Raw genomic sequence first — 57,671 nt, 5'->3', positions numbered from 1 at the left:
AAGTTTTCACCCAGATTAAATCATGTTTTCGCTGGTAAGCAATTTCTTCGGCACGTTTAATAAGCGCTTTTAAATCTTCTTCATCAAAATAAATAATCTCACTTAGATTAATTGCTTTTAACGCTCCCAGATTTTCGTTTAATATTCTTGACGAATCCAATTTTAAATACGATTGTGGTGTTTCACCAAGATATGCCATCAGAATTTCGATCGAAAAATCATTCTGAATTCGAAACAATTCTTTTTGAGAAAGATGCTGTTCTGCATATTTTTCTCCCAAATCTTTTTCCTTAAATAAATTGGTATAAAACTGGACAGCTTTGTCTTCCATCCAAAAGACATTGTCGTTAATGATGACAACAAATTTTGCAATTTTACTCATTTCTTTTCCTTTTTAATAAAAGAGCAAAGTTGTACCGATTATAGGTCCGAAAAAAGAGCGATACGGCTTCAAAATTGTGCAAAATGTCGGAAACCCTATTTTAATCGTTTTGTTTTTTCCGATATTCTAAAGGCGAAATTCCTTCGTAGTTTTTAAAGAATCTTCCAAAAGCAGATTGATCAGTAAAATGGAGCAAATCGCTTATCTGATTGATGGACATTTTTTTATGCTGCAATAAAACTTTGGCTTCTAGAATCACCATTTCGCTAATCCAGTCACTCGCAGTCTTACCGCTGTGTTTTTTAATGACTTCAGATAAATATTTTCGGCTTACATTTAGTTTATCAGCATAATGCTGTACCGTTCTAAAATTCAAAAAGTCCTTAAATAGCAGTTCTTTAAACTGTTCAAATAAAGGATTGTGCGTTTCTGTAATGCTCTTTTCTTCCTGAATAGCATCAATTTCATAAATTAAAATATACAGATAACTTCTCAAAATAGAAGCTTGATTCTTAGATCTGTTTTCTGATGCTTCTTTAATCAAATTAAAAATACGTTCAAATTTATTTTCATCTGTTTTGGCAAGTTGTGACAAATGACTATGATGGTTTTCAAAGAAATTATATTGGGCAAGAAAAAACACATTTGTCTGATTTTCGAGAAAAAAATGTGGCTTAAAAAATATAATATCAATTAAAATTTCATCATCATTTTTAGAAAAACTCCTAATCACAGATGGTCCCAAAGTAATAAGAGCTGGAGCATGAACGACTTTTTTTTCGAGTCCCGTCTGCATGATTATGCTTCCTTTTCTCAGAAATTCAATTGCATAACTTTCTGCACGATAAGGTTCGCTAATATATGGATGATCGCTTGTCCGAATATAGAAATACTCTTTCTGATCTGCATTAGAAAACAAACTCTTATGATGCGTTAAGGAATAAGTAAGGATTTTATTCTTCAAGACTGCTTTTTTTGGTAATCATTATCATTTCAAATATACCGCTTTTTTTAGTGTTCAGCCTCAGTTACAGTCTTTGCGGTAAGAACAGTTAGCTTTGTCAAAGTTTGAAACTTTGACAAAGCTTCTAGACTCTAAAGCGGACTGAGACTGCGACCGAAAACTGATCACTAAACAAACACTGAACACTAAAAAATTTTTAAGGTATATTTAAGGTCATAAAGCTGTTTCTAACAAATTTGTATTCGTAAATTAGCAAATACAAAAAACATATCTTAAATGACAATACTTACCTTTACGCTTATAATGATTCTAGGAGCTTTTTTAGCTGGTTTTATCGGTTCATTATCAGGCTTGGGCGGAGGAATTATCATCATTCCGCTTCTCACCATTATTCTCGGTGTCGATATTCATTATGCCATTGGAGCTGCTTTAGTCTCTGTTATCGCCACTTCTTCGGGTTCTGCTGCAGCTTATGTAAAAGAAGGAATCACCAACATGCGAATGGGAATTTTTCTCGAAATCGCCACTACAATTGGAGCGGTTTGCGGAGCATTGCTTTCGACTATTGCCCCTACTTCTTTTATAGCCGTTTTGTTTGGTTTAACGCTGATTTTCTCTGCTATTAATTCGCTTCGAAAAAAAGAAGAACATATTGTTTTAGAATCTAGTCCGCTGGCTAAAAAGCTAAAATTGGACGGAACTTATCCTGCTCATGATGGAGAAGTCATAAAATACGGAACCAAAAATGTAATTGGCGGTTTTAGTATGATGGGTGTTGCCGGAATGATGTCTGGATTGCTCGGAATTGGTTCTGGTGCTTTTAAAGTAATTGCAATGGACAATATTATGCGTGTTCCTTTTAAAGTTTCAACCACAACCAGTAATTTTATGATGGGTGTTACGGCAATGGCGAGTTCTGTTATCTATATTCAAAAAGGATATATCGAACCTGGAATCTGTATGCCAGTTGTAATTGGAGTTTTGTTTGGAGCTATGGCTGGAGCCAAAATCTTAGTGCGAACAAACCCAAAGAAATTGAGAATATTTTTTGCTTGCCTAATTTTTGTTTTGGCAATCAATATGATATATAACGGACTAAATGGAAAAATCTAATATGGTACAGGAAGAAAAATTTGGAGAAAAAGATTTTCAGACAATTATAGGAAACTTGCTTCGTTACGGAGTTTGGATTTCGTTATCGGTAGCCTTCATTGGCGGAATTGTTTATTTGATTCATAACGGAAATCAGATTGAGGATTATTCTGTTTTTAAAGAAAATGATCGCAATATATTTGAAGTAATCGCCACAATTTACAACGGAGCAATTCAAGGAAACGGAGAATCGTTAATATTTACAGGAATTATTTTCTTGTTTATGACACCTGTTTTACGTGTGCTGCTTTCGTTATTTTCATTTTTATTGGAAAAAGATTATTTATACGTTGGCATTACATTAATTGTAATCCTGATTATCATTATCAGTATATCCTTTGGTTTCTCACATTAAAAAAATTATAGAATTTAGATTTAAGATTGTAGAATTTGGAATTTAAATATTGAAATTTAAAAATATGGAAATAGGAATAGACAGTTTTGCTTCGGCAATGTATGGCGACAACAATACTCTGAGCAGTGTTGATGCTATGGAACAGCTACTACAGCGAATTGAATTTGCAGATCAGGCTGGTCTAGATGTTTTCGGAATTGGAGAACATCATAAAAAAGAGTTTTTAGATTCTGCTACGGTTGTTATTTTGAGTGCTGCAGCAGCAAGAACAAAAAGTATCCGACTGGCAAGTGCTGTTTCCGTTTTAAGCGCTGCAGATCCTGTGAGAGTTTATCAGAGTTTTGCGACTTTAGATTTAATTTCGAAAGGAAGAGCCGAAATTGTAGTTGGTCGTGGTTCTTCTATTGAGGCTTATCCCCTTTTTGGATTCAATCTGAATGATTATGATAAACTTTTCAGCGAAAAACTAGACTTGCTTTTGCAGATTCGTGACAACGAGTTTGTAAACTGGGAAGGGAAATTTCGTCCTGCCATAAATAATTTACCTGTTTATCCGAGAGCAATACAAGAGAAATTGCCTATCTGGCTTGGAGTTGGCGGTACTCCAGAATCTTTTATAAGAGCTGGATCACTTGGGCTTCCGTTAATGGTTGCTGTTATTGGCGGACAAACACATCGTTTTAAACCTTTAGTTGATTTATATAGAGAAGCAGGAAAAGCTGCGGGCTATAAACCAAATGAATTAAAAGTCGGTTTACATTCGCCTGGCTATGTTGGTACCACAACAGAAAAAGCAATTGAAGAATACTATCCTGGTTATGCCGAATTATGGACGAAATTAGGATACGAAAGAGGTTGGCCTCCTGTAACAAAAGGCAAATTTGATGGTTTAATTGATGATCTAGGCGTTTTAATTGTCGGAGGTCCGGAAAGAGCTGCAGAGAAAATCCTTCGACACAGCGAAGCACTTGGAGGCGTAGATCGATTTACTTTCCAAATGGATAATGCTGGATTAACGCATAAACAATTAATGAATGCGATTGAATTGATTGGCACAAAATTGATTCCTTTGATTAAGAAGGGATAGTTTTTTTGCCACAGATTGCACAGATTAAAAGGATTTTTTCTTTTTATTCCTTATTTTATAGATTGCTATTGTTATTAAAATTTGTGAAATTTTCACGCAGATTTAAAATGATTTTGGTACATGAAGCAAATCATTATTTATGAATTAAAAAATCTGCACGATCTGCAAAATCTGCGAGAAAAGATGGTTTTACTAATAGAATTTTAAAATCTCTCCAATAATTAAGTAGCGTCCAGCTTCAGCTGGATGGAAAATATAGCAAAATCTAAAAGGCTATAGCCAAACATCACTAGTTTGGCTAAAGCCTTTTTTTTTAGATCTTTATTTGTTACCTCCAGTTAAAACTGGAGGCAATTCAAAAGAATTATAATTTTAAGAATCTTTGTACTTAGAACCTTAGTATCTTAGCATCTTAAAAAAAAGCATCGCCAATTAAGACGATGCTTTTGTTATGATTTGCAATTTTTCAACGATAACAAACCAATTTAGAATTTATAAGTAAGACCAACTCTAAAGTTTCGTCCTGGTTCTGCCTGCCAATAGTAAGCTTGTAACCACTCATAATAAGAACCACTGTATAGATATTTGTCTAGTATATTAAATACATTTGCTGTTACTTTAACTTTCCCTATTTCATAAGATAGTCCTCCATCTAACTTAAAGTAAGTAGGCAATCTTTCAAGACCTTCACCCCAAGTATCTGTTTGACGTCCATCAAGGAATGTACCGCCTATAGAAGCTCCAAATCCTTTTAATTTACCATTTTGAACAGTATAATTTAACCATGCATTTGCAGTATGTTTTGAATATCCAGGAACAATATCACCTTTTTCAATACCTTCCACATTAGATTTTGTTACAATAGATTCTGTAAAAGCATAATTTGCAATAAGATTAAGACCATCAAATATTTTTCCTCTTAAATCAAACTCAAACCCTTGCGCTCTTTTTTCTCCCAATACAATTTTTGTCGGATTCGACGGAGTACTTAAAGGATCACTAGTTAATTCATTCTTTTTCAAAATATTATAAACAGACAAAGTAGTATTCCAAGAACCGTCAAACCAATCTTTTTTGATACCAAATTCGACGTTATTACCTGTTAATGGCTTCAACTCACCATCTCTAACAACACCAGATTGCGGTGTAAAAGCTTGATCGTATAACCCGTAAACAGCAAAATCATTAGTGATAGAATAGCTTACTCCAAAACGTGGTGTAATATGGCTATCTTCCTGTGGGTCGTCATAGCTGCTAGTCTGTTTAATCCATGTATATCTTGCTGCAAGTGTTACTCTCAGTTTATTTTCAAAAAATCCAAGTTCATCCTGAATATATCCTGCTGCATATTTTGATCCATAAAGTCCTCCTGCTCTTTGGCTTAAAGGTGTATCGTGATCAAATTGCGGAAAACCATTCGAAGGAGTTCCATAATTAGGGTTATAAATATTAAAAGGATTATCAACAGTATCAAGATCATGAGACTGTCCCCAATCTGCCATATAATCTTTGTCACCTAAATCTACACCTCCCAAAACTTTATGAGAAATGGCTCCTGTATTAAATTTTCCATTCACGAAAATTTGTCCCAAAAACATATTACTATCTGCATCCCAAATACCCACATTTCTAATAATATCTCCGTTACCAATGTCTCCATTTGCAGTTGTTGCTGGCCCTACAGCAGATGGCCAAGAACTATATCCTTGTTGAATATATTTGAAATAAGAAGTCTGAGCTGTCAATTTCCAGTTTTCGTCAAATTTATGTTCAAATTGCAAATAACCACTGTGATCTTGAATATTAGTATCTGGCAAACCTGGTGCCGTCATGGTAAAATCACGTGGCAAAGTAGCATAACCACCCGCTTTAGGTCCAAAAACATAGTAAGAACCAACTTCTGTCATGTTTGCATATTGAAAATTATACTCAAAAGTCAATTTAGTTCTATCATCAAATTGGTATGAAATAACTGGCGCAATAACATAACGGTCATTGTGCTCAAACGGACGATGAGATCCTTTCTTTTGTGCTGCTCCATTAAATCTATAAAGCAATTTTCCTTTTTTATCTAATTTTCCGTCAAGATCGACACTCACTCTATAAAAATCGTAGCTTCCGCCAAGAACGCTTACTTCGCCTTTTGTAACTCCTGTCGGTTTTTTAGTCACCACATTATACAATCCGCTTGGATCACCACTTGAAAGCATAAAACCAGCTGGTCCTTTTACAAACTCGATATGATCTACAAAACTCATATCTTCAGTTAATGGTCCCCAGAAAGAAGAAACTACATTAAATCCGTTTCTAAAAGCTTGAATTTGAGAACCTCTCATTGTAATATTGGTATACAAATCTCCCCAATGCTCCAAACGTACAGCACCACTCACATTTCGGATTACACCGTCGCTCATACTTGTAATTTGTTGGTCTTTTAAGGTTTGACCGCTTACAATTTGTATGTTTTGAGGAATTTCTAAAACTGGCGTTTGAAGACGTAATGACAATGAAGGCTTATCTTGCTTGTATTTATTCTTTTTAATCACCACTTCATCAAGATCTTCCTGGCTTTCTGAAAGAGAAAAATTCTTAGTTGTTACTTGTTTTGAATTAACTACGATTTTATCCTCAATAGGCTGAATTCCTACTCCATTTAATACGATAGTATAAGTTCCTGGTTTTACATTTTTAATTTCGTAATGTCCTGAAACAGTCGTAATATCTGAATATTTTGTTCCTTTTAAAGCTACAGCAATATTTTCTGCAGGTTTATTGCCACTCAAAGAAACTTTCCCGTTTACAGTTCCAAGCTGTTGCGCCATCATATTTAATGAGCTCAAAAGCAGTACGAAAAAGTAAACTTTTGGATTAAAAATTATTTTCATTTGGTTTTGATTTTAAATTGAGCGACAAAAGTATGTGCTAATCTCAACTTTTCCAAATTATTTTTATCCATTCTAAATAAATACAACAAAATAAAGAAGATCAGTAGAAATAATTCTAAAAACTTTAATTCTCAGTTATTTCCTGATAATCTTAATCTGCATTAAGAAGGAAACCAAAATCTATTTCTATCTTTATATTTCGAAATTTCAAAACCAAAAACAAATAACTTCCTGATATGAAATCAAATACAATAAGAAAAGTTGCCATTGTAGGCTATAACAGAATTCCTTTTGCAAGAGCTAATACAGCCTATTCTAATGTGGGAAATAAAGAAATGATGACCGCTGCACTCAATGGTCTTATTGATAAATACAATCTAAAAGGAAAATTATTAGGCGAAGTTGCGGGAGGTGCAGTAATTAAACATACTTATGACAACAATTTGATTCGAGAATGCGTCATGCAAACCAGTCTAGATCCAGCAACACCTGCATGTGATTTGCAGCAGGCTTGCGATACCGGAATTGAAAGTGCTATTTATATTGCCAACAAAATTGCACTTGGACAAATTGACTCAGGAATTGCCGGTGGCGTAGATTCTATCAGTGATATGCCGATTGCGGTAAGCGAAAAACTAAGAAAAATTCTTTTAGAAGCAAGACAAGCAAAATCATTAGGTTCAAAAATTAAAACGTTTTTAAAACTTCGTCCAAAAGATTTATCCCCATTAGTTCCTAGAAATGAAGAATCTCAAACTGGACTCTCTATGGGCGGACATACTGAGATTACAGCAAAATATTATAAAATTTCGCGTGAAGACCAAGATGAGTTTGCTTTAAGAAGTCATTTGAATATGGCAAAAGCATATGATGAAGGCTTCTTTGATGATATGATTACGCCTTTCAACGGATTGGATAAAGACAATAATCTTAGAAGAGACAGTACAATTGAAAAATTAGCGAAATTAAGACCAGCATTTGACAAAGTAAATGGTACTTTGACTGCAGGAAATTCAACACCTTTAACAGATGGAGCTTCCTGTATTCTTCTTGCTAGCGAAGAATGGGCAAAAGAACAAGGACTTCCTATTTTGGCTTATATTACTTTCGCAGAAATTGCTGCTATTGAATATGTCAAAAATCAACAGAATCTTCTGTTAGCGCCTTTATTTGCTGCTTCAAGAATGTTGGAAAAAGCAGAATTAAACTTGCAAGATTTTGATTATTACGAAATTCACGAAGCTTTTGCTGCTCAAACTTTAGCAACCTTAAAAATCTGGGAAAGCCCTGAATTAAGTGCCGAAATTGGCTTAAAGAAAACGTTAGGCGCAATAGATCGAAATAAATTGAACGTAAAAGGAAGCAGTTTAGCAGCCGCGCACCCATTTGCCGCAACTGGCGGAAGAATTATTGGCGTAATGGCCAAATTATTGAACGAAAAAGGTTCAGGAAGAGGCTTAATTTCTATTTGTGCTGCAGGAGGTCAAGGAGTTACCATGATAATCGAAAAATAATTTTTTAAAAATATTTCAATTCAATTTTATAAATCTGCTGAATCTGCTAAATCTGCGGGAGTAATTTTTGCTCGCAGATTTAGCAGATTCAGCAGATTTTTTTTGTCTCTATCAACTAAACCCGACAGGTTTTAAAAACCTGTCGGGTTTAACTCAACATACTGCTATTTAATATACTTAAAGTTCATTTTTGTTTAAATATATTCATACAAAAACAGCTAAATATCAATATTTTATACTAAATTTAGTTTTCTATTAAAGCTTTTGTATCAATTCATTTTAAACCACTAAAAATGATGGAATCAAAAATACCCGAAGGTCCTCTTGCTGATAAATGGAGTCTTTACAAGTCTAAAGCCAAATTAGTCAATCCCGCAAACCGAAAAAAACTAAATATTATAGTAGTCGGAACAGGTCTTGCGGGCGCTTCGTGCGCGGCTTCTCTTGCTGAACAAGGATATAATATTAAATCTTTCTGCTTTCAGGATTCTCCACGACGCGCACATTCTGTTGCCGCTCAAGGCGGAGTAAATGCTGCCAAAAACTACAAAAATGATGGCGATAGCACTTATAGAATGTTTTATGATACTATAAAAGGTGGCGATTTTAGATCTCGTGAAGCCAATGTTTATCGTTTAGCCGAATGTTCTGCTCATCTTATTGACCATGCAGTTGCACAAGGGGTTCCTTTTGCAAGAGAATATGCGGGATATTTAAACAATAGATCTTTTGGAGGTGTTCAGGTTTCTCGAACTTTCTATGCGAGAGGACAAACCGGACAACAGCTTTTATTGGGCGCTTATCAAGCCTTGGAGCGTCAGGCGTCTTTAGGAAAAGTGACTTTATTTACCCGTCACGAAATGCTTGAACTCGTGGTTATTGATGGCAAAGCCAAAGGAATAATTGCTCGAAATCTTGAAACAGGAATTTTAGAACGTCATGCCGCTGATGCCGTAGTTTTGGCTTCTGGAGGTTACGGAAAAGTATATTATTTGTCTACATTGGCAATGGGTTGCAATAGCTCTGCACTTTGGAGGGCGCATAAAAAAGGAGCTTTCATGGCTGGTGTAAGTTGGATTCAGTTTCACCCTACTTCTCTTCCTCAACATGGTGAAAACCAGTCAAAACTGACTTTAATGTCGGAATCGCTTCGAAATGACGGTCGTATCTGGGTTCCTAAAAAAGCCGCAGATGAACGAACTGCAAATGCCATTCCCGAAGAAGAACGCGATTATTACTTAGAACGCCGTTATCCTTCATTTGGAAATCTAGCGCCAAGAGATATTTCGTCAAGAGCGGCAAAAGAAAGAATTGATGCCGGTCATGGCGTTGGACCTATGAAAAATGCGATTTATCTCGATTTCTCGGATGCCATTAAAGCGCAGGGAAAAGATAAAATCGAAGCCAAATACAGCAATCTTTTTGCCATGTACGAAAAAATTACAGGCATAAACGCTTATAAAGAACCAATGCTGATTTCACCCTCAGCACATTTCACAATGGGCGGACTTTGGGTTGATTATGAACTTATGACTACTATTCCTGGTCTATTTGCTTTGGGCGAAGCCAATTTTGCCGATCATGGTGCTAATCGCTTAGGTGCAAATTCGCTGCTACAAGCTTGTGTCGACGGCTATTTTATTGCGCCATATACAATCCCGAATTATTTGGCAGGCGAATTGAATTCACCGAAATCTGATATTTCGCATCCTGCATTTGAGGAAGCTGAAAAAGCAGTGAGAAGACAACTGGATCGCTTTTTACATACGAACGGAACACTTTCAGCAGATTATTTCCATAAAAAAATCGGACGTCTTCTATACGAAAAATGCGGTCTTTCACGAAGCAGGCAAAAATTGGAAGAAGCCTTAATCGAAATTCGTGAACTGAAAGTTTCTTTTGAAAAAGATCTGAGAATTACAGGAGATAATACTTTAAACAGCGAACTAGAAAAGGCAGGTCGAATTGCCGATTATATAGAATTAGCAGAATTAATGTGTTACGATGCCTTACAGCGTGAAGAATCCTGCGGCGCACACTTTAGAGAAGAATATCAAACCGCTGATGGTGAAGCTGTTCGTAATGACAAGGAATTCTGTTACGTATCGGCTTGGGAATGGAAAGGTTTAAATAACGAACCCGAACTCCACAAAGAACCTTTAACCTTTGAATCGGTGGAACTTGCAGTGAGAAGCTATAAATAAATGGTGAATTGTTAATTGTAAATTATTAATTAACAACTCAAAATTCATAACTCATAACTCATAATTATCTATGAAACTTTATCTAAAAATATGGCGGCAGTTTAATTCTTCAACTAAAGGAGAAATGACAGATTATGAAATTGATGGAGTATCTGAACATATGTCGTTTCTAGAAATGTTGGATCTTTTAAACGAATCTCTAATTCAAAATGGAGAACGCGTAATCGAATTTGATCACGACTGCCGTGAAGGAATCTGCGGTCAATGCGGTGTAATGATAAACGGACGCGCTCACGGGCCTTTAAAAAACACTACAACCTGCCAACTCCATATGAGAAGTTTTAAGGATGGAGATACTATTTATATTGAACCTTTTCGTGCTAAAGCTTTTCCTGTTCTACGTGATTTAAAAATTGACCGAAAAGCATTTGATTCTATCATTGCTTCGGGAGGTTTTATTGGCGCTGCTACGGGTCAGGCGCCAGAAGCAAACAGTATTCCGATTTCATACGAAACTGCAGAAGCCGCTTTTGATGCTGCTGCCTGTATTGGGTGCGGAGCTTGTGTCGCTTCGTGCAAAAATGCGAGCGCCGCTTTGTTTGTTGGTGCTAAAATAACGCACTTAGCGCTTTTGCCCCAAGGAAAATTAGAAGCCCAAACACGTGCAGTTTCGATGGTAAAACAAATGGATGAAGAAGGTTTTGGAGCTTGTTCTGATACGAGAGCCTGCGAAATCGAATGTCCGCAGGGAATTTCGGTGCTTTCAATTGCTAAAATGAATTTAGAATATATGAAGGCTTTGACTTTTAGGAAATAAGTTTTTTTTTGCCACAAAGACGCAAAGACGCAAAGTTTTTCTTTTTTAAGTTTTAAAACTTTGCGTCTTTGCGAGATTAAAAAAATATTTTAAATACATTGCGCTTATCCTTCGACTTCGCTCAGGAAGACAAATAGCGATTCAACTATTTTCAATAAAAAACTTTGCGCCTCTGCGTCTTTGCGAGATTAAATATACTTTTAATACTTTGCGCTTATCCTTCGACTTCGCTCAGGAAGACAAATAGCGATTCAACTATTTTCAATAAAAAACTTTGCGAGATAAAGAAAACCTAGTGCCTTTGTGTCTTAGCGGCAAAAAACAAACTTAAACCGTAAAATAAGGTGTCAAGATATCTTCAAAATTATAAAGTCCTTTTTCTTTTCCTTTTAGATTTTCAGCCACAAAAATGACTCCGTTTCCGAAGGCTTCTCTCGAAATCGATTCGTGTATTAAACGTACAGTTTGAAAAGGGAAACCAAAAATAACCTCGTGTTTACCAACTATTCCTCCTGCCCTAACAACGTTTATATTTTCTTTATCGACATCAAGTGCTTCAGCAATTTTTACTGCTGTTCCAGATGTTCCTTCTTTGGCTTTAAAATGCTCTTCGTTTACTTCAATATCAACCCAAGGAGCAATTTTCTTTAAAAATTTCGCTGCAAACAATAAATAGTTAACTCCCAACGTAATATTTGGTGACCAAAATACTGTTGTTTTATCTGCTAGTTTCTTGAGTAATTTTAGTTCTTTTTCCTTGTAATGGGAAATTGCCGAAATAATTTTTACTTTATATTTTGCTGCTGTTTCTCCATAAGTATAAATTCCTTCGTTAGAAGAAAAATCGATAATTACATCTACCGGATGTTTTTCTAATAATTCTTCAACAGAGGTATGAGAACTAGAATAGATTAAGCCGGGTTCATCTGACTGGATTCCAAAAAACTCAGGAACCGATCTGTGTTCCAAAACATTGCTTTGTCTTAAAACCCATTCAAGGCTGAATTTTTTATTTTCTAATAGTATTGAAGCTACTGATTTTCCAGTTTTTCCGAATCCGATTAATCCTATTTTCATAAGCATTTATTTTTTTATGGGCGAAGCGTGCCCGGTTGAAAATATTGATATTGTAAAGTGGCCAATATCAATCCTAATTTTAATTTTTTAAGGCAGTTTTAGAACCGCCTGTTCATAAAAATAGGGAAATCATAACAGAATAACCAACAAAATCTTCATTTTATAACAATAAAAATAGTTATTAGTACGATTTCATTTGTTAATACAAGATCTAAGCGTCATATAATACTCTTAAACGTTCTTTTAAATTATTCTATTTAAAATGTTAAAAAATGACTTTAAAAAAAAGATTTGATGATATACAAGTAAACATATTTTAACTAGATTTATGACCTGATATCCCCAAATTAATATCGTAAATAATGGCTTACAATAACAATGGATTACTTCGTTTTCTTGATGCTCAAAACAAATTGTATTTAACAGCTCTGGACGAAATCAAAAATGGCAAAAAAGAATCTCCTTGGATGTGGTTTATTTTTCCTCAGATAAAAGGAATGGGTTCGAGTGATACTTCTAAATTTTACGAAATCAAAAATGCTGATGAAGCAATTGCCTTTCTTGAGCATCCAATTCTAGGAAAACATCTTGTAGAAATTACCTCAGAACTTGTCAAAAAAGAAGAAAATGTTGCTGATATTTTCGAAAGTATTGATATAGAAAAGCTTCAATCGTGTATGACTTTGTTTGCAAGTGTTCAAAATAGCGAACCAATTTTTCAGGAAGTCCTGCATAAATATTTCGATGGTTCATCTGATTTTCATACGCTGCAGCTATTATATAGCAATCTTTAAAATTTTAGAAATATAGTATTGATAGATAAGATAAATAAGTCTGTAAAGACCTTTTTAACAAGGCTTTAGTGTCTTTATTTTTGGATAAAGTTCATTTTAAAAAACTTAACAAACTTTAATGTAAAATAAACTGCCATTTTACTATTTTTGGCCAAATTTTTAGAAAAATCTCAACAAAACAATATTTGCACAAATTAAAATTAATGAAAAAACTACTTTTTATAAGTATTTTATTAGTCCTTGCAATTTATGTATTCAGAGAAACGGTTTATAAACCTTATCTATGGAAAGAAGCTATGGAAACTCCAGAGCATAAACTAAAACTAGGAAGTTTTGTTTTTAGCAAACAAAGAGATGAAAATGGAAATAGTGGAACAGCAAAAAAATATTTTGTTTTTAAAGTCACCGAAATAAATGGCGATTATGTACGTTTTTCGATAGTTCGCAAATTATCTGAAAAAGGAACTAACAAATCTTCTGATTTTTCAATGCCAAGGGAGACTTATAGAAGTTTTAAACGCAATATCAAAAAAGTTACGGTAACAGGAATTTTACGTGAAGATTTAAACAAGGAAGGTGGACATACTGCAAACGATTATCTTTTAAAAAAATATCCTTCGTTAAAAAAATCGCTTTACTATTACGAGGAGATTCCTAAAACGGAAGAAAATATTAATGAACCTAAAGAATATTTTAATCTCGTTTATTCAAAAGAAAAAATCATCGAGAAGAGAAAGCTCATCCCGTATATTGTCTCAGACAATAATATTCCTGAACTAGCAAGGCATTTATCTCAAAGAGTATGTGTAATTCTAAATTAAACTAAGAACTCCCAATCGTTATAATTGGGAGTTTTTTTTTGAAAGTTTTCATCAAAAAAAAATCTCTTTCTAAACCTATTCTGAATAATTTTTCGCGAAACAACTAATAATTTTATTTTATTTAGAATTAATATAAATAAACTTTTATATTTGCCACTTTCTGAGCAAAATTGAGTAGTTCTTTAAACTTACCCTCTATTGCTTTTTTCAAAGTAAATTCCATTTAATGAACAATAATGCCCGTTTCGAATTAGATCTTTTTCTTTCCTTTAAGGAAGGCGACGAAACTGCATTTAAGTTTTTTTACGACAAATATTTTAGAAGAATCCAGTCTTTCAGCGTTCAGTTTATTTATGATCAAGACGAAGCTGAAAATCTTGCTCAGGAAGCCTTACTACATCTATGGCAAAATAAAGAAAACGTAGAATCTGTTAACGGAATTCAAGCTTTCTTATTTACTTATGCCAAATCAAAATGCTTGAATTTAATTCGTCATAATAAAGTGAAGGATAAATTCAAAAATGACCTCTTAAACCACAAAGAAAGAGAATTGGATATCGAAGTTTTAAATTCGATTCAGTTCGACACTTTAGAATTAACCGAATTAGAACGAATAATTCAGGAATCTATCAGCGAATTGCCTCCTAAAACTCGAGAAGTTTTCATCAAAAAACGTTTCGAGAATAAAAAAAATGCAGAAATCGCCGAAGAGTTGGGAGTTTCCTTAAAAGCTGTTGAAGCCCATATGACAAAGGCTTTAAAGATTTTAAAAACCAAATTATCTGATTATTTGTTCTTGATTTTTATCCTTATTTATAATAATTAAGAATAAAAGGTAGGGTATTTTAATTCTGAGGTGTACTTATAATGGCGAGAAGTTTTAAAAAGCATATATGACATCGGAAATAATAAATAAATACCTTTCTAACGAAGCTTCAGAACAAGAAGTTCAGGCACTTTTTGATTGGATTGAAGCATCTGAAGAAAACAAACAGCAATTTTTAAAGACTAAGAAAATTTGGGCATTAAGCACACTTTCTTCCAATTTAACAATTGAAACTATTCCGGTCCTTCAAATGAAACCGAAAAACAAAATCAGACAGTATTTACAATATGCTGCAATATTTTTAGTATCTCTAGGTTTGGGTACGACTATTTATTTATTTAATGGTCAGCCAGAAACTCCAAAAGAAATTGTTCTAGAATTGGGCGACGGCCGTCTGGAATATTTCTCAGGAAAAAACCAGACTGCTCTTTTAAATGACAAAGGCGATTTGATTGCCAAAAAATTTCCGACCGAGATTGTTTACTTTGGCAAAGTTCAGGATCATAAAGTAATTTATAATACGCTTTCAATTCCGTACGGAAAACGTTTCAAACTTAAACTTTCAGATGGTACCGTTGTGAGTTTAAATTCTGGAACAACTTTACGCTATCCGGAGCAATTTGGCTTAAACGGAAATAGAAATGTTTACTTAACTGGTGAAGCATTTTTTGAAGTTGCCAAAGACAAAATGCATCCGTTCATTGTTCATGCAAATCAGGCAGACATCGAAGTTCTCGGGACAACATTTAATGTGAGCGCTTATCCTGAAAACCCTACAGTTAATAGTACATTAATTGAAGGAAGCATTCGAATGTCTGAAGCTGTCAATCCTTCTAATGCTATTTTGCTAGAGCCAAACCAAATGGCTACATGGCAAAATAATTCTAAAAAATTGGTCTTAAAAGAAGTCGATCCAGCCTTTTACGCTGCCTGGACAAAAGGCGAACTTGCTTTTAAAGACACTCCATTTTCTACAATCGCTAAAATTATTCAGCGTACTTATGATGTTGAAATTATCAACGAAAATTCTGATTTGGCCAAACAGAATTTTACGGGTACGATTAAAATCAGCGAATCTAGTGTCGAGAACATTTTAGACCTGCTAAAACGTGACACGCCTTTTAATTATTCTATTCAACAAAAAACCATTACAATCACCAATCCGCGATAAATAAACAAACATGACATTTACGATACAACCCGTTTTAAGAAAAATTCTGTTTTTCTTAGCTATTCTCATATCTGGATTTAAAGGATTTTCTCAGAATAAACTCATAAATATTCACGTAAAAAACAAACCTATAAGCCTAATTATCAAATCTATTGAGGAGCAAAGTGATTTTAGAATCATTTATAATGCAAAAAAAATAGACACCGATCAGCTGGCTGATTTAGATGTTAATGATGCTACTTTAGAAGTTGCTTTAAAGAAACTACTTAAAGGCACAGATATCTCGTACTACATTCAGAAAAAGCAAGTTTTATTAACCAACGCTGCTCCTGTTGACAGATCTAAATCTGCTGTTCAGGAAACAGAACGCATCATTAAAGGAACGATTTACAGCGCAAAAGACAGACAGCCTCTTCCTGGTGCCACTATTCGTGTAAACGGAACTGGAATGGGCGCAATAACTGATGCAAACGGAAAATTTGCTTATGAACTAAAAGGCGATAACATTAAAGAACAAATTCTTGAAGTTGCTTATTTAGGAATGGAATCGCAATCGCAAATTGCTGGCTACAAAAAAGAATTTGTCTTTTATCTTCAAGAAGTTACAGACGAATTGGAGCAAGTTATTATTACTTCTTCATACGGAACTACTAAATTAAAAGAAGAAATTGTTGGAAGTATTTCGACTTTGCAAGCCAAAGATATTGCGGTGGAGCAAGCTTCTGAAAGTTTTGACAAAATGATCACGGGACAAATCGCTGGAGTTATGGTAGAAAATACTTCTGGTATTGGCGGTCCTGTGAAAATTAATATTCGTGGTCAAGGTACATTATCTTCTTTAAGCGGAGCAATTTCTGGAACTTCATCGCAACCGCTTATTATTGTTGATGGTGTTGTAATGAGCGAAGAATATGCTATTGATAGCAGCTTGTTTAACGGAAGCGGCGATTTTTCAGAAAACCTAGCTAATCCTTTAATGAAAATTGCTCCAGAAAATATCGAAACCATTTCTGTTTTAAAAGATGCCGCTGCTGTAGGTATTTATGGTGCCGATGGAGCAAACGGAGTCATTTTAATTACAACTAAAAAGGGTAAAAAAGGAAAAACACAATTTGGCTTTTCAAATCAGCTTGGAGTTTCTTCTGCCGTTAATCAAATTAAATACTTAAACGGAGAACAATATACTGAACTGCGAAATGAGTATATGAAAAATACCACTCCTGGTTATGTTCCTGTTTCTTATAACGGAATAAATACAGATTGGTTTAATATATTAAATAGATCAGGTATTTATAACAAATACAATTTTAATGTTTCGGGTTCGACATCTAAATTTTCATACCGCACTAATGTTAGTTATACAAAAATCGATGAACCGCAAATTGGAAACGAAACAAAACAATTAAACGCAGGAATTAATTTAGGTTACAGCTCTGGCAAATGGGATATTAATTTAATGCTTAATCCTAGTTTTGTACAAAAAGATGCACCAAATATCTTTTATAATTTCGCTTATCTTCCTACTCTCGCAGTTTATAATGCCGATGGTTCTTATGCTGATTTGGGTGTAAGCGGCGCAACCAGAGGAAATCCTCTAGCTGCTATTGAGCAAAATAAAAACGAAGCGCAAACTTTTGGTCTCTTAGGAAGCTTCAATGTATCTTATAAACTTAATGACAACATTAAATTTTCTACTCTTTTTGGTATGGATTATACTGATAAAGACCAAGATCGCTACTTTTCTGCTGCAAATGAAAGCGGACAGTTTAACGGAACTTTTGTTTTGGATAAAATTACCTACCCAGCTTGGGGACGACGCGTTATAAATCAGCGAAATTCTACTAAATGGAACTGGCAAGGACAAGCTTTATTTAATAAAAAATCAAACGAAAGCAATGAAATTGATGGTGTAGTTGGTTTTGAACTTGCAGAAGATAAAGCTGATTTTAATTTCAAATCTGGAGTAGGTTTCTTAAATCCTGAACAGATTCATAATGTTACAGATGCCATAAGAGATGACAATCCAGATACACCAGCAGACGAATCTAAAGGCGGTCAAACTTACAAAAGCGAAATTAGCTATAACTCTAGAGTTTCTTTATTCTCTCAGATAAATTATAACTACAAAAAACGTTATTTTTTATTGGCCAATTACCGTCGCGACCAGAGTTCTGTTTTTGGAGATGATACTGATGTGGCTCATAATGGAGGTTTTGGCGCTGGATGGATTATTAGCAATGAAAATTTTCTAAAATCTAACTCTTGGATTGATTTTTTTAAATTAAAAGCCAGTTACGGTACAACCGGAAACTCTAAAATTGGTTCGTATAGATCTAAAGGTCTTTATAATATAAGCCAAAACGAATACAATGGTTCTATTGGGGCAACTACTGGAGCTTCGCCAAATGGCAAATTAAGCTGGGAAAAAAACACAAAATTCAATGCAGGATTTGATTTTAATGTTTTTAAAAGAGTAGAATTAACCTTAGAATATTATTATGATGATAAAAGCAATTTAATTGCTGCGAGAGACATTCCTACAGAAAACGGTTATAATTCTATTCAATTAAATGCTGCCAGTATGTACAATAAAGGTTTTGAACTTACTACAAGAATTAAATGGATAAAAAGCAACGCTTTTAGATGGACAACGGCATTTAATATTTCTACAATAAGCAATAAAGTAACTCATTTAAAAAGTTTAGGAAGCGATTATTCTCAGGCCAATATTGCAATGGCACAGAAAGTAGGTTACAGTACAACAACATTATGGGGAATTAAATGGGCCGGCGTAGATCCTGCAACAGGTAGAGATCTTGTCGAAAAAAATGGTAAAATTTACGATGCTAAAACCTACGGCGAACTATATACCGTTGCAGACTGGGAACCTATTGGAGACAAAACAGCAGATGCTTATGGAGGTTTTTATAACACTTTTACTTTCTATAACAATCTTACTTTATCTGTTAGAGGTGATTATCAAATTGGCGGTGATTTACTGGCTTCAAGTATTCTTATCGATCAATATAATGTGACAACAAACCGAAATCTTTCTGTAAATGCTTACGATTATTGGAGAAACCCTGGAGATAATGTTTCGCAGTCAGCTGTAACCCTTTCGCCTATTCTTCCCAATTTAAGCAAGTATGTTTATGATGCTACATATATCAGAATCAGCAATATTAATTTAAGTTATAATGTACCGCTAAAAAATACTTTTCTAGATGCTCTTTCTGTTTTTGCAGATGCTACAAATGTGGCGTATTGGTACAAAGAAAAGAGCCCAAAAGGAATGAACGGAGTACGTGAGTACAATTATATTTATCCGCAAGCTAGAACAATTTCGCTAGGAGTTAATGCTAAATTTTAAGAAAATGAAATATTCAAAATACCTCTCTATATTTTTTCTAATGCTTTCATTACAAAGCTGTAGTGACTTTTTAGAACAGGAACCAGGAACGCAAACATCTATAGATGAACTTTTAAAAACCAAAACAGGAGTTTTACAGGCTCTTACAGGCCTTTACTCTGAAGTTGACGGCAATCTGCGTCCAGAAATATATGCTGTATATGCTGATTTGCAAGGTGGCAATATAAAATTTACGCCTATTGCAACAGGAAGTCTTAAGGGACAAATCACCACACCATCATTAATTGAACAAGCCTATTCTTTTAATGATGTGGCAATTAGTAGTAATTATAAATCATTTTATGATAGCAGTTACGATATAATAAATCAAGCTAATTTAATTTTAGAATATACTCCTGATTTAACAGATGCTACTATTGCAGAGAAAAATCAAATACAAGCACAGGCATTGGCAATAAGAGCTTACACACATTTTCTTTTATCTCTTGTTTATGGTCAGGATTATAAATATACTGCCGATGCATCGCATTTAGGGGTTGTTTATAGCACCGAATCTATTAAATCTGGCATACAATACCCGATAAGAAAAACTATGGCAGAAACTTACGATTTAATTATCGCCGATTTAAAAAATGCCATCGATAATTATTCAGGTACTACGGTGCTTGCTGGTCCAGAATATTCTTTTTTTAACCAAAAAAATACAAAAGCATTATTGGCAAGAGTTTATCTTCAAAAAGGAGATTGGGCAAATGCTTATGAAGTTGCAAATGATGTCATTACCAATTCTGGCGTTGTTTTAACCAGCAAAGAAAGCTTAATTTCAGAATGGGCAAAACCAGATCTTCCAATATCAGAAATTCTGCTTGAATTTACACCTAGAAAAGATGGCGAAGGAAATGTTTCATCATCTATGTCTCAAACTTTTGGTTATACTACAGATGTAAGCTTTCAAAAATACGCTGCTTCAAACGATTTGATTGATCTATACGAAAACACTGACTTAAGAAAACAATTGTTTCTTGTTAAACCGCTTTTTACTCTTGTAAATGGTGTACAAACTTATGTTGACTACAGTTTTACAAGAAAATATCAGGATAATGCTGGTTATGTGGCTTTCAGACTTAGCGAAATGTACTTAATTCGTGCCGAAGCTGCACTTGAAACCAACAGAGCCGATTTAGCAATGGCCGATATTAATATCATTCGTGCTCGTGCCAATGCATCATTACTAACCAGTACAGCTAATCTTAAAGAAAACATCTTTTTAGAAAGAAGAAAAGAACTCTGTTTTGAAGGCTTTTTATTCTTTGATATTGCCAGAATGCATAAAGATGTTTCAAGAAATGACGGTTGTATGGCAACTGTTTGCAGTTTGACTTATCCGTCTTTAAAATTTGTATTGCCAATACCAACATTCAACACTAATCTTAACCCAAACTTGCAGCAAAATGACTCGTATTAAGATATTCAGTATATTATTTACAGCCCTATTATACATTTCATGTTCTAAAGATGATTATAAAATAGGCTCTGAAATTGATCCTTACTTAAGATTTAATTTTTTAGTAAAAAGCGATAACACACCTCTAGAATACCCAGCTGTAAACGGAAATTTAGTTCCGCAATCAACTTATGAAAACAAAGCCATAAAAACCTTAAAAGTTCCTGTAGCCTTAACCACACGTGCCTTAAAAGGAACTGTTACTGCCAATTTTAGTGCCGAAACAAATGGTGCTAGTGACAGTTTTAGCTTAAAACCTGCTAATCAGCTTTCATTTCAGGGCAGTAAAATAACCGATACTATTTTTGTATCATTCGATAAGAGATGGACTAAAGACCAAAGTATTACGCTAAAATTGGAAACCGTTTCTGATCCTGATATTCACATTGGAAATCTAAATACAGAATATCCAAACAATACTTTCAAAATCGATTTAACAAGCGTTGCGACTAATTATACATTTCCTGTAACGCAATACAATATAAAAGGCGAAATAGGCGAAAAAATAGATTTTAAAGTAAATTATCCAAATGGATTTTTTCCTGAAGAAATTGAAAATACCGAAATTTTTAAATTTCAAAATGGATTCGAATATTCCTTAACACATGACGATTACGGAGATAATAGAACTTCCGTAACCTATCATCTAACCCTTTTAGAGGATCTTCAAAATGATGATGTTCGATACGAGTCAAAATTAACGTTAATCAATATTCCCAATTATACTGCTACAGGAAACATCAACTTAACTATTGCAAAACCAATAAAATCAGAAAGAGACGTTCAAGCATATCCAGCATCTAAATTTACAGATCCTACCAATGCCTTTTTTTTAACGTATGGAGAGCACTGGTTTAATAATAATGGAAACTGCGCATGGATGACTTTCAATGCTTTAACATTTCCGATTATAGTTACAAAAGACGATCCGAATGCAATATTATACAGTGATAGAGGAACTACAAATCCTAACGATGATATTTATCACGATGCTTTCAAAATTGGATTTAATGTCGCAAGCGGAACCAACACCGTAAATTCTTTTGGTTTAAAAAGATGGTTCTCTAACGAAAGTAATTCTGCAGCGATCTCTCCTGGATTTAATATCACTTCTGCCTTAGAATTTTTTCCAGCAAATGGAAATAGTAAAACTGAAGGAACTGTTTTGGTAATTCCGCAGGATATTACAATTGGATCTAGCGCCACAAATACTTATCAAATAGCTATTTCAGGAGAAGGAACGTACAAAGAAATTAGCAACGGTTTATATGAAATTTCATTTGAATTAAAACTTACCAACGACAAACTGTTTGGAGGGACAGTTTCGACACAATACAGAATGTACAACAGTAAAACATATCCAAAACCAACTGCTTTAAGTATTGATTGTCCTAAAGAAGTTACTTTATAATTGTGAATTATGAATTGTGAATGTTGTGCATAGTCAACTTTGTCAGAGTTTAAAACTTTGACAAAGTTTTCGCAAGTTAAGACCGCCTGACTGTGACTAAGACTGAAAACTTGCAACTTGAAACAAAATAAAAAAACAAAACAAAACAAAAGAGAATTGAAAAAACTAATCATCCCAATCTTATTCCTGCTTAGCTTAACGGCTTATAAAAGCTTGGAAAATCCTGATTACATCGATATTCAGGAATTAAGGAAACGCTATTCCAGCGGAGATGCTTCAAAATGGCCTGCTGCGGCACTACATGAAAATATCGATAAATCAAAATTTCAAGATATTGGTGTGCTTCCTGCAGTTCCTTACCCTGCTTATAATCCGTATTCAAAAGAAAAAGAAAGTTTGGGAAAGATTCTGTTTTTTGATCCGAGATTATCTCGAAGCGGACAAATTGCCTGCGCTTCTTGTCACAATCCAGAATTGGGATGGACCGATAATCTCACGCGTTCTTTTGGCCATGACCGTCAAACGGGAAAACGTAACTCTATGACGATTCTAAATTCAGCATATGCCACTTCTCTATTTTGGGACGGAAGAGCTTCTAGTCTAGAAGATCAAGCGCAGTTTCCTGTTCAAGACCCTTTAGAAATGAATGAAAAACTGACAATTGCAGTTGACAAAATTGCCAAAATAAAAGGCTACAATTCGCTGTTTACAGAAGCTTTTGGCGATAAAAAAGTGACTTTAGAGCGAATTCAATATGCCATTGCCACTTTCGAAAGATCAATTAACAGTCCTAAAAGCAAATTTGATCAGTTTGTAAGCGGAAAATCAGATATTTATACCGATCAACAAGTAAAAGGAATGCATTTATTTAGAACCAAAGCACAATGCATCAATTGCCATAATACACCTTATTTCAGCGATAATCAATTTCATAACGACGGCCAAACTTTATTCGGAACAAAAAATGAAGATTTCGGACGTTATAATGTTACCAAAGATGTAAAAGATATCGGCAAATTTAGAACTCCGACACTTCGTGAAGTCGCTAATACAAAACCATGGATGCATCATGGGCATTTCCCAACTTTATTAGATGTTGTAGAGTTATACAATTTAGGTAATCCTTCTCCAATTCAAAAGAAATATCTAGGAACTGCTAGAGATTCGCTCATTCCAAAAGTAGACCCAATGCTAAGAAAACTAGATTTAAGCAAAGAAGAGATTGGCGATTTATTAGCTTTTATCGAGACTTTAAGCACGCCAACGAGAAGAATCATTATTCCTGAAATGCCAAAATAAGTTAGTTGATGATTTGCATTTGCCCCAAAATTTGCAAATCTGTTAAGCCCATTTCTTTTTATGAAATGGGCTTTTTTTTTGTTTCTAAAATTCATCTTTTCAATATATTTGTGATCAACCAAACTTACACGCCATGCAATTATTTATTATCTCAAAAACCACAAATTATGAAAAGAAGCTTCTTCTTGATCTTGCTTTCTGCAATTTCCTCTTTAGGCATTGCACAAAGTAAAAATTCTACTTCTAAACCCAACATCATTATCATCAACATGGATGATATGGGTTATGGCGACACCGAACCGTATGGAATGACAGGAGTTAACACTCCGCATTTTAATCAGATCGCTGAAGAAGGAATGCGTTTTACTAACTTTAATGCTGGACAAGCCATTTGTACGGCGTCTAGAGCTGCTTTGCTAACGGGCTGCTATCCAAACCGAATCGGAATGTCGGGCGTATTGCTTCCTGGAGCCAAACATGCTTTAAATCCGAATGAGGAAACTATTGCGTCACTTTTAAAGAAAAACGGATATAAAACCGCCAATTATGGCAAATGGCATTTGGGTAACGAATTACCGTACTGGCCAACTAACTATGGCTTTGATGAGTTTTTCGGAATCCCTTATTCTCACGATGTTTGGCCAATTGATTACGACGGCTATTCGAAAGTTACAGACGCAAAAGATATGCGTTCAAGCTTCCCTCCGCTTCCATTAATAAATAATACAACGATTATTGATACAATTGAAAACATTAAAGATGCTTCAAAATTAACGATTCTTTTTACCGAAAAAGCAATTGGTTTCATCCAAAAAAACAAAAAAAATCCGTTCTTTTTATATCTCACTCATCCTTTACCTCACGCGCCTTTGGCAGTTTCAGACAAATTTAAAGGCAAAAGCGATTTAGGACTTTTTGGCGATGTAATTATGGAACTAGATTGGTCTATTGGCGAAATCATAAGCACTTTAGACAAAGAAGGACTTGCCAAAAACACCGTTTTAATTGTAACCAGCGATAATGGACCATGGCTTGTTTTTGGTGATAATGCTGGATCTTCAGGAGGTTTTAGAGAAGGAAAATCTACCACTTGGGAAGGCGGTACAAGAGTTCCTTTTTTAATTCGCTGGCCAGGAAAAATAAAAAATGGTACCGTAAACAGTTCTCTAATGACCAATATGGATTTATTGCCAACTATTGCTGCAATTACTGGCGCATCGCTACCAAAAAACCAAATTGACGGTTTAAATTTCCTTCCTTTATTGACGGGAAAAACGACTAAAGGGCCAAGAGAAGTTTTCTATTATTATTTTGGAGTTGGAAGCAATAATCTAGAAGCTATTCGTTACAAACATTGGAAATTGGTTTTCCCGCATAAAGGGACAACTTATAATAAAAAACTTCAAGGAAAAGACGGTTATCGTGGCGAAGGCGCTTCTGCAGAATTCCCAATGGCACTTTACGATTTAGCACACGATCCTGGTGAAGTACGTGATGTACAGCAGTTGTATCCAGAAATTATAGCCGAAATTCAGAAAATTGCCGATACAGCACGAGAAGATCTTGGCGACGATTTGAATCATAAGATTGGAAAAAATATTAGAAAACCTGCAACATACTAAAACACAAAAGCTCGATAGTAATCGAGCTTTTTTATTTAAATGAAAAGATTAAATATGAAAGATTTTTTAATAATCTCGTAACAAAAACAGTTTGTCCTTTTTGTAGCTTTAATAGATGATTTAAAGTTACCTTTTAACGTCAATCAATACTTATTAATTATTCTTTCATTGATGCATAAAATAGCGCTGTAAGTCTAATATAATTGACGTTTCTTAAATTTGTTCATCAATCAAAAGAAGCTTTTTCTTTTATAAAAAAAACACTACGATGAGAATAGATCAAATACAAATCAAAACAAACGATATTCAAAAAACGAAAACATTTTATCAGAACATTTTTGGACTTTTTATTCTAGAAAATGATCAAAAATCGATAACGTTTCAGGCTGGAACTTCTATTTTAAAATTTATTGAAGATCCCTGCTTTGATTCTATATATCATTTTGCTTTTAATATTCCTGAGAATCAGCTTGAAGAAGCCATTCAATGGTGCAAAGACAAAGTTGATTTAATTGTTTTGGAAGATAAAAGTGTCGTGACGAATTTTGAAAATTGGAATGCGCATTCTATTTATTTCTTCGATCACAATGGAAATTTGCTGGAATTTATTGCTAGACATGATCTTAACAACGAACAAGTTGGCGACTTCAACGCTGCATCTATTTTAAGCATTAGCGAAATCGGAATTGTTACGGAAAGTCCATTACAATTAGGAAATCAATTAATCGAAGAACACGGATTGCATTTTTTTACTCAAAATACAAATACCGATAAATTTGCTGCAATTGGCGATCATGAAGGTTTATTAATTCTCGTTCAGCCCACTAGAAATTGGTATCCAACTCAAATTCCTTCTGAAAGTAATCCTGTGAAAATTACTTTGGAGAATAATGAAAATATAATTGAATTGGATTTTTAGTAATTAAAAGTTCCGTAATTTTATTTAAAATTTAAATGAATTAAAATGCCTTTCGTTAGAATCAGTCTACCAAAAACGCTTTCCCTTAAAACCAAAAATAATATTTCAGAAGCGGTACATCAATCTTTGATTGAAGAATTTAATATTCCTGTAGATGATTATTTTCATGTTATTGAAGAATTAGAGTTTCATCAGATAAAATATCCTAAAAGTTATTTAGGCATTTCACATTCTGAAGAAATCGTTTATGTGCAAATAACTGCTGGACAAGGAAGAACCTTAGAACAAAAGAGAAAATTGTATCAGCAAATAGCAACAAAAATTAGTACCTCAACAGAAATTACAATCAATAATGTAATAATCGTTTTGCTCGAAAATAATGGTCTGGAAAATTGGTCTTTTGGTAATGGAGAAATTCAAGAGCCAAAGCACTTAAAGAAATAATTCTAAATATAAAAGCCCAATTCAAACAAATGAATTGGGCTTTTATATATAACTCAAATAATTATTTAAAACTTCATTCTCTGAATCCTAACCGCGTTCAGAATTGCTAAAAGTGCCACGCCAACATCTGCAAAAACAGCTTCCCACATTGTTGCAAGTCCGCCAGCGCCAAGAATTAATACAAAAGCTTTTACTACAAAAGCCAATGTAATATTTTGCCAAACAATCTTTTTAGTTTGTTTTCCGATGTTAATAGCCATTGCAATTTTACTCGGTTTATCGTCCTGAATTACAATATCAGCAGTTTCGATTGTGGCATCACTTCCTAAACCACCCATTGCAATCCCGACTGTACTTAAAGCAATTACAGGCGCATCGTTAACACCATCGCCAACAAAGGCAATCGTTTCGTTTTTAGCTTTAATTTCGTTTACTTTATTTACTTTATCTTCTGGAAGCAAATCGCCAAAAGCATTCTTAATTCCGACTTTATCAGCTACAAATTGAACAACATTAGACTTATCGCCACTTAACATCGTCAATTTTACTCCTAAAGCTTTTAGTTTAGAAACCGTTTCTTTCGCATCTTCTTTAATTTCATCCGCAATAGTCAAATAACCTGCAAATTTACCTCCGTAAGCAATTGCAATTGTAGTATAAACGATTGTTGAAGGATCGATATCATACGAAATGTTGAACTTCTCCAATAATTTAAAATTCCCGACATGCAAATCTTTCTCCTTGTATGTAGCTTTTAATCCGTGTCCTGAAATTTCTTCAATGTCTTTCAATTCTACCGAAGAATCAACGGTTCCAACATGATTATGAATTGCTGTTGCCACAGGATGAGAACTTTTATTTTCTAAAACATTAACCAGTTTTAAAATTTCGTCTTTATCAAATTCTGGTTTTATAATGACATCCTGAACTTTAAAAACGCCTTCTGTCATCGTTCCCGTTTTGTCAACTACAACATTTTGAATCGTCGAAATGCTGTCTAAGAAATTACTTCCTTTAAACAAAATTCCGTTTCTGCTTGCAGCGCCAATTCCTCCAAAATAACCAAGCGGAATACTGATAACTAAAGCACAAGGACAAGAAATAACTAAGAAAACTAATGCTCTATATAACCAATCGGCAAAAACATAATTAGACACAAAGAGCATCGGAACCAAACAAATTGCAATTGCCAAATACACTACAATTGGAGTATATATTTTTGCAAACTTTCTAATAAACAACTCCGCAGGCGCTTTTTTTGCAGTGGCATTTTGAACCAATTCCAGAATTTTAGACAATTTACTATCGCTATAAGCTGTTGTTACTTTTACTTCGATAATAGTATTTCCGTTTATCATTCCTGCCAAAACAGTATCGCCTTTCTTTTTGGTAGCCGGCTTGCTTTCTCCTGTTAAAGCAGCTGTATTTACAAAAGCAGAATCGGATAACAATTCGCCATCCAAACCTAATTTTTCTCCAGCTTTAAGCTGAATAATAGCTCCAATCTGAACGTCTTTGGCTTTGACTTTTACGGCAACATTATTTTCTAAAATATGCACCTCATCAGGACGCTGATCTAACAGTTTTTTAATGCTTGTTTTTGCTCTTTTAACTGCCATTCCTTGAAAAGTTTCTCCAATCGTATAAAACAGCATTACTGCAACACCTTCGGGATATTCGCCTATTGCAAATGCGCCAATTGTAGCAATGCACATGAGAAAAAACTCCGAAAAAACGTCTCCTTTTAAAATGCTTTCGTAAGCTTCTCGCAAAACAGGAATTCCAACAGGAAGATATGCAATTGCATACCATACAATTCTAACATATCCCGCAAACCATTCTTGCTTAAAATAGTTGTCAAAAGCAATTCCTACAATCAGTAAAACAAAAGATATTATGGATGGCAGAAACAGTTTAAAAAGACCTCCCTCTACATTGTGTTCGTGGTCGTGTCCTCCGTGATCATGTCCGTCATTTTCAGTGTGAACAGGTTCATCATGAGAACAGCAGCAGGAAGGTTTGGCTTTATTTTTTGTACTTTTTACTTCTTTATCTTGATGTATCATTTTTTGAATTTCAGATTTAATCCCGATAGCTATCGGGACAAGTTTTATGTTCACAAAACTTTGTTTAAATTATGTCCTAAATTTAAGCATTTTGTATTAAAGTTTATTGCCGCAGAGGCACTAAGTTTTTATTTAACTGTGGCGAATTAATCTCGCAAAGACGCAAAGACGCATAGTTTTTTTTGCCACAGATTAAAAGGATTAATAAGATTTAAAAAAAATCTACTAAATCTGTGCAAAATAAAAATCATGTTAATCTTTTTAATCTGTGGCAAAATTTATTCTTCAATTACCTCCAGCTTTAGCTGGAGGTTGAATAAATTTTAATTTGTAGGCTTTAGCCAAAATTCGCAAGTTTGGCTAAAGCCTTTTCTTATTGTTTTTTGTTGCCTCCAGCTAAAGCTGGAGGCAACTCAAATTAATATCTTAATCTGCTTAAAAAACTTTGTGTATTAGTACCTTCGCTGCAAAACCATTTCTTAATGCGAATGCTCTCCTCCGCCCTTCATTGCCGAAAGTAGATAAAATGCACCTTTGGTCACAATCTTAGCGTTGGCTGGAATATCATTTACAAACTTAACTTCTGTAAAACCTAAATCGGTTGTTCCTGGAATAACCTCAACAGCTTTAAAATGCACTTCTTCTTCATGAGCTTCTTCTTTTTCCCCCTCTTTATGCTCGTGTTTTTCTGCGGCCTTACCATCTTCTTGAATAAAAACAAAGTATTTATCAGCATTTCTCACGACGGCATCTTTTGGTAATGCTGGAACTGTTGCATTTACAATATTAATATTTGCAGAAACGTACATTCCTGGAATCAATCCTTTCGCATCAGCAGGATCAATTTTGGCGTGTACGGCAACCGTTTTACTTTCGTTAGAAAAAGATTTATTGATTCCGAAAATCTTTCCTTTAATTGATTTATTGGATTGATTTGTTAACACAAAATCAATTACTTGACCAATCGAAATCGAACCTAAATCTTTCTCATAAACATTCAAATCCAAATGCATCTGACTGTTATCAACGACTTCAAAAAGCGAAACTCCTGTATTTGCAAAAGCGCCTTTCGCAATATTGATTTTTCCAACAAAACCGTTTATTGGCGAAAGAATTGGTACAACTGGTGTAGATCCTTTTATATTAACATGCAAAGCATCAAGTCTATTTTTTGCTGCCTGCGCGCGAGCTTTTTCGGCCGCTAATTTGGCTTTTACTTCCTGAAAAGTCTTTCTCGGATTCACATTTTCGTCACTCAACGTTTTCTGACGATTGTATTCTAACTGCAGATATTCGACATTCGCCACCGCCGATTGGTAATCTTCCTGCATTCCTATAACTTCCAGATTTTGAATGGTTGCCAAAACTTTTCCTTTGTTTACGAATGTTCCCTCCAAAACAAAAATGTCTTTTACAGTTCCTCCAATCAAAGTCGAAACCTCAGCAGAATTTTGTGGAGGAACAGTTGTATAACCATTCGCCTTGATGATTTTATTCAGATTTCTGTCTTCTACAATTCCTGTTTCAATTCCTACTGTTTTGTATTGAGAAGCGGTTAAAGCAACTTCTGTAGTAGATTTTTCTTCTTCAGAAGTTTCTTCTACCTTTTTTTCATTGCATGCTGTTAAGGTAACCGCAAAGCACGCAAAGACAAAGCGCAAAGTACACAAGAAAACTAAACTTTGTGCTCTTTGCATAATCTTAGCGTTCTTTGCGGTTAAATTCATAAGTATATTTTTCATAATTAATTGTTTTTGATAGTTGGAAATTGAAGTTCGATAGCACTTTGATTATAGCTGTGCGTTGCCTCTGCAAATTGTTTTTTAATATCAATTGCCTGATTTAAAAAACTGATATACGACCAATAACTCATGTCTCCATTGGCATAACTTTTTTGGGCAGTTTCAATAATTTGATTGGCGTATTGCGACCCTTCATTTTGGAAATAGGCTAAATTCTTCTGCTGTTTTTCAAAGTTGTTTTTCAATTCTTCTCTTTGCAGATTCAGCATCATTTTGTTTTTGTCTAAAGCCAATTGTGACTGCGAAATACTGATTTCAGCCGCTTTTGCTTTGGTTGTATTAACTCCTCCAAACAACGGAATTTGCAATCCTGCTGTAAAACCTTGAAACAAAGATTCTGTATTTATTGTCTGAGCAAAATAGCCTAAACCTACTTTTGGCGTACGCAAAGCTTTAAATGTTCCAGCTTCTTTTTGATAGACTGATATTTGCTGCTGATAAAAATCGGTCATTAAAGCTTCAGCTGTTGTGTTTTGCTGGTTTTCTATAAAAGTGTATTGCAAAGCCGTATTCTGGTCTGGGACAATATTTTCATCTGTCTGAATGAAAAATTGCAATTGCTTCTGATAAATTGCTAAATCATATTCTAATTGCGCTTTCTGAGTTTCAATTTCTTTTACTTTAGCTTTAGCACTAATGACTTCTATATTTCCACTTTCTCCTGTTTTAAAACGCAGTTCGGCATTTTTTAGAAATTTGGTATAAATATCATTCAATTCTGAATTGAGTTTCTGAATCGAAATGCCATACAAATATTGATAATATGCCAATGTCACCGCTTTTTCAATTTCATAAGAAGACAACGCTTTTCTTTTTTCGGCCAATTTTGCCAGTTCTTCCTGCAATTGCCTGTTGGCTTTTGTAATATTCCCTAACGGAAAAAACTGTTGCACAGAAACGTTATGATCGTAATCTGCACTATTGAACTGACCGCCTTGATACTGCACTTGAAGCGGATCTGGCTGAAAAGCTGCTTTTTTAAGAACAGTTTGTTTTTCGATTTCTTTATCGGCAATTTTTAAATCGATGTTGTTTGATTTTGCCAATTCTATTGCTTTTTCAAGGCTTATAGATTGCTGTGCAAATGTTGCCGTACTTGCTAATAGGAACGCGCTTAACCGCAAAGTTCGCAAAGGGAGCGCGAAGTTCGCAACGGTTATTTTTCTTAAATTATATAGTAACTTTTTCATTTTCTTTTAAATTTTTCTTTGTGTCCTTTGCGTAAACCTTAGCGCTCTTTGCGGTTAAATCTCTCCAACAATAAATACAAAATCGGTAAAACAATTAAGGTTAATAAAGTTGCTGAGATTAATCCGCCGATTACTACGGTTGCCAAAGGTTTTTGCACCTCTGCTCCGCCACTTGTTGATAATGCCATTGGCATGAATCCTAATGAAGCTACAGCTGCAGTCATTAAAACAGGACGCAAACGCGTTTTAGTGCCAATAATAATTCGTTGAAATGCATCCGAAATACCTTCAGATTTTAATTGATTGAAATAGGAAATCAGTACAATTCCATTTAAAACTGCGATTCCAAATAAAGCAATAAAACCAATTCCTGCCGAAATACTAAACGGCATTCCTCTCAGTGAAAGCGCAAAAACACCTCCGATAGCTGATAATGGAATCGCCGTAAAAATTAATAACGCTTGTTTTACACTTTTAAAAGTAAAATACAGCAAGACTAAAATTAGTCCCAAAGCAATGGGTAAAGCGACAGAAAGTCTTTTTGAAGCTTCAATTAGATTTTCAAACTGTCCACCATAAGTCACATAATAACCCGCAGGAAGTTTGAAACTTTTATCTAGTTTCGCCTGAATTTCTTCCACAACACTTTTAATATCTCTTCCACGAACGTTTAATCCAACTGTAATTCTTCGTTTTCCGTCTTCGCGGATAACCTGTACAGGGCCTTGCTCGTATTCAACTGAAGCAACTTGTGATAAAGGAACTTGTTGTCCACTCGGAAGCGGAATAAACAAATTGCTCACATCGGTAATATCGCCACGATTGTTTTCATCCATTCTTACGACAACATCAAATCTTTTGCTTTCGTCATAAATCTTTCCTGCAACTTCTCCTGCAAAAGACGAACGAATGATTTGATTGATGTCTGAAATATTCAATCCGTAAAGAGCGATTTTATCATAATCGTATTTAATTGTAATTTGTGGCAGTCCTGTAACTTTATCGGCTTTTAAATCTCCTATTCCTTCAATTCCTTTTATTTTCGATATTAATTCTGTTGCCTTGGCGTCTAGAATTTCCAAATCATCACCAAAAATCTTGATTGCAATATCAGATCGACTTCCTGTCATTAATTCGTTAAAACGCATCTGAATTGGCTGAGAGATTTCGATATTTGCTCCTGGAATAATTTCCATTTCCTTTTTCATGGCGTTTGCCAATTCTTCCCAATTGTGGTATTTACCTTTCCATTCTTTTTTGTCTTTTAGAACAATAATCAAATCGCCGCTTTCAATTGGCATTGGATCAGTTGGGATCTCACCGCTTCCTATTTTGGTTACGATGGTTTTGATTTCTGGGAATTTGGCTTTTAGAATCTGTTCGTATTTAGTAGTCGTTTCAACCATTTGTGTGAGTGAACTTCCTGTCATAATTGTAGCATTGATTGCTAAATCGCCTTCTTCGATTGTTGGAATAAATTCACCTCCCATATTTTGAAAAATGATAAACGCTAAAGCAAATAATGCAACGGCAATAGAAAGCACCACTTTTTTAAATTCTAGAGCTTTTTTTAATAACGGCGTATAACGGCTTTCTAACCAAGCAATCATTCGGTCGCTGAAGTTTTCTTTGTGTTCTGTCTTTTTGGAAAGAAACAAAGCACTCATCATCGGAATATAAGTCAGCGAAAGGATAAAAGCTCCAATAATCGCAAAACCAACCGTCATCGCCATTGGTTTAAACATTTTTCCTTCGGTTCCAATTAAAGCTAAGATTGGCAAATAAACTATAAGAATGATAATTTCACCAAAAGCGGCACTATTTCTAATTTTTGAAGCCGAATTATAGACTTCTTCGTCCATTTCTTCCTGCGTTAGTTCTTTTTTGTTTTTGAATTTCTGCAGATGGTGCATCGTTGCCTCGACGATAATGACGGCTCCGTCGACAATAATTCCGAAATCTATGGCACCAAGACTCATTAAATTTCCGCTTACGCCAAAGGCATTCATGAGAATCACAGCAAACAACATTGCTAACGGAATAACCGAAGCAACGATTAATCCTGCACGAAGATTTCCTAAGAATAAAATCAAAACAAAAATCACGATTAATGCTCCTTCTAATAAATTCTTAGCAACGGTTTTTATAGAATTATCTACGAGTTTTCCTCTATCAATAAAAGCTTCGGCAACAACTCCCTCGGGAAGACTTTTATTTATTTGCTCCATTTTTTCGTGAACACGATTTACAACAGCGCTAGAGTTCTCTCCTTTTAACATCAAAACCATTCCCGAAACGATTTCTCCTTTCCCGTCTTTTGTTGATGCTCCATAACGCAACGCAACGCCTTCACGAACTTGCGCAACATTTCGAACCAAAACTGGCGAACCATTTCGGTTTTTTACGACGACATTTTCAAGGTCTTTTACGCCTTTTGCCATTCCGACACCGCGAATAAAATAAGTGTATTGATCTTTTTCGATATAAGCGCCGCCTGTATTTTGATTGTTTTTTTCTAAAGCATCAAAAATTTCGGTAATTGTTACCCCCAAACTATTGAGCATATTGGGATTTACGGCTATTTCGAATTGTTTTAGTTTTCCGCCCCAAGTACTTACTTCGGCGACACCTTTAATTCCTTGCAATTGCGGAATAATAATCCAATCTTGAATGGTACGCAGTTCTACAGCGCTGTATTTGTTTTCGTAACCTTTTTTAGCGTAGACATCGTATTGATAAATCTCTCCTAAACCTGTAGAAATTGGTGCTAATTCGGGAGAATTTACATAATCTGGAATGTTTTCTTCGGCTTGTTTTAGACGCTGGAAAATTTGCTCGCGAGCCCAGTAAATATCGACATCGTCCTCAAAAACAACAGTTACAACTGATAATCCAAAACGGGAAATACTGCGAAGTTCTATCACATCTGGAACTGTTTTTACAGCTCTTTCTAAAGGATACGTAATTAATTGTTCGACTTCCTGGCTTGCCAATGTTGGCGCCGTTGTAATAATCTGAACTTGATTGTTGGTTACATCTGGTAATGCATCCAATGGTAATTTTTTAAGCGAATAGCTTCCCCAAGCAATTAGTGCAAGGGTAAATAATAGTATTACGAATTTGTTTCGTATACTAAACTGTATGATTTTATCTAACATTTGAATATATAATGACGTGAGAAATTAGACAATTAAATTGCCTGTAAACGTGTGGAAAATCCACAACTCTCTCGCCCGTTTCGATTTTCATCGACCAGGCATAATCATTATGCTATTTGAGGGGGTTGCCAAATACTTCCGTAGAAATTGGAAATAAAAACAGAATTATAACTTGGTAAAGCTATTGAAATTTGATTGTAAGTTTTAGGGAATTCAAAAGTTACAGCAGAATGGTAACTTAAAACCTGTGCACCGCAACAGTTACAGACACAAAATGGAGAACATAAATCATTTGCTTTATCATGCGAATGATTATCTTCTGAAGTAAACTGAGCTGTTTTATGCATGGCACTGTTTACTTCCATATCCGCGCATGGCATATTAGATAATGCCATTAGGTAAATTGATAATATGATTGTTATCCATTTCACAGCTGTAAAAGTACAATTTATTTTTATTTTTTTTTCAGTTAATTAAAATTGATGATAGTAAAAATAAAATACTAGTTAATGACCTGACAATTATTTCAATAGATTTTTTATTTTCTTTAAAAACTTTGTTGGAGGTAAGAAAATTTCGTTAACTTTAACAATAATTAACAATTCTTTAAGTCCCTCATTTTAACCTTTAAAAACACTTTTTCTATACGCCAAAAAAAATAAGCAGAGATTTCTTTACAAACATTAGTACAATTTATTTTTCGCAGTTTAATTAATTTTTAATACTCTAATCAATGAAATGTAAGACACTAATATCAGCCTCTTTATTATTTTTCAGCATACAGATTTTTGGACAAGTTTATACCGACAAAATTGTTGGAAAAAAAAATGAAGATTTAAAAGACAGTCTTAAAGTAGAAAAATACCCCTACGCTCTTCCTATCTGGGGCGAAAAAGTAGCCCAAAAAGGCTATAAACTTCCTTACTCCGCTGGAGTATCTGTAAATTATTTTTGGCAAACCTCTGATATAATTATCAATAATTTAAATGTTGGTTTTAATAATGGGCCTCAGTATAATTTGGATGAGATCGTTCGTTTTGACAAATCTTATGTTGAAGCTGGAGCGCTTACTATTCGTCCAGATATATGGCTACTTCCTTTTTTAAATATCTATGGCATCTTTGGAAAAGCCAATACTTCAACAAACATCAATGCCGGAATTTACGTTCCGGATGCTGATAATAACTGGTCAGAAGTTGCTCATTTTACTACAAAAGCAAACTTTAATGCTACAACTTTCGGTATTGGTATGACTCCCACAATTGGTATTGGCGGAGGCTGGTTTGCACTTGATATGAATATGGCTTGGACCGACATAAGTTCGCTTGATAAACCTGCTTTCTCATATATCTTCGGTCCACGATTTGGTAAGACTTTTAAATTCAATAAACCAGATACAAATATAGCAGTTTGGGTCGGAGGTTTTAGAGTACACATTTCTGGAGACACTAATGGAAATTTGCCATTGTCTAATTTTATTGATCTTACCGGTGCGCAGGCTAAAGTGGATAGCGGTCTTCAAAAAGTATCCGAAAACCAAACAAAAGTAGATAACTGGTGGGATGGCTTGACTCCAGCTGAACAAAAAAATCCAGTCAATATTGCCAAGCACAACACGGCAGACAGAGCTTTAGACAGAGCAGGGACAATTCTTGCAACTCTGGATGGAGCATTGAGTACGGCCGAAAGCTCGTCTGTTCAATATTCTCTTCAAAAAAGGCCTAAAGACATGTGGAACTTTATTGTTGGATCGCAGTATCAATTCAGCAGACATATTATGTTTCGTGCAGAATGCGGTTTCTTAGGCTCACGTACACAAGTTCTGGGCAGTCTTCAGTATCGTTTTGGACTTTAATTCAGAAATCATATGAAAAAAGGTTTTCTAATCTTTGTCACTTTTTTTTGTATTAGCACAGCACAATCCCAAGTCTTGATTTCCTTAATATTTGGAGATAAACTCAATTCGCAGTTTTTAGAGTTTGGTCTTGAAGGTGGCGCTAATTTTTCTACCATTTCAAATATGGGATCTTCCGCCTTAAATCCAGGTTTCAATCTTGGTTTTTATTTTGATTTAAGATCTAGAAAAAATCCAGCGTGGATGATCAATACAGGAGTAATTGTAAAATCGCCTATGGGAGCCAAAGATATTCCAGTATATTCTTTAAACGATGAAAATTTGGACAATACTTTTGCAGGTGGACACGTTAATCGCGAGATACGTTATTTTAATGTTCCTATATTAATTAAATATCAATTTAAGAATAATATCTACCTTAAAGCGGGTCCACAATTTGGATTATTAGCCAAAGCATTTGATGAGTTTAAAAATGAAATTAACAGCGACGATGTGGTCTACAAAAAGAACATTCGTGATCAAATTCATGTTATTGATGCTGGACTTGCATTTGGCGCCGGTTATCATTTGAATGTTGGACATGGCTTAAATCTAACAGTTCAATATTATTACGGGCTTGTTACTGTAATGAAAGGAGATGGACCAAACAATCAATATAACAGATCTTTGTATGTTACAGCAGGACTACCTATCGGAAAAGGAAAAGCTGCACAAAAAAGAGCTGAAAAAGAAGCTGAACTTAACAAAGTGGTTCTGCCAGAAGATGAAAAATAATATCTTTTATTCTTCCTGATTGATTTCTTTTATAAATTCAAGAATCTCATCGGTGCTTAAAACAAAATCAGGTACTGTATGCAAAATGGCATTATTGGGCATAAAAGGCATGTCTGCAGAAAGCGGATTCTGGACAACGCTTATTCCGCCAAATGCCTGAATAGCCCTCAATCCGATTGTTCCATCAGAATTGGAACCCGAAAGTAAAATTCCGATCAAATGATTGCCATATATTTCTGCTGCAGACTCAAATGAGACGTCAATACTTGGTCTGCTGTAGTTTATTTTTTCTGAAGTGTCTAAAGACAGTGTTTCGTTTCTTTCAAATAATAAATGATAATTGGACGGCGCGATATAGATAAATCCTGGTTCTAGTTTTACCTTGTCTTCTACTTCTTTTACTATTATTTGCGATTTTAAGGCAATTAAATCTTCTAAGGTTTGTTCATCTGAATTTTTTCTATGAACTACTATTACAATGGCAAAAGAAGTAGGCTTTTCTATAAAAGGCAAAATTTGCAATAATGCCTGTAAGCTTCCTGCCGAACCTCCAATTATAATTACTTTACAATTTGTTATTCTCTTACTTTTCTCCATATTTTCTCTTTAGCAAATTGTTTATATTTGGTTTGAGATATAGAATATTTTATCGTTTCTTTTGTTCCGAGTGCCAAAAATCCTAGAACAGCCAAGCTATCATCAAATAGATTTACAACTCTCTTTTGCAGATTATTATCAAAATAAATTAAAACATTACGGCACAAAATAAGGTCAAACTCATTAAACGAATTGTCTGAGACTAAGTTATGCTGTGAGAAAACCATTTTCTCAGAAAGACTCTCGTTAAACTTTGCAAAACCATAATTGGCAATGTAATAATCTGAAAAATCCTGTTGTCCACCTGCATCGCGATAATTGTCTGCGTAATCTTTTATCATTCGTAACGGAAAAATACCGCTTTTGGCTGTTTCTAGCACAGATGCATTTATATCTGTAGCATATAATATTGATTTATGAAGCAAGCCTTCTTCTTTCAACATAATTGCCATAGAATATACTTCTTCTCCCGTAGAACAGCCTGCATGCCAAATACGAATAAAAGGCTTGGGGCCTAAAAGTGGTAGGACTTCTTTTCTTAATGTTAGATAAAATGATGGATCACGAAACATCTCGGTTACATTAACCGTGATTTCGTCTATCATTCTTTTGTAATATTCTGGATCTGTGCGGATTTTAGATAAAAACTCATGAAAATGTTTAAATCCATCTAAATAAAAAACCCGACTTACTCGTCGTTTAAGTGAAGCTCTCGAATAACTTCCAAAATCAAAACCATAATATTCGTAAACATCATTTATAAGAGTTTCTAATTCAATATCTTCAATCATAATTCATTTAGATTTCTTCCAAAATCTGAAGTAATTTATCAACATCTACTGGTTTAGAGATGTAGGCGTCTGCTCCAGCTTGTAAACATTTTTCTCTGTCTCCTGCCATTGCCTGTGCTGTAACGGCAATTATTAAGGTAGATTCTTGCGACGGAATTTCTTTTATAAGCGGAATTGCCTCATAACCATCCATTTCTGGCATCATCATATCGATTAAAACTGCATCTATAGACGAGTCTTCTTTTAGTATTTTTAGAGCCTCTTCGGCGCTTAAGCAAGATAAACAATCATACGATTTTGCTTTTAAAGTGTTTACTAAAGCAAAAATATTCCTCGAATCATCATCTACGATCAAAACACGTTTCTTTCCCATTTACAGCATTTTAAAGATTAGATTTTATCATAAAGCCACACTCGCAATAACGATAAAAGCTGGTCTACATCGACAGGTTTTGTAATATAATCTGAAGCACCAGCTTTAATACATTTTTCTCTGTCTCCAGTCATTGCTTTTGCCGTTACAGCTATTACAGCTAAGTTAAGGAATTTCGGGTTACTTCTTATCTTTTCTGCTGTTTCGTAGCCATCCATATTAGGCATCATCATATCTAGCAACACCACATCTGTATCTGGGTTTTCATCTAAAATTTTAATAGCCTCTTTTCCATCAAAAGCTGTAATTACATTCATTTTAAAGGCTTCTAAGGCTTTTGAAAGCGAATATATATTTCGTACATCATCGTCTACAATTAATACTTTTTTCTCAAACAAAATATTATTTAGCGAATTCAGCTTTTTGTGGTTTTCCTTTGCTGTACCTTCTTTCTTTTCTTCTACTAAGTGAAGGAAAAGCGAAACCTCATCTAGCATTCTTTGGTATGAATGGGCCGTTTTTACAATAATAGAATCGGCATATTTTCTAATTTTCAGTTCTTCCTTTATAGACAAACTTTTTCCTGTAAAGACAATTACAGGAAGATTTTCTAATCCTGGACTTTTCTTAACTCCATCTAGAATTTCGTAGGCTTGTTTATCTGGGATTCCCATATCAAGAATTACGCAATCTACCTCTTCTTTTCCTAAAGCCGATAAACCTGCCGAAACTTCACTCTTAATTTCCGAATTGATATTATACGTTTCTAAGAAATAAGCCAAAGCTTTTGCGTGTTTCGGATTATCTTCAATAATTAAAACCTTCTGAGATTCTTTATTGATGATGTGCTCAATTCGCATAAAAACTTCCGGAATCTTGTCAAACGCAACTGGTTTATCTAAGAAATCTACAGCTCCTTTTAGCAAGCTTTCTTGCTTCAATTTATGCGATGACATAATGTGCACCGAAATATGTTTAGTGTGCGAATTATTCTTCAATTCTTCCAAAACTTCCCAACCGCTTTTAATTGGCAATTCGATATCTAATAAAATACCAATTGGTCTATAGATTAAGGCAAAATTTAAAGCATAATCTCCTCTTACAGCAACAACGCCTTTGTAACCTTTTTTCTGTGTAAAAGCTAATAATGATTTAGCAAAATTAATATCATCTTCTACAATCAAAATTACTTTGTCGCCTTCTACAATAGAATTTCTGTCGTCTTCAATTTCTGCTGGCACAACATCGCTAATGTATCTTGGTTTTTGTTCTTCATTTTCAGATTGAACTTCAATTTCTTCTGCCTCTGGAATTTTATTTACTGACACTTTATTGATTGCAAATCCTAATACAGGCAGACATAACGTAAACGTACTTCCTTCGTTTACTTTGCTGTGCAGGATGATTTCTCCTCTCAATAATTTAGCTAGTTCACGGCTAATTGACAATCCTAAACCTGTTCCTCCGTATTTGCGTTTTGTAGAACCATCAGCTTGCTGGAAAGCTTCAAAAATTAATGGCTGTTTTTCTAACGGAATTCCAATTCCGGTATCTTTTACAATAAAGCAGATTATTTTATCGTCGTCTGTATCAACCTTAATTTCAAGAGATACAGTTCCTTTTTCTGTAAATTTAATCGCATTTGAGATCAAGTTTTTTAGAATTTGCTCCAAACGCATTTTATCGGTTTTGATAACAATTGGTGCTTCTTTGGCAATAATTTCAAAGTTGATATTTTTCTCTTTTGCTACCAGATAAAACAAATTATAAAGCGTGTCTGTAATCTCTTTTGTCGAAACATCTAAGAACTCTAAATCCATTTTACCAGCTTCAATTTTAGATAAATCCAGAATTTCATCGATTAATCCTAATAAACTGTTTCCTGAACTCTGAATTACTTTTGCAAATTCAATTTCTTCATTGTTCATTGTTTTATTGTTGTTTTCAGAAAGCAAACGGCTCAATAATAAAATCGAGTTTAAAGGCGTTCTCAACTCATGCGACATATTAGCTAAAAACTCTGATTTGTAGCGAGTTGTTAATTCTAAAGCCTCTGATTTCTTCTGAATTTCTGTATTTTTTTCTTCTAATAAAACACTTCTTTCTGATAGCTCTTCATTTGTTTGCTCCAATTCTTCCTGCTGTACGCGAAGTTCTTCTTCTGATGCTTGCAGTTTTTCAGTTTGTGCTTCCAATTCTGCATTTATAGCTTCCAATTCGCTGTGCTGAATTTGTAATTCTTCTGCTTGCGATTTGGTTTCTTCCAACAATTCTAAGACACGTTTACGATTTTGAGTCGCTTTCAGGGCAATTCCAATATTATTGGCTACAATGTTTAAAAATTCCAATTGCAGTACAGAAAAACCATAAATACTTGCCAATTCTACTGCTCCTTCTACTTTGAAATCCATAAGCGGAAGCGCTACAATATGAGTTGGTTTTATTTCGCCTAAAGCGTAATTAATTTGAATATCATCTGGCGAAAGTGTTTTCAATTCCAGCATTTTTCCCGAAACAATTGCCTGTCCGATTAAGCCTTCACCTTTCTTAATTCTTTCTCTATTTTTACTCGGAATATAACTGTATCCACCAGAAATTGTCATTTCTTCTCCGTCCAAAACATACAAAACTCCAGCGCTGCTGTTGGTATATTGGCACAAAAATTCGATTACATCTTTAGATAACTTCTGGATTGTTTTTTCTCCCAACATTTTATCATTTAAAGTCGCAACACCAGATTGAAGCCATTCTTTTTGAGATAATAAGTCGAACGAATTTTTTAGCGAATTTTTCATTTCATGAATAGAAGCTCCAAGCGCACCTAAAGTATCCGCTTTTCGATCATCGATTTGAACATCGTAATTTCCTTTAGAAATTTGTGTCGCAATACCGCCAATTACTTGCAATCTATCAGCTGTTTCTTTATCCTTTTTTATTAATTCTTGTTGCAATAAAGTTCTTTCATTGTAATCTTTCAGAATTCTAATCAGGAAAACTATAGAAATAAGGAAGGCAATAAAGAAAGCAATCGCAATTAAAGCCAAACTATATCTGCCATAACGCTCCGAATTTGAATTGCGTTCATCTAAAAGCTTTTGTTCTGTATTTTCGACCTTTTTAATGATTGCACGCATTTCGTTCATCATATTTCGGCCCTCATTCAAATCAAAAATCAGTATTTGCTTGCTTAATCGTTTTTTTACAATCTGATTGTTTAGATATTTAAAGAAAGCTGAACGTTTGTCGCGCAATTCTTCTAGTAATTTAGTTTGCGAAGGATTATCAGCTGTTAAACCATCCAATTTTTCAAAATAAGCATTGGCTTTGGCTTCAGAATCATTAAAACGGCCAACAAATTGCTCGTCACCTGTAAGCAAATATCCTCTCATGCTTGTTTGAGCTTCGGTAAGAATTGAGGAACCTTCATTTAGGTTGTAAATTACATCCTGAGTATGATTGACCCAAAAATTGCTGTTTAAAAGACTTTTAATACTTATAAACGAAGCAACCGAGCTAATGGTAAGTACAAGCAATGAAACTAGCGAACTAATTAATAAATTCCTTTTAAAATTACCGTTCATATATGTCTAATTATTTTAATTCGTATTTTAAAGGAAGCACAATAATAAAGCTTGCTCCCTCGCCTAATTTGCTTTTCGCAGTGATTAATCCGTTATGTTTTTCTATTATTTTTTTTGCAATCGCGAGTCCAATTCCTGTTCCTTCGTAACTTTGGCGGTCATTCAAGCTTTGAAAGATAATAAAAATACGGTCAAGATAAATTTCGTCAAAACCAATTCCGTTATCTTTTACCATAATTCTGCAGAATTTGCCATCTGGTGAAGTCGGGCTATCTATTGATTTTTCTAAAATAGTTTCAGAAGTAATCTCGATTACGGGTTTATATTCACTTCCAGAGAACTTCAAAGCATTTCCTATCAGATTTTGAAAAACCTGACGCATTTGACTCGGAATGCTATCTACTGTTGGAAGTTCGTTTGTTTTAATTGTAGCGTTTTTGCGTTCAATTAAATAATCAAAATCGCCCAATACCTCTTGTAAAACAACATTTAAATCGGTTCTTTCTGGTTTTACTTGAGCCGAAAGTCTAGAATAAGCTAACAAATCGGTAATTAAAGTCTGCATTCTTTCTGCCGATTTTATTGTCCTATCCACATAATCGATAGCTTTGTCGTCTGCTTTTAGATAAAGATCTTTTATTATTTTGATGAAGATTTGAATCTTTCTAATGGGTTCGTTTAAATCGTGCGATACTACCCAAGAAAACTGTTGCAATTCGTGATTTCGAAGCTCTAATTCTTCATTTTTCTGAACCAATTCTTTTGTTCTTTCTGCAATTTTGATTTCGAGATTGTCCTGCGCTTCTTTTCTAATTTTGATTTCTTTAGAAAGCAGATCTTTCATCGCTTTAAGTTCGTTCTGCTGTTCGTAGATTTTAATGAAGGTTTTTACTTTCAGTATCAGTAAATCGCTATCTACTGGTTTGGTAATATATTCAACAGCACCAGTTTCATAACCTTTAAATATGTATTTTTTCTCTGTGTTAAGTGCAGAAAGAAAAATAACAGGTATATCTTTTGTGCGTTTATTTCCAGAAAGAATTTTTACTACCTCAAAGCCATCAAGTCCAGGCATTTGAACATCCATAATAATAAGGCAGTAATCTGTTTTAAGGATTTTTTTGAGCGCTTCTTCACCAGATTCGGCACTATCAACATCGATATTATGCAGTTCTAATGTTTTCTTCAGGGCAATAATATTGGCCCTTATATCGTCTACAATTAATACCATGTCGGAAAGCTAAATCGGTTGTAAATCAAAATAATTGAATTTAAAATAAATATAAATATTTTCTTATTTTTTTAATGAATTGCAAAGTGCACCTCTTAAAAATGGTGCAGAAATTCTCAAATGTATAAAAAAAATAACGGGGAGGTTTTTTATTTAAACCGTAAATAGTTACAAAATTCCCATCTTTTCTAATCAGTTTGGAGATTCTACATGATTCTTAACTTATTAGAAATTTCTTATTCTTTAACATTTTTACAAAATGAATGTATTTTCATACAGGATTGCCCTTTTATTTTGATTGGAGCAAACAAAATTTCTTTTAAGACAAGCAAAATTTTAGTTAAGAACTAATTTTAAAAAGTAAATAAAAGCTTAAAAAGAGAGAAATCATGAAAAAGAAACAGACATTTCCCGAACAAAAACAAACTCTTCCTGGCAATGAATACTTGATGACACCTGAGCCAGAAATTATAAGAGAGAATTATGTTGGAAGCGGAAAATTACTTGGAAAAACTGCTTTTATTACTGGAGGCGACAGCGGTATTGGCCGAAGTGTTGCGGTTCATTTTGCAAGAGAAGGCGCAAATGTCGCAATTGTCTACTTAAAAGAAGACAAAGATGCTCTAGAAACAAAAGCGATGGTTGAAAAAGAAGGCCGAGAGTGCCTCTTAATTAGTGGTGATTTAAAAGATGAAAAATTTTGTCGCACTGCCATAAAAAAATGCTACACGACTTTTAAAAATATTAATATTCTGGTAAATAACGCAGCTGTACATTTTCCGCAAAATGAATTCGAAAACATTACAAATGCTCAGCTTCACAAAACTTTTGAAACTAATATTTATCCTTTTTTTTATGTTACTAAAGCTGCTCTTGCTTTTTTAAAAGAAGGTGATGTTATTATCAATACGACTTCTGTAACTGCTTTTCGCGGAAGCGAACACTTAGCCGATTATGCCAGTACAAAAGGCGCAATTGTGAGTTTTACTCGTTCGCTTTCGAGTATGCTCGCTAAGAAAAAAATTCGTGTAAATGGTGTTGCTCCTGGCCCAATTTGGACTCCATTAATCGTAGCAAGTTTTGATAATTTATCTGAATTTGGAAAAAATAATCCGATGGAACGAGCCGGACAGCCATCTGAAGTTGCGCCTGCTTATGTTTTTCTGGCTTCTCAAGATAGCAGTTATATTACTGGGCAGTTCATTCATGTAAATGGCGGAGAATTGGTGGGATAGGAAAGTTTCTAAGATACTAAGATTCTGAGATGCTAAGATTGTAAGTTTTTCTTTTTGTAATCTATGCAATGAGTCTGATAACAAAACCAACGAATATCTTAGAAACTTAGCATCTTAGAAACTCAGAACCTAAAAAAAAAATAAAAAATGAATTATATAGACATCATCGGACTTTTTGCTGGAGCGTGTATTACATTATCTACGATTCCGCAAATTATAAAGATTTGGAAAACAAAGAAAGTAAAAGAAATTTCGCTTCGCATGTTCTGCATTTTAACGTTCGGAATTGCAATGTGGATTGTATATGGGATTCTAAAAAAAGATCTTCCCATTATTCTAACCAATAGTATTTCTTTTATTCTAAATCTTATTATGGTTTATTTCATTATCTACTATGAAAAAGAATAAGCAAAAAAAAACAGCCTGATCAAAGCTGTTTTTTTGTAGATAAAGATATGGTATGCTTACTAGCTAGCTAATTTTTGATCAAATGGTTTTAATTCCAATTGGTATTTTCGAGGTTGTAAGTTTCGTTTTAAAAACTGTACTGGCGCTGTAATTGCGGTTAGTTTCATATGAGATAGTTTTTTAATCTCACTTATTTGTTTTACTGCAAAGTTCAAAATAGGCTCAAACGGAGTAAAATAATTATAACTATGTTGCGCTATCTCTAGTTCTAAAACTTCTCTGAGAATACTTTTCATTAATAAGTAACGAACTGTTCCTCTATTTGGAATTCTTTTAAGTTCCTGAAATTTCTCTCCAATTTTATGATTTTCGTCGCCTATATAAATATAATTTCCAGAATTGCTTGTAAATATTTTTTTCACTTGAGAAACAAAATCAGTTTCTTTATTTTCGATTGTTGTTGGCATTCCAATTATTGAAAATTGAATCTGCTGATGGCTTTGAAAATACAATACACTATTAATCATAGAAGAATTACTCATAATACCCGATTGTTTTTTTTTAAGACAATTAGTAGCTCCATCGGCACCAAAACTATGCAAAACATTTCCTTTCTCGCAATAAGCAAAAAACACAGGCGAAAACGGATTAGATTCGATGCTTAAACTAATTTCTTGATTGAAAGTTAAATCAAAACTGAGGTAAGTCATTTCTTTTTCAAAACGAACTCCAGAAATGCTCCCTTTTGCCCATTTTGATTTAAATGTTAATCTATATTCATTAGCATTGACTTTTAAGCTTCCGCCAAAACTCTCTTTCAAATTATTAAAAACAGCATCAAAGCTTCCAGTATTTAAGTAAAGTTTTTTCATAATAGGGTTTTGATTTAGTAAAGTGGTTAGTAACTATTTACGTACAAAAACTAACCTTGGTTTTTAACTTAATTTCTATATTCCAAAGTTCGTTTATATTGCCAATCAATTCCTTATACAATTTTGGTGAGATATTTCATAATTATTATTTTAAGGTTCTGAGATTCTAAGATGCTAAGGTTCTCATGCTTCAAAAAATAAAGAGCAAAAAAACTTAGTAACTTAGAAACTTTAGAAAAAAAGCAAACTAAAAAACTAAGCTTCTACCTTTCCCACTTTTCATAAATAATAAGAAAAAAAACTTAGCATCTTAGAACCTCAGTAACTTAGAAACTTTAAAAAAAAAGCAACCTAAAAAACTAAGCTTCTACCTTTCCCACTTTTCATAAACAGTAAGAAAAAAAACTTAGCATCTTAGAACCTCAGTAGCTTAGAAACTTAAAAAAAAGCAACCTAAAAAACTAAGCTTCTACCTTTCCCACTTTTCATAAACAGTAAGAAAAAAACTTAGAAGCTTAGAACCTCAGTAACTTAGAAACTTTAAAAAAAAAAAGCAGCTGCCTCAAATAAATTTGAAACAACTGCTCATCAGCAAAATAAAAATACTAATCTATTTTTATTCTTTTTATGTTAATTCGTTTATGTCTGAATTTTTGGAATAATTGGCTTTCGGAATGTCTTTAAAAAATTCGGCTTCTTCCAAATCTGCCATTGGACCATATCCTAGCAAATGAGTTCCTTTTCCGCCATCTTTTGTTTCTATTACATATAAAATAGACATGTCATCGGGATCACTCATACCTTCATAACGATGATGTGCCACAATAAAAACATCTTCTGGTTTATAGGCAACTTTACTTTCTGAATCTATCAGACGATCACTTTCAAATAAATAATTTACCGTGTAGCCTTCATCTTGATATCTCTTTATATTATCGGTTTCGTGTTTTGAATCTTCCCTTTTCATTGCTTTTTATTTTTAACTGTTATTCAAATTTCCGCATAGAAAAGAGATAAAATTAACTCTAACGATTTTAATCTTGCCTCATTCAAAAATCGCATTTCTGCGAATATTTATTTTCACTAATTTTAATAACGCTTAATTAAAAAAACAAAAAATACCACATTTTGTGCCAATGAAAATGAGCTCACTGGCAAGACAATAAAAACAAATTTTAATGAATAATAACAACTATGATTTTTTAGCAAATGGCGGAGAAATGGGTAAACTTACCCGTACTAAAGATTGGAGCAATACAACTGTTGGACCAGTAGAATCATGGCCTCAAAGTCTTCGCACTACTTTAGGAATTCTTCTAAACTCTAAATTTCCCATGTTTTTGTTTTGGGGACCAGATCATATTTGCTTTTATAATGATGCTTATCGCCCAAGTTTAGGAAATAATGGCAAACATCCTTCTATTCTTGGAGAAAAAGGTGCTGATTACTGGTCTGAAATCTGGGATTTTATAAAACCTTTAATCGATCAGGTACTACAAAAAGGTGAAGCCACTTGGCACGAAGACCAATTACTGCCAATTTATAGAAATGGCAAAATGGAAGATGTTTACTGGACCTTTAGCTATAGTCCTGTAAACGACGAAAACGGAAAAACAAATGGTGTTTTGGTTATTTGCAATGAAACGACTAAACAAGTTATTACTCGCAAAAAACTCGAAGAAAGCGAAAGACGTTTTAGAAATACTGTTAAACAATTGCCACTCGGAATTTGTATTTTAAAAGGAGCCGATCTAATTGTCGAAATGGCCAATGCAACATATCTTCATATCATTGATAGAGAAGAAAACGCAATTTTAAATAAACCTATTTTTGATTCTGTTCCCGAAACCCGAGAAACAACATATCCTATTCTAAAAAATGTTTTCGAAACAGGAGAACCTTATTATGCAGATGAATTTGCTGTAACCTTAAATCGTTACAACAAACAAGAATTAGCTTATTTTAATCTTGTTTTTTATCCTGTAAAAGAAGACAACAACATTACTGGAGTTACCGTTGTCGCTTATGAAGTTACTGAAGAAGTTAAAACTAGATATTTACTAGCCGAAAGAGAAAAAGCCTTTCGTGGCATTGTTATGGATTCGCCAATTGCAATGGCGATTTTTAGAGGCAACGATTTAACAATCGAAATGGCTAATAAAAGTATGATGCATAATATTTGGCAAAAAGAAGAAAAGGATTGTATTGGAATACCTTTATTGAAAGTTTTCCCGGAGTTAGAAAATCAAAAATATCCCGAATTATTGCATGATATTCTTGCAAGCGGAAAAACAATTCGCGAAAATGAAGCGATTGCCTATGTTGATATTAAAGGCAAACTGAAAAAATTCTACCTTGACTACGAGTATACACCGCTCTACGAAAAAAATGAAAAGGTTACGGGCATTATGTGTACTGTAAACGATGTTACTTCTAAAGTAAAATCAAGAAAAAAAGTTGAAACTGCAGAAGCAAGAGTACGTTTAGCTGCTGAAATTGCCGAAATTGCCATGTGGGATTTGAATCTTAAAACCAAGGAACTAATCTACAGCGATACCATTCTAGATATTTTTGGATTTGAAAAAGATAAAAAAATTGTACATCAAGACATTCGAAGCCGTATTCTTCCAGAAGATGAACATATTGTTTTAGACGCTTTTGCGGAAGCATTAAAAACGGGAATTTATAAATATGAAGCTCGAATTTTAAAACTAGACAATTCGATTGCATGGATTAAAGTACACGGAAAAATCTTTTTTGACGAAAATAAAGAACCATCTAAAATGCTAGGAACTGTAATGGATTTTACTGCCGAAAAAGAAAGTCAGCAGGTTTTGATGAAAAGCGAAAAAAAATTCAGACTCCTAGCCGACTCTATGCCACAACTTATCTGGACAAGCGACACTTTGGGAAATCTAAATTATTTTAATCAAACAATATATAATTATTCTGGATTGTCGAAGGAAGAAATTGAAAAAAATGGCTGGCTTCAAATTGTACATCCAGACGATCGCGAGGAGAATGTAAAACTCTGGATGGAGTCTGTAAAAACAGGACATGATTTTCTATTTATTCACCGTTTTAAACGTTACGATGGCGAATACAGATGGCAACTCAGCCGTGCAATTGCACAACTAGACGAATTTGGAAAAGTGCAAATGTGGGTTGGAACTAGTACTGATATTGAAGAACAGAAAAACTTTACCAATCAGCTTGAAGATCAAATCATACAACGTACCACACAACTGGAACTCAAAAACAGAGATTTGGTTAATATGAATATCGAACTGCAGTCATTTGCTTATATCTCAAGCCATGATTTACAGGAACCTTTGCGAAAAATTCAGACTTTTGCCAGTCGATTGACCGATTTGGACGAGCAGAATATGTCGGCGAGTGCCAAAACTTATTTAAGCAGAATTGAGTTTTCGGCAAAAAAAATGCAGAATCTCATTCAGGATTTATTAACCTATTCCCGCGCCAATTCTGCCGATCGTGTTTTTACATTAGTCAAAATAGACGAAATTGCAGAAGAAGTAATAAGTGATTTTTCTGATCGAATTGAAGAAAAAAATGCTACTGTAGAATATCATGATTTAGGAGAAGCTACTCTTATTCAGTTTCAGTTTAGACAGCTGTTGCATAATTTGGTAGAAAATGCTTTAAAGTTTTCTCTTCCTGGTGTAGCTCCAAAAGTAACGATTTCGGTTACAAAAGTTGATGGAAAATCACTTCCAAATGCTGAATTTAAAGACAAAATATACCATCATCTTCAAGTGAAAGATAACGGAATTGGTTTTGAATTGATTTATAAAGAAAAAATATTTGAGGTTTTTCAGCGCTTAAATACTGAAAGCGAATATAAAGGAACCGGAATTGGTCTTGCCATCGTGAAAAAAATCGTCGAAAACCACAAAGGCTTCATCACAGTTTCTAGCGAAAAAGGTAAAGGCTCTACTTTTAATATTTACTTTCCAGATTTATCCGAAATTAATATTTAAACACAAAATTAGATTGGGTCGGAATAAATTTTTTCCAATCAATCTGCATTGCATGTTCTATAGATTTTATAATGTCGTTCATTAAAACTGGCTTTGTAATAAAGCAGTTTGCGCCAAGACTACGGCATTTTTCAATAATGCCAGGTTCACTTGAAGTAGAATAAATTACAACTGGAACATCTTTTTTACAATCTGACTTTCGAAGTTCTTCTAAAACATCAAATCCGTTTTTTCCAGGCATATTTAAATCCAAGAAGACTACGTATGGCGTAACTGGCAGATCAGAAATAGCGTTTAAGAAATGTTGTCCTCCAGAGTACGTTTGAAGTTTAATATTCTGGGGGATAGACTCTACTGCATCAGCAAAAATACACAAATCATCTTCGTCGTCATCGGTATAGAATATAGTAAAATCTGTCATTGTGTCTTTTGGCTTAGAAATTTAAATCTCAAATATAATGTAATTTTATGTAACAAAGAGATCTTGAACTAATTTCTTACAAAACGCAGCAAATTGAAATCTCATAATTTCTAAGTTTAATTATATAAGCTGTAAAAGGGTAAAAAGAACCAACTTTACTTTCAAGTACAAGTAAAACTTTATTTGTCAAGCAATTAATTATAAAATATAACTTAAAAATATAATGTTATGGGCGATCATAAAGACCTTACAGATGAATTTGCAGTAGATAAAATAAAAGATCTTGCTGCACATATAAAAACGTGCATGTTTTGCACATATAACGAATACAGAATTCAATCTCGACCAATGTCTGTTCAGAAAATTGACGACTTGGGACAGCTATGGTTCTTATCTGACAGAAATAGCGGTCAGAATGCCGAAATTACTTTAAATCCGATGGTCGAAATTTTCTTTGCAGAACCTCACGATAAGTTTTTAACGCTTCATGGAACAGCCAGTATTTCGTACGACCGAGAAACTATTGAGGAATTATGGAATCCCGCAGTAAAAATCTGGATGCCGGGCGGTGTAGACGATCCGAATTTGAGTGTTATAAAATTTGTTCCTGAAGATGGTTATTATTGGAACAACAAAAACGGAAAAATGGTTGCTATTGCTAAGATGACCGCTGCATTAGTAACGGGAAAAACAATGGATGACGGAATTGAAGGAAGTTTGAAATTGTAGTTTTCTCTTTAACCGCAAAGTACACAAAGGTTTACACAAGGCATGCAAAAGAAAAATAATCTTAGCGAACTTTGCGTAAACCTTTGTGTACTTTGCGGTTAAACAACATTTCTAGAATAAAATTAAACACTCATTCTTTTCAATTCTAAAGCATTTAAAATACCTGCTTCGCTTGCTGTGTTATTAAAATAGACAAATCCTTTCTTAGATTGAATCTTATGGTTTATCTGCTGTAATTCTTTTGTAGAATAGCTAGAATGAAACAATCTCGGAATTCCATGAAAACGAATGTAAAGCATTGGAAAATCTTTAAAAATAGTCTGAGGAAGATTGGGATGGCTAACACTACAGAATGTAATATTATTTGCTTTAAATGCATTCCAAACCTCATCATTCCACCAGCTTTCATGACGAAATTCTACTACATTTTTAAAATCGTAGTTTAAAATTCCTAGTATTGCTCCTAGTTTTTCTTTGCTAAAGGCGTAACTCGGCGGAAACTGAAATAAAATAGCTCCAAGTTTATCATTCATTCCTTCTTTACAAATATTATAAAAATCGTTTAAACGGCTTTCGCAGTCTATCAGTTTTTTGATATGAGTAATTTCTTTTGGCACTTTGATCGAAAAGATAAAAAAGTCGGGCGTTTTGTTGTGCCAATTTTGAAAAATGCGAACGGTCGGAAATTTATAAAAACTGCCATTAAATTCATAAGTGTCAAAATGTTGGCAATAAAATTCAAACCATTTTTTAGAGGGAAGATTTTGAGGATAAAAAACAGTTTTCCAAAAACTGTTGTAAAAGCTGGAACAACCTATTTTTACTTGATTTTTCATATATATAATTGTTGGCAGTTAGGGCAGAAAAAACTTCTGCGTTTTCGTTCTCCAGTCTGTTTTTTTTGAAATGGCAGATTACATCTTAAACAAACACTTTTAGTATAGGCTTCCCAATGTTTCTTGAGTTCAAACTTCTTCTTCCAATACAAAAATTCGAAGCTGTAAGTGGAACATTCGCCAATAATCTGACTTTTTACATGAGGAGGAATTTTTTCTACAATCGATTCGGGATGAACATAACAGCGATATAAAACTTCATTTTTTATGATGTTCCCCACTCCAGAAAAAATATCTTGATCCAGAATCACATCGCAAATCATTTTTTCGGGCATTTTCTCAATACTCATCTGTGCTTTCTTCGGATTCCAATTTTCATTCATTACATCAACACTCCAATCGTAATACGAATTAATGTCACCTTCTAGAATTTTAATCGAACAAGTATAAAAATTAAGTTCTCCATTATCAAAGACTAAACTTAATCTGGGTTTAGATACCTTACGTTCGTTTATTCGGTAGGTTCCAAACATCAACAGATGAATTTTTACAGTAAAAGAATCAAAACAAATTAAAAAATGTTTTCCCCAGGTTTTAAAAGCAAGCACAGTTTTATTGTCTAGACGAGAAATATCTGCATCAGTATTCCCAGAAACAGAAATCACTTTCTGTCCTGTAAACTGTTTCGTTTCTTCTTTTAAGATTACTATAGACGGACCTTCGGGCATATATATTATTTTTATTTAACTAAAAAATGCAGTTCGAAAACTGCACTTTCATTCATTTTTGAAGCTTTATTCAATTTCGGCAGCTTCGAGATTTATAGCATTTACAGCAACTTGTGTAAGCATTTTATCTGCTCCTTTTTCTTCATCAAGCGTTTGCTCCAATAAAGTAGCGGCTTCTGGCAGACCTAACGTTTCTGCAAATTGTCTTAAAGTACCGTAAGTGGCAATTTCATAATGCTCAATTTTCTGACTCGCTGCAATAATTGCGGCATCTCGCACTACTCCAATTTCGGTTTCTTCCAACATTCCTTTGGCTTCTTCAATCAAACCTTCCATCGCGTCGCATTTTTTGGCTGTTGCTTTTTTACCAACAATTTCAAATACTTTTTCCAAACGAGTAATTTGCTCTTCCGTTTCAGTTAAATGATTATCAAGTGCATCTTTTAATTCAACAGAAGAAGCATTTTTCACCATTGTCGGCAAGGCTTTTGTCAATGCTTTCTCTGCCCAATAAATGTCTTTTAGACCATCTTCAAACAATTCTGTAAGTCCCGATGCGGCGTTCGACTTGGGCTTTGTTACTCCTCTTGGAATCGTTTCTTTTGCAGTAGCTGCTGTTTTATTATCTGTAGTTTTCATGGTATTATTTTTAATGATTAATAGGATTATAAAATTACTGCCTGTGTTTTGAGAGAGGTTATAAAATTTTAAATTAAAATTCCATTCTAAACACCTGTTAATTATACAATTACACTTTGTGATTCTATAATAGATTCGCATCTCTTCATGGTAGCTTTGTAAGTACTAATTATAAAAACTAGATGTCATGAACACTATCAATAATAAAAACAGAATTAATCGAGATTTGAATGAGCATATCTCAAGCGACAGAAATTTGAGCGAAGATCTTAAAGCTGATATCAAAAAACCTGATAACGATAACCGCGAAATTGCAGAAAGAGGTTATACGGTACGAAATGGTCATAATCCGAATAAACCTAATCCTGATCAAGATGATTATATCAACGATGATGATTTGGACGATTTAAATGACGATTTTCATACCGACAGAGATCTTGAAGACAATAACGATGATATTTATGAAGTTGAATTGGAAGATGAAAATGACGAATTCGATAATCCTTCAGATTTAAAAGAAGATGAATTTGACTTCAACGAAACTGAAGATGTTTTGGAAGATATTGACGATGAAGATTTTGATGATGATAATGAAGACGATTATGTTGAAGAAGATATTGATGAACACGAAAATGATTATATCGAAGATGATGTTCAAGAAGACAAGGATGATGAAAAATATTCAGAAAATGATCCACGCAAATTCTAATATCTCATTCTACGAAAAAGAAAAAACCGTCTCGTAAATAACGAGACGGTTTTTTTGAGCATAAAATTTAACTACTTAATCTCCAATAATCTTCAATACTGGAATATCGTCCATACGCGCCAAGCGTTCTGCTAATCCTGCTCTGGCTTCGTTAAGTTCTTGTTCGGCTTTGCCCAATTCTATATACCATTTTTCTTTTCCAACTGGCGATGTTTCTAATTTTCGAACAATTTCGTAGATTTCTCCCTCTGCTTCCATCACTTTCAGTCTTTTATAATAAGTCAAACTTTCTGTCATGTGTGCAAGTGCAATCATAGCAGTTAAAAAAGGGTGATTATTGGTCACATTTACATCTTTTACTCTGCCGTGTTCCAATTCAACTTTTAAGGCAAAAGCAAATTCTTCCATATTAAAAGCTTCATGTTTACTTTTTGGATCCAAATAGGCTTTTATCGCATGCACATTATTCATTGTCGAAAGATCAACATCGGTATGTTTTTTATCATTTAAATCTTTAAAAACAACATTTGCAATAGCTCTTGCCTCTGCAATTGTTGGGTCATTTTTAGGATTTTCAAAATCGCGAACCGACCAATCCCAATCTTTAGGATGAATCGGTTTTATGTATTTTTCGCAAAAATCTACCACATCATTTTTTAGGCTTACCATTTGATCTTCTCTTTTAATGTAAACATCCTGATAAGCACCACTTTTTGTTCCCATGACTTGCTTTTTTTAATGAAACCACAAACGACACATCTACTAAGTGAAATGTGCCGTTTTTGATTTGTTTGTATTTACTGATATTTCTTCTATACTCTTGTTGATCTTCCGCTGATTAAAGAAATAACGAAAAGAACTAAAAATATAAAGAATAAAATTTTAGCTATACTAGCAGCTCCAGCGGCAATTCCGCCGAAACCAAATATTCCCGCCACTATGGCTAGAATAATAAAAGTGACTGTCCAACGTAACATAATAATAGTTTTTTAGTTAATAAAGATTTTGTTTGCATTTCAAACTTTAAGCTTTTGGAGAGATGCAGTAACTCTTTTATGAACATGGCGTTTCTAAATTGATTTCGTAATTCTGAATCAATTCAGAAAACGCTATTTCTGATTTTGTAAAATATTTTCGAGTGCTTCGGCTTTTCTTTGCCAAATCGAAATATTTCTGAATAGAACCGTCTTCGTAAGTGGAAATCAAAAGCGGGTGAACGTAATAATCTTTGCATACTTTTCTTGTATTTCCAAGAGCTTCAGCTGTTAAATCAAAAGCAGTTATGATATTCTGTTTGATTTCTTTTTCTTCTGAAGTGATTCCCATTTCCATTAAACTTTCAAAGAAAATAATTGATGCAGCCCAAGTTCTAAAGTCTTTCGCGCTGAAATATTCTCCCGAAATATTGTGCAGATATTCGTTTACAGCATGGCTATCCAAAACTTTTCTTTCGCCATTTTTATCGTAATATTTAAAAACTTCGTAACCTGGAATTTCTTCGCAACGGCTTACCAATTTTACCAACTTTTTATTGCGGGTTGTAATGGTATGAAGTTTTCCTTTTTTACCAATAAATTCAAATCTGAGTGAATTTTTATTGATGTTAATATGTCGTTTTCTAAGAGTCGAAAGTCCGTAAGATTTGTTGTCTTTTGCATATTTCTCATTTCCGATTCGAATATGCGTCTCTTCCATTAATCGGATTACCAAAGCGATAACTTTTTCTTTAGACCATTCTTTCTTTTCCAAATCAGTATCGACTTGTTTTCTTATGGATGGAAGTTTAGCTCCAAATTCAGCTATTTTATAAAACTTTGTTTGGTTTCTAATCAGATTCCATTTTGGATGATAACGATATTGTTTTCTGTTTTTTAGATCTGTTCCAACAGCCTGTAAATGACCATTTGTAACACCTGTGATGCGAACATTTTCCCATGCAGGCGGAAGAACCAAACTATTAATTCGTTTAATTTCGTTTTTGCTCTTCACCTCTTTTCCATTCTTTTTATAAACGAAATTCTCTCCTTCACGGCAGCGCACAATTGTCAATTGCTTATCATTAATGTATTCTAAATCCAGTTTTTCGATCACTAGATGTGGCGCTTTTATTAGCTGATTCATTAAATTTTCTTTTCTCGCCGCATTCATGATATTCAAATTTTTATCACAGAAACAATACTGTATTAAAGTTTAATTATTTCTTAAAGAATCGATTAGTTTCTCTTTATTCATGTAAGATCTTCCTTTTATTCCCACTTTACTGGCTTGTTTCAAAAGTTCTTCTTTAGTCCATTCGTCATAAGGCTTTGCTTTTCCGCCTTTCTTTCCCGCATCTGGCGTGTTGGCAATACGTGCCGATTTCTCTTTGCTGTATCCTTTTTTTACCAATGCTTCATATTGCGCTTCATTCTTAATTCTTGGATTTGGCATGACTTTAAATTTTAAAGGTTTAAATTCTAAAAATCTGATAAGTCAAAGTTCTTTAAAAAGTAAGGTGTTTCTGTTATAGAATTTTGGTTCGAAATTTCATCATTGTAGCGTGGGAATTGTGAAAGTGGAAATGTAAATTTTTGTTTTTTGTGAAATGTAAAATGTTAGGTGCAAAAAAAATCCCAACTCTTTTGGAGTTGGGATTTTTCAAGTTACATTTCATTAACCTAACAAACCATAGAAGTAAACTTCATAATTTGTTTTTCTAATTTTTATTATTTCAAATATCTTAAAATATAGATTTGTTATGTTGGAATTAATTACCAATTTCCCTTGCAAGATATTGACACTGTTTGAAAGAATAGAATGAATTTCAACTTCATTAAATTCTATATCACATTTTTCAGCATTTTCGATAATTCTTTTTTCCAATTCAAGAATATCAAAATCTTCGATTATTTCTACGTTTTCTTTTGCTAAAATGTAAAATTTGTTTGTATTAATATCCACACTCTTATCATGCTCTTGTATAAACTTCATAAGATAGATTACTGTTTCAAAATACAATTTTTTATTTTCCACATTTGAAACATAATCTGAAAAACTGGTTTTAATAATTCTCTCTGT

The 57,671-nt window shown here is 33.9% G+C and carries 49 protein-coding genes (2 of these 49 only partly in view); 24 read left to right on the top strand and 25 right to left on the bottom strand.

The window, feature by feature from the left end; genetic code table 11:
* Both AC1Q5Z_RS04275 and AC1Q5Z_RS04270 read right to left on the bottom strand, forming a co-directional pair.
* Positions 1 to 382, bottom strand: the 5' portion of a protein-coding gene (locus AC1Q5Z_RS04275) for a hypothetical protein (protein WP_343585840.1). The gene continues 119 nt to the left of window position 1, outside the view; only the first 382 of its 501 coding nucleotides appear in the window; its start codon is at positions 380 to 382; its stop codon lies beyond the left edge, outside the window.
* Positions 383 to 482: 100 nt separating this feature from the next.
* Positions 483 to 1,346 carry a helix-turn-helix domain-containing protein gene (locus AC1Q5Z_RS04270; RefSeq protein ID WP_492443878.1) on the bottom strand — a complete coding sequence of 288 codons (864 nt, stop codon included), beginning with the start codon at positions 1,344 to 1,346 and terminating at the stop codon, positions 483 to 485.
* Positions 1,347 to 1,622: 276 nt separating this feature from the next.
* Here AC1Q5Z_RS04270 and AC1Q5Z_RS04265 point away from each other — a divergent pair, with 276 nt between their 5' ends.
* From AC1Q5Z_RS04265 to AC1Q5Z_RS04255, 3 genes are all read left to right on the top strand, one after another.
* A complete protein-coding gene (locus AC1Q5Z_RS04265) occupies positions 1,623 to 2,459 on the top strand; it encodes a sulfite exporter TauE/SafE family protein (protein ID WP_343585836.1) in 837 nt (278 codons plus the stop codon).
* On the top strand, positions 2,446 to 2,853 hold the full coding sequence (locus AC1Q5Z_RS04260) for a DUF1634 domain-containing protein (RefSeq protein WP_198855975.1): 408 nt from the start codon (positions 2,446 to 2,448) through the stop codon (positions 2,851 to 2,853). The genes AC1Q5Z_RS04265 and AC1Q5Z_RS04260 overlap by 14 nt, the downstream gene beginning before the upstream one ends.
* 64 nt (positions 2,854 to 2,917) lie before the next feature.
* Positions 2,918 to 3,940, top strand: coding sequence for an LLM class flavin-dependent oxidoreductase (locus AC1Q5Z_RS04255; protein ID WP_343585834.1), 1,023 nt, complete (start codon positions 2,918 to 2,920; stop codon positions 3,938 to 3,940).
* A gap of 485 nt (positions 3,941 to 4,425) precedes the next feature.
* Here the strand turns inward: AC1Q5Z_RS04255 and AC1Q5Z_RS04250 are convergent, their stop codons facing one another.
* Positions 4,426 to 6,825 (bottom strand): TonB-dependent receptor, encoded by a 2,400-nt coding sequence (locus tag AC1Q5Z_RS04250; RefSeq protein ID WP_289057843.1) that lies wholly within the window; start codon positions 6,823 to 6,825, stop codon positions 4,426 to 4,428.
* A 236-nt stretch (positions 6,826 to 7,061) separates the two neighbouring features.
* Here AC1Q5Z_RS04250 and AC1Q5Z_RS04245 point away from each other — a divergent pair, with 236 nt between their 5' ends.
* The 3 genes from AC1Q5Z_RS04245 (at position 7,062) to AC1Q5Z_RS04235 (ending at position 11,360) form a co-directional block, all read left to right on the top strand.
* Positions 7,062 to 8,339 carry an acetyl-CoA C-acetyltransferase gene (locus AC1Q5Z_RS04245; RefSeq protein WP_343585830.1) on the top strand — a complete coding sequence of 426 codons (1,278 nt, stop codon included), beginning with the start codon at positions 7,062 to 7,064 and terminating at the stop codon, positions 8,337 to 8,339.
* A 293-nt stretch (positions 8,340 to 8,632) separates the two neighbouring features.
* Positions 8,633 to 10,543, top strand: a complete 1,911-nt coding sequence (locus tag AC1Q5Z_RS04240) for a fumarate reductase/succinate dehydrogenase flavoprotein subunit (protein ID WP_343585827.1) — start codon at positions 8,633 to 8,635, stop codon at positions 10,541 to 10,543.
* A 70-nt stretch (positions 10,544 to 10,613) separates the two neighbouring features.
* On the top strand, positions 10,614 to 11,360 hold the full coding sequence (locus AC1Q5Z_RS04235) for a succinate dehydrogenase/fumarate reductase iron-sulfur subunit (RefSeq protein WP_111376931.1): 747 nt from the start codon (positions 10,614 to 10,616) through the stop codon (positions 11,358 to 11,360).
* 327 nt (positions 11,361 to 11,687) lie between these two features.
* Here AC1Q5Z_RS04235 and AC1Q5Z_RS04230 read toward each other — a convergent pair whose 3' ends face one another.
* Positions 11,688 to 12,437 (bottom strand): 4-hydroxy-tetrahydrodipicolinate reductase, encoded by a 750-nt coding sequence (locus tag AC1Q5Z_RS04230; protein ID WP_343585825.1) that lies wholly within the window; start codon positions 12,435 to 12,437, stop codon positions 11,688 to 11,690.
* Between the two features lie 362 nt (positions 12,438 to 12,799).
* Between AC1Q5Z_RS04230 and AC1Q5Z_RS04225 the strand changes: the two genes are divergently transcribed.
* The 11 genes from AC1Q5Z_RS04225 (at position 12,800) to AC1Q5Z_RS04175 (ending at position 26,618) form a co-directional block, all read left to right on the top strand.
* Positions 12,800 to 13,231 carry a DUF1810 domain-containing protein gene (locus AC1Q5Z_RS04225; RefSeq protein WP_198855982.1) on the top strand — a complete coding sequence of 144 codons (432 nt, stop codon included), beginning with the start codon at positions 12,800 to 12,802 and terminating at the stop codon, positions 13,229 to 13,231.
* A gap of 203 nt (positions 13,232 to 13,434) precedes the next feature.
* Positions 13,435 to 14,052 carry a hypothetical protein gene (locus AC1Q5Z_RS04220; RefSeq protein ID WP_198855983.1) on the top strand — a complete coding sequence of 206 codons (618 nt, stop codon included), beginning with the start codon at positions 13,435 to 13,437 and terminating at the stop codon, positions 14,050 to 14,052.
* A gap of 226 nt (positions 14,053 to 14,278) precedes the next feature.
* On the top strand, positions 14,279 to 14,878 hold the full coding sequence (locus AC1Q5Z_RS04215; protein ID WP_198855984.1) for an RNA polymerase sigma-70 factor: 600 nt from the start codon (positions 14,279 to 14,281) through the stop codon (positions 14,876 to 14,878).
* A gap of 67 nt (positions 14,879 to 14,945) precedes the next feature.
* Positions 14,946 to 16,049, top strand: coding sequence for a FecR family protein (locus AC1Q5Z_RS04210; protein ID WP_492443877.1), 1,104 nt, complete (start codon positions 14,946 to 14,948; stop codon positions 16,047 to 16,049).
* A 10-nt stretch (positions 16,050 to 16,059) separates the two neighbouring features.
* On the top strand, positions 16,060 to 19,419 hold the full coding sequence (locus AC1Q5Z_RS04205; protein WP_492443876.1) for a SusC/RagA family TonB-linked outer membrane protein: 3,360 nt from the start codon (positions 16,060 to 16,062) through the stop codon (positions 19,417 to 19,419).
* A 4-nt stretch (positions 19,420 to 19,423) separates the two neighbouring features.
* On the top strand, positions 19,424 to 20,884 hold the full coding sequence (locus AC1Q5Z_RS04200) for a RagB/SusD family nutrient uptake outer membrane protein (protein WP_492443875.1): 1,461 nt from the start codon (positions 19,424 to 19,426) through the stop codon (positions 20,882 to 20,884).
* The gene (locus tag AC1Q5Z_RS04195) at positions 20,871 to 22,334 is read left to right on the top strand and encodes a hypothetical protein (RefSeq protein ID WP_492443874.1); all 1,464 of its coding nucleotides are present in this window, start codon (positions 20,871 to 20,873) and stop codon (positions 22,332 to 22,334) included. Before AC1Q5Z_RS04200 ends, AC1Q5Z_RS04195 begins: the two co-directional genes overlap by 14 nt.
* A 156-nt stretch (positions 22,335 to 22,490) precedes the next feature.
* Entirely contained in the window at positions 22,491 to 23,633 is a 1,143-nt protein-coding gene (locus AC1Q5Z_RS04190) for a cytochrome-c peroxidase (protein WP_278021960.1), read from the top strand.
* Positions 23,634 to 23,800: 167 nt separating this feature from the next.
* Positions 23,801 to 25,255, top strand: a complete 1,455-nt coding sequence (locus tag AC1Q5Z_RS04185) for a sulfatase family protein (RefSeq protein WP_492443873.1) — start codon at positions 23,801 to 23,803, stop codon at positions 25,253 to 25,255.
* Positions 25,256 to 25,523: 268 nt separating this feature from the next.
* On the top strand, positions 25,524 to 26,174 hold the full coding sequence (locus AC1Q5Z_RS04180) for a VOC family protein (RefSeq protein WP_492443872.1): 651 nt from the start codon (positions 25,524 to 25,526) through the stop codon (positions 26,172 to 26,174).
* Positions 26,175 to 26,219: 45 nt separating this feature from the next.
* Positions 26,220 to 26,618, top strand: coding sequence for a tautomerase family protein (locus tag AC1Q5Z_RS04175; RefSeq protein WP_343585803.1), 399 nt, complete (start codon positions 26,220 to 26,222; stop codon positions 26,616 to 26,618).
* A 65-nt stretch (positions 26,619 to 26,683) separates the two neighbouring features.
* Here the strand turns inward: AC1Q5Z_RS04175 and AC1Q5Z_RS04170 are convergent, their stop codons facing one another.
* From AC1Q5Z_RS04170 to AC1Q5Z_RS04150, 5 genes are all read right to left on the bottom strand, one after another.
* Positions 26,684 to 28,684, bottom strand: coding sequence for a heavy metal translocating P-type ATPase (locus tag AC1Q5Z_RS04170; RefSeq protein ID WP_492443871.1), 2,001 nt, complete (start codon positions 28,682 to 28,684; stop codon positions 26,684 to 26,686).
* 479 nt (positions 28,685 to 29,163) lie between these two features.
* Positions 29,164 to 30,426: an efflux RND transporter periplasmic adaptor subunit gene (locus tag AC1Q5Z_RS04165; RefSeq protein WP_492443870.1), complete on the bottom strand. Its 1,263-nt coding sequence runs from the start codon at positions 30,424 to 30,426 to the stop codon at positions 29,164 to 29,166.
* Between the two features lie 2 nt (positions 30,427 to 30,428).
* A complete protein-coding gene (locus AC1Q5Z_RS04160; RefSeq protein WP_343585796.1) occupies positions 30,429 to 31,676 on the bottom strand; it encodes a TolC family protein in 1,248 nt (415 codons plus the stop codon).
* Between the two features lie 38 nt (positions 31,677 to 31,714).
* Positions 31,715 to 34,834, bottom strand: coding sequence for an efflux RND transporter permease subunit (locus AC1Q5Z_RS04155; RefSeq protein ID WP_343585794.1), 3,120 nt, complete (start codon positions 34,832 to 34,834; stop codon positions 31,715 to 31,717).
* A gap of 107 nt (positions 34,835 to 34,941) precedes the next feature.
* On the bottom strand, positions 34,942 to 35,265 hold the full coding sequence (locus tag AC1Q5Z_RS04150) for a DUF6660 family protein (protein ID WP_198855996.1): 324 nt from the start codon (positions 35,263 to 35,265) through the stop codon (positions 34,942 to 34,944).
* A gap of 302 nt (positions 35,266 to 35,567) precedes the next feature.
* Between AC1Q5Z_RS04150 and AC1Q5Z_RS04145 the strand changes: the two genes are divergently transcribed.
* On the top strand, positions 35,568 to 36,689 hold the full coding sequence (locus AC1Q5Z_RS04145) for a hypothetical protein (protein ID WP_278021969.1): 1,122 nt from the start codon (positions 35,568 to 35,570) through the stop codon (positions 36,687 to 36,689).
* A 75-nt stretch (positions 36,690 to 36,764) separates the two neighbouring features.
* Positions 36,765 to 37,463 (top strand): porin family protein, encoded by a 699-nt coding sequence (locus AC1Q5Z_RS04140; protein WP_278021970.1) that lies wholly within the window; start codon positions 36,765 to 36,767, stop codon positions 37,461 to 37,463.
* A 6-nt stretch (positions 37,464 to 37,469) separates the two neighbouring features.
* Here the strand turns inward: AC1Q5Z_RS04140 and AC1Q5Z_RS04135 are convergent, their stop codons facing one another.
* From AC1Q5Z_RS04135 to AC1Q5Z_RS04115, 5 genes are read right to left on the bottom strand one after another with little or no spacing between them, the layout of a single operon-like run.
* Entirely contained in the window at positions 37,470 to 38,060 is a 591-nt protein-coding gene (locus AC1Q5Z_RS04135) for a chemotaxis protein CheB (protein WP_492443869.1), read from the bottom strand.
* Positions 38,039 to 38,851 carry a CheR family methyltransferase gene (locus tag AC1Q5Z_RS04130; RefSeq protein ID WP_343585784.1) on the bottom strand — a complete coding sequence of 271 codons (813 nt, stop codon included), beginning with the start codon at positions 38,849 to 38,851 and terminating at the stop codon, positions 38,039 to 38,041. The genes AC1Q5Z_RS04135 and AC1Q5Z_RS04130 overlap by 22 nt, the downstream gene beginning before the upstream one ends.
* A gap of 7 nt (positions 38,852 to 38,858) precedes the next feature.
* Positions 38,859 to 39,224 carry a response regulator gene (locus tag AC1Q5Z_RS04125; protein ID WP_343585782.1) on the bottom strand — a complete coding sequence of 122 codons (366 nt, stop codon included), beginning with the start codon at positions 39,222 to 39,224 and terminating at the stop codon, positions 38,859 to 38,861.
* A 17-nt stretch (positions 39,225 to 39,241) separates the two neighbouring features.
* Positions 39,242 to 42,805 (bottom strand): response regulator, encoded by a 3,564-nt coding sequence (locus AC1Q5Z_RS04120; protein ID WP_198856002.1) that lies wholly within the window; start codon positions 42,803 to 42,805, stop codon positions 39,242 to 39,244.
* A 10-nt stretch (positions 42,806 to 42,815) separates the two neighbouring features.
* Positions 42,816 to 44,036 (bottom strand): hybrid sensor histidine kinase/response regulator, encoded by a 1,221-nt coding sequence (locus AC1Q5Z_RS04115; protein ID WP_198856003.1) that lies wholly within the window; start codon positions 44,034 to 44,036, stop codon positions 42,816 to 42,818.
* A 389-nt stretch (positions 44,037 to 44,425) separates the two neighbouring features.
* Here AC1Q5Z_RS04115 and AC1Q5Z_RS04110 point away from each other — a divergent pair, with 389 nt between their 5' ends.
* Positions 44,426 to 45,271: an SDR family oxidoreductase gene (locus tag AC1Q5Z_RS04110; RefSeq protein ID WP_492443868.1), complete on the top strand. Its 846-nt coding sequence runs from the start codon at positions 44,426 to 44,428 to the stop codon at positions 45,269 to 45,271.
* Positions 45,272 to 45,418: 147 nt separating this feature from the next.
* On the top strand, positions 45,419 to 45,679 hold the full coding sequence (locus AC1Q5Z_RS04105) for a SemiSWEET family sugar transporter (protein WP_278021977.1): 261 nt from the start codon (positions 45,419 to 45,421) through the stop codon (positions 45,677 to 45,679).
* Positions 45,680 to 45,738: 59 nt separating this feature from the next.
* Here AC1Q5Z_RS04105 and AC1Q5Z_RS04100 read toward each other — a convergent pair whose 3' ends face one another.
* Together AC1Q5Z_RS04100 and AC1Q5Z_RS04095 are read right to left on the bottom strand one after the other, a co-directional pair.
* Positions 45,739 to 46,551 (bottom strand): hypothetical protein, encoded by an 813-nt coding sequence (locus AC1Q5Z_RS04100; RefSeq protein WP_492443867.1) that lies wholly within the window; start codon positions 46,549 to 46,551, stop codon positions 45,739 to 45,741.
* Between the two features lie 625 nt (positions 46,552 to 47,176).
* Positions 47,177 to 47,518, bottom strand: a complete 342-nt coding sequence (locus AC1Q5Z_RS04095; protein WP_198856007.1) for a hypothetical protein — start codon at positions 47,516 to 47,518, stop codon at positions 47,177 to 47,179.
* Between the two features lie 211 nt (positions 47,519 to 47,729).
* Between AC1Q5Z_RS04095 and AC1Q5Z_RS04090 the strand changes: the two genes are divergently transcribed.
* A complete protein-coding gene (locus tag AC1Q5Z_RS04090) occupies positions 47,730 to 50,552 on the top strand; it encodes a PAS domain-containing sensor histidine kinase (protein WP_343585774.1) in 2,823 nt (940 codons plus the stop codon).
* Here the strand turns inward: AC1Q5Z_RS04090 and AC1Q5Z_RS04085 are convergent.
* Positions 50,542 to 50,973 carry a response regulator gene (locus AC1Q5Z_RS04085; RefSeq protein ID WP_198856009.1) on the bottom strand — a complete coding sequence of 144 codons (432 nt, stop codon included), beginning with the start codon at positions 50,971 to 50,973 and terminating at the stop codon, positions 50,542 to 50,544. The genes AC1Q5Z_RS04090 and AC1Q5Z_RS04085 overlap by 11 nt on opposite strands.
* 228 nt (positions 50,974 to 51,201) lie before the next feature.
* On the opposite strand from AC1Q5Z_RS04085, the gene AC1Q5Z_RS04080 reads away from it, so the two are divergent.
* Entirely contained in the window at positions 51,202 to 51,702 is a 501-nt protein-coding gene (locus AC1Q5Z_RS04080; protein WP_198856010.1) for a pyridoxamine 5'-phosphate oxidase family protein, read from the top strand.
* 122 nt (positions 51,703 to 51,824) lie between these two features.
* On the opposite strand, the gene AC1Q5Z_RS04075 is transcribed toward AC1Q5Z_RS04080, so the two are convergent.
* The 3 genes from AC1Q5Z_RS04075 to AC1Q5Z_RS04065 form a co-directional block, all read right to left on the bottom strand.
* Positions 51,825 to 52,538 (bottom strand): DUF72 domain-containing protein, encoded by a 714-nt coding sequence (locus AC1Q5Z_RS04075; protein WP_492443866.1) that lies wholly within the window; start codon positions 52,536 to 52,538, stop codon positions 51,825 to 51,827.
* Entirely contained in the window at positions 52,535 to 53,266 is a 732-nt protein-coding gene (locus AC1Q5Z_RS04070; RefSeq protein WP_343585769.1) for a DNA-formamidopyrimidine glycosylase family protein, read from the bottom strand. Before AC1Q5Z_RS04070 ends, AC1Q5Z_RS04075 begins: the two co-directional genes overlap by 4 nt.
* Before the next feature lie 66 nt (positions 53,267 to 53,332).
* A complete protein-coding gene (locus AC1Q5Z_RS04065) occupies positions 53,333 to 53,905 on the bottom strand; it encodes a YciE/YciF ferroxidase family protein (RefSeq protein ID WP_345159139.1) in 573 nt (190 codons plus the stop codon).
* 187 nt (positions 53,906 to 54,092) lie between these two features.
* Between AC1Q5Z_RS04065 and AC1Q5Z_RS04060 the strand changes: the two genes are divergently transcribed.
* Entirely contained in the window at positions 54,093 to 54,614 is a 522-nt protein-coding gene (locus AC1Q5Z_RS04060; protein ID WP_492443865.1) for a hypothetical protein, read from the top strand.
* A 75-nt stretch (positions 54,615 to 54,689) separates the two neighbouring features.
* On the opposite strand, the gene AC1Q5Z_RS04055 is transcribed toward AC1Q5Z_RS04060, so the two are convergent.
* The 5 genes from AC1Q5Z_RS04055 to AC1Q5Z_RS04035 all read right to left on the bottom strand — a co-directional run.
* The gene (locus tag AC1Q5Z_RS04055) at positions 54,690 to 55,337 is read right to left on the bottom strand and encodes a DUF5661 family protein (RefSeq protein ID WP_198856015.1); all 648 of its coding nucleotides are present in this window, start codon (positions 55,335 to 55,337) and stop codon (positions 54,690 to 54,692) included.
* 89 nt (positions 55,338 to 55,426) lie between these two features.
* A complete protein-coding gene (locus tag AC1Q5Z_RS04050; RefSeq protein WP_008463190.1) occupies positions 55,427 to 55,591 on the bottom strand; it encodes a DUF1328 domain-containing protein in 165 nt (54 codons plus the stop codon).
* A 76-nt stretch (positions 55,592 to 55,667) separates the two neighbouring features.
* Positions 55,668 to 56,762, bottom strand: coding sequence for a DNA topoisomerase IB (locus tag AC1Q5Z_RS04045; protein WP_198856016.1), 1,095 nt, complete (start codon positions 56,760 to 56,762; stop codon positions 55,668 to 55,670).
* Between the two features lie 42 nt (positions 56,763 to 56,804).
* Positions 56,805 to 57,044: a DUF7218 family protein gene (locus AC1Q5Z_RS04040; protein WP_198856017.1), complete on the bottom strand. Its 240-nt coding sequence runs from the start codon at positions 57,042 to 57,044 to the stop codon at positions 56,805 to 56,807.
* A 222-nt stretch (positions 57,045 to 57,266) separates the two neighbouring features.
* On the bottom strand, positions 57,267 to 57,671 hold the 3' portion of the coding sequence (locus AC1Q5Z_RS04035) for a hypothetical protein (protein WP_492443864.1). Its footprint extends 390 nt past the window's final position; only the last 405 of its 795 coding nucleotides appear in the window; its start codon lies beyond the right edge, outside the window; the stop codon is at positions 57,267 to 57,269.

It is taken from the genome of Flavobacterium sp. GW823-FHT06G12 (assembly GCF_058794775.1).
The sequence above is the reverse complement of the archived record's forward strand: the minus strand, read 5'-3'. Positions and strand labels throughout refer to the sequence as shown.

Bases quoted from the DNA above. Each gene is read 5' to 3' on its own strand.
- AC1Q5Z_RS04070 (WP_343585769.1), bottom strand. From the start codon at position 53,266: ATGCCCGAAGGTCCGTCTATAGTAATCTTAAAAGAAGAAACGAAACAG.
- AC1Q5Z_RS04115 (WP_198856003.1), bottom strand. From the start codon at position 44,036: ATGGTATTAATTGTAGACGATATAAGGGCCAATATTATTGCCCTGAAG.
- AC1Q5Z_RS04130 (WP_343585784.1), bottom strand. From the start codon at position 38,851: ATGATTGAAGATATTGAATTAGAAACTCTTATAAATGATGTTTACGAA.
- AC1Q5Z_RS04175 (WP_343585803.1), top strand. From the start codon at position 26,220: ATGCCTTTCGTTAGAATCAGTCTACCAAAAACGCTTTCCCTTAAAACC.
- AC1Q5Z_RS04100 (WP_492443867.1), bottom strand. From the start codon at position 46,551: ATGAAAAAACTTTACTTAAATACTGGAAGCTTTGATGCTGTTTTTAAT.
- AC1Q5Z_RS04105 (WP_278021977.1), top strand. From the start codon at position 45,419: ATGAATTATATAGACATCATCGGACTTTTTGCTGGAGCGTGTATTACA.
- AC1Q5Z_RS04055 (WP_198856015.1), bottom strand. From the start codon at position 55,337: ATGGGAACAAAAAGTGGTGCTTATCAGGATGTTTACATTAAAAGAGAA.
- AC1Q5Z_RS04240 (WP_343585827.1), top strand. From the start codon at position 8,633: ATGATGGAATCAAAAATACCCGAAGGTCCTCTTGCTGATAAATGGAGT.
- AC1Q5Z_RS04220 (WP_198855983.1), top strand. From the start codon at position 13,435: ATGAAAAAACTACTTTTTATAAGTATTTTATTAGTCCTTGCAATTTAT.
- AC1Q5Z_RS04090 (WP_343585774.1), top strand. From the start codon at position 47,730: ATGAATAATAACAACTATGATTTTTTAGCAAATGGCGGAGAAATGGGT.
- AC1Q5Z_RS04210 (WP_492443877.1), top strand. From the start codon at position 14,946: ATGACATCGGAAATAATAAATAAATACCTTTCTAACGAAGCTTCAGAA.
- AC1Q5Z_RS04205 (WP_492443876.1), top strand. From the start codon at position 16,060: ATGACATTTACGATACAACCCGTTTTAAGAAAAATTCTGTTTTTCTTA.
- AC1Q5Z_RS04260 (WP_198855975.1), top strand. From the start codon at position 2,446: ATGGAAAAATCTAATATGGTACAGGAAGAAAAATTTGGAGAAAAAGAT.
- AC1Q5Z_RS04215 (WP_198855984.1), top strand. From the start codon at position 14,279: ATGAACAATAATGCCCGTTTCGAATTAGATCTTTTTCTTTCCTTTAAG.
- AC1Q5Z_RS04080 (WP_198856010.1), top strand. From the start codon at position 51,202: ATGGGCGATCATAAAGACCTTACAGATGAATTTGCAGTAGATAAAATA.
- AC1Q5Z_RS04180 (WP_492443872.1), top strand. From the start codon at position 25,524: ATGAGAATAGATCAAATACAAATCAAAACAAACGATATTCAAAAAACG.
- AC1Q5Z_RS04255 (WP_343585834.1), top strand. From the start codon at position 2,918: ATGGAAATAGGAATAGACAGTTTTGCTTCGGCAATGTATGGCGACAAC.
- AC1Q5Z_RS04125 (WP_343585782.1), bottom strand. From the start codon at position 39,224: ATGGGAAAGAAACGTGTTTTGATCGTAGATGATGATTCGAGGAATATT.
- AC1Q5Z_RS04160 (WP_343585796.1), bottom strand. From the start codon at position 31,676: ATGAAAAAGTTACTATATAATTTAAGAAAAATAACCGTTGCGAACTTC.
- AC1Q5Z_RS04095 (WP_198856007.1), bottom strand. From the start codon at position 47,518: ATGAAAAGGGAAGATTCAAAACACGAAACCGATAATATAAAGAGATAT.
- AC1Q5Z_RS04170 (WP_492443871.1), bottom strand. From the start codon at position 28,684: ATGATACATCAAGATAAAGAAGTAAAAAGTACAAAAAATAAAGCCAAA.
- AC1Q5Z_RS04050 (WP_008463190.1), bottom strand. From the start codon at position 55,591: ATGTTACGTTGGACAGTCACTTTTATTATTCTAGCCATAGTGGCGGGA.
- AC1Q5Z_RS04145 (WP_278021969.1), top strand. From the start codon at position 35,568: ATGAAATGTAAGACACTAATATCAGCCTCTTTATTATTTTTCAGCATA.
- AC1Q5Z_RS04230 (WP_343585825.1), bottom strand. From the start codon at position 12,437: ATGAAAATAGGATTAATCGGATTCGGAAAAACTGGAAAATCAGTAGCT.
- AC1Q5Z_RS04245 (WP_343585830.1), top strand. From the start codon at position 7,062: ATGAAATCAAATACAATAAGAAAAGTTGCCATTGTAGGCTATAACAGA.
- AC1Q5Z_RS04045 (WP_198856016.1), bottom strand. From the start codon at position 56,762: ATGAATGCGGCGAGAAAAGAAAATTTAATGAATCAGCTAATAAAAGCG.
- AC1Q5Z_RS04250 (WP_289057843.1), bottom strand. From the start codon at position 6,825: ATGAAAATAATTTTTAATCCAAAAGTTTACTTTTTCGTACTGCTTTTG.
- AC1Q5Z_RS04225 (WP_198855982.1), top strand. From the start codon at position 12,800: ATGGCTTACAATAACAATGGATTACTTCGTTTTCTTGATGCTCAAAAC.
- AC1Q5Z_RS04110 (WP_492443868.1), top strand. From the start codon at position 44,426: ATGAAAAAGAAACAGACATTTCCCGAACAAAAACAAACTCTTCCTGGC.
- AC1Q5Z_RS04265 (WP_343585836.1), top strand. From the start codon at position 1,623: ATGACAATACTTACCTTTACGCTTATAATGATTCTAGGAGCTTTTTTA.
- AC1Q5Z_RS04085 (WP_198856009.1), bottom strand. From the start codon at position 50,973: ATGACAGATTTTACTATATTCTATACCGATGACGACGAAGATGATTTG.
- AC1Q5Z_RS04065 (WP_345159139.1), bottom strand. From the start codon at position 53,905: ATGAAAACTACAGATAATAAAACAGCAGCTACTGCAAAAGAAACGATT.
- AC1Q5Z_RS04120 (WP_198856002.1), bottom strand. From the start codon at position 42,805: ATGAACGGTAATTTTAAAAGGAATTTATTAATTAGTTCGCTAGTTTCA.
- AC1Q5Z_RS04200 (WP_492443875.1), top strand. From the start codon at position 19,424: ATGAAATATTCAAAATACCTCTCTATATTTTTTCTAATGCTTTCATTA.
- AC1Q5Z_RS04075 (WP_492443866.1), bottom strand. From the start codon at position 52,538: ATGAAAAATCAAGTAAAAATAGGTTGTTCCAGCTTTTACAACAGTTTT.
- AC1Q5Z_RS04195 (WP_492443874.1), top strand. From the start codon at position 20,871: ATGACTCGTATTAAGATATTCAGTATATTATTTACAGCCCTATTATAC.
- AC1Q5Z_RS04135 (WP_492443869.1), bottom strand. From the start codon at position 38,060: ATGGAGAAAAGTAAGAGAATAACAAATTGTAAAGTAATTATAATTGGA.
- AC1Q5Z_RS04185 (WP_492443873.1), top strand. From the start codon at position 23,801: ATGAAAAGAAGCTTCTTCTTGATCTTGCTTTCTGCAATTTCCTCTTTA.
- AC1Q5Z_RS04155 (WP_343585794.1), bottom strand. From the start codon at position 34,834: ATGTTAGATAAAATCATACAGTTTAGTATACGAAACAAATTCGTAATA.
- AC1Q5Z_RS04040 (WP_198856017.1), bottom strand. From the start codon at position 57,044: ATGCCAAATCCAAGAATTAAGAATGAAGCGCAATATGAAGCATTGGTA.
- AC1Q5Z_RS04165 (WP_492443870.1), bottom strand. From the start codon at position 30,426: ATGAAAAATATACTTATGAATTTAACCGCAAAGAACGCTAAGATTATG.
- AC1Q5Z_RS04235 (WP_111376931.1), top strand. From the start codon at position 10,614: ATGAAACTTTATCTAAAAATATGGCGGCAGTTTAATTCTTCAACTAAA.
- AC1Q5Z_RS04060 (WP_492443865.1), top strand. From the start codon at position 54,093: ATGAACACTATCAATAATAAAAACAGAATTAATCGAGATTTGAATGAG.